45 protein-coding genes and 1 pseudogene (1 of these 46 running past the window's edge) are annotated in these 57,671 nt (G+C 71.7%); 35 read left to right on the plus strand and 11 right to left on the minus strand.

Annotated elements, in window-relative coordinates; genetic code table 11:
* Window positions 1–224: 224 nt before the first annotated feature.
* The 5 genes from ABID81_RS13470 to guaA all read left to right on the plus strand — a co-directional run bounded on the left by ABID81_RS13470 (window position 225) and on the right by guaA (window position 5,428).
* Entirely contained in the window at window positions 225–755 is a 531-nt protein-coding gene (locus ABID81_RS13470; RefSeq protein ID WP_043595745.1) for a cation:proton antiporter regulatory subunit, read from the plus strand.
* 5 nt (window positions 756–760) lie between these two features.
* A complete protein-coding gene (locus tag ABID81_RS13475; RefSeq protein WP_354595298.1) occupies window positions 761–2,290 on the plus strand; it encodes a cation:proton antiporter in 1,530 nt (509 codons plus the stop codon).
* Window positions 2,291–2,389: 99 nt separating this feature from the next.
* Entirely contained in the window at window positions 2,390–3,241 is an 852-nt protein-coding gene (locus ABID81_RS13480) for an SURF1 family protein (protein ID WP_354595299.1), read from the plus strand.
* Between the two features lie 100 nt (window positions 3,242–3,341).
* Window positions 3,342–3,782, plus strand: coding sequence for a DUF3817 domain-containing protein (locus ABID81_RS13485; RefSeq protein WP_056259629.1), 441 nt, complete (start codon window positions 3,342–3,344; stop codon window positions 3,780–3,782).
* Window positions 3,783–3,874: 92 nt separating this feature from the next.
* Complete coding sequence (gene guaA, locus ABID81_RS13490) at window positions 3,875–5,428, plus strand: glutamine-hydrolyzing GMP synthase (RefSeq protein WP_354595346.1); 1,554 nt, start codon at window positions 3,875–3,877, stop codon at window positions 5,426–5,428.
* Window positions 5,429–5,731: 303 nt separating this feature from the next.
* Here guaA and ABID81_RS13495 read toward each other — a convergent pair whose 3' ends face one another.
* Window positions 5,732–6,565: a Bax inhibitor-1/YccA family protein gene (locus tag ABID81_RS13495; protein ID WP_354595300.1), complete on the minus strand. Its 834-nt coding sequence runs from the start codon at window positions 6,563–6,565 to the stop codon at window positions 5,732–5,734.
* Between the two features lie 275 nt (window positions 6,566–6,840).
* On the opposite strand from ABID81_RS13495, the gene ABID81_RS13500 reads away from it, so the two are divergent.
* Both ABID81_RS13500 and ABID81_RS13505 read left to right on the plus strand, forming a co-directional pair.
* The gene (locus ABID81_RS13500; protein WP_354595301.1) at window positions 6,841–7,833 is read left to right on the plus strand and encodes a glycerophosphodiester phosphodiesterase family protein; all 993 of its coding nucleotides are present in this window, start codon (window positions 6,841–6,843) and stop codon (window positions 7,831–7,833) included.
* A gap of 79 nt (window positions 7,834–7,912) precedes the next feature.
* Window positions 7,913–10,333, plus strand: coding sequence for an ATP-dependent helicase (locus ABID81_RS13505; RefSeq protein ID WP_354595302.1), 2,421 nt, complete (start codon window positions 7,913–7,915; stop codon window positions 10,331–10,333).
* Window positions 10,334–10,461: 128 nt separating this feature from the next.
* Here the strand turns inward: ABID81_RS13505 and ABID81_RS13510 are convergent, their stop codons facing one another.
* A complete protein-coding gene (locus tag ABID81_RS13510; RefSeq protein ID WP_354595303.1) occupies window positions 10,462–11,226 on the minus strand; it encodes an FHA domain-containing protein in 765 nt (254 codons plus the stop codon).
* A gap of 101 nt (window positions 11,227–11,327) precedes the next feature.
* Between ABID81_RS13510 and ABID81_RS13515 the strand changes: the two genes are divergently transcribed.
* From ABID81_RS13515 to ABID81_RS13540, 6 genes are all read left to right on the plus strand, one after another.
* Window positions 11,328–11,621: a WXG100 family type VII secretion target gene (locus ABID81_RS13515; RefSeq protein ID WP_354595304.1), complete on the plus strand. Its 294-nt coding sequence runs from the start codon at window positions 11,328–11,330 to the stop codon at window positions 11,619–11,621.
* 80 nt (window positions 11,622–11,701) lie between these two features.
* Complete coding sequence (locus ABID81_RS13520) at window positions 11,702–11,998, plus strand: hypothetical protein (protein WP_354595305.1); 297 nt, start codon at window positions 11,702–11,704, stop codon at window positions 11,996–11,998.
* Window positions 11,995–13,254, plus strand: coding sequence for a putative T7SS-secreted protein (locus ABID81_RS13525; RefSeq protein ID WP_354595306.1), 1,260 nt, complete (start codon window positions 11,995–11,997; stop codon window positions 13,252–13,254). The genes ABID81_RS13520 and ABID81_RS13525 overlap by 4 nt, the downstream gene beginning before the upstream one ends.
* A gap of 592 nt (window positions 13,255–13,846) precedes the next feature.
* A complete protein-coding gene (locus tag ABID81_RS13530) occupies window positions 13,847–14,593 on the plus strand; it encodes a hypothetical protein (RefSeq protein ID WP_354595307.1) in 747 nt (248 codons plus the stop codon).
* Between the two features lie 35 nt (window positions 14,594–14,628).
* Window positions 14,629–15,231, plus strand: coding sequence for a hypothetical protein (locus ABID81_RS13535; protein ID WP_354595308.1), 603 nt, complete (start codon window positions 14,629–14,631; stop codon window positions 15,229–15,231).
* Window positions 15,228–19,661 carry a type VII secretion EssC family protein gene (locus tag ABID81_RS13540; protein ID WP_354595309.1) on the plus strand — a complete coding sequence of 1,478 codons (4,434 nt, stop codon included), beginning with the start codon at window positions 15,228–15,230 and terminating at the stop codon, window positions 19,659–19,661. Before ABID81_RS13535 ends, ABID81_RS13540 begins: the two co-directional genes overlap by 4 nt.
* Window positions 19,662–19,696: 35 nt before the next feature.
* Here ABID81_RS13540 and ABID81_RS13545 read toward each other — a convergent pair whose 3' ends face one another.
* The 3 genes from ABID81_RS13545 to ABID81_RS13555 all read right to left on the minus strand — a co-directional run bounded on the left by ABID81_RS13545 (window position 19,697) and on the right by ABID81_RS13555 (window position 22,483).
* Window positions 19,697–21,640 (minus strand): thioester domain-containing protein, encoded by a 1,944-nt coding sequence (locus tag ABID81_RS13545; protein ID WP_354595310.1) that lies wholly within the window; start codon window positions 21,638–21,640, stop codon window positions 19,697–19,699.
* A gap of 155 nt (window positions 21,641–21,795) precedes the next feature.
* Complete coding sequence (locus ABID81_RS13550) at window positions 21,796–22,029, minus strand: hypothetical protein (protein ID WP_123519640.1); 234 nt, start codon at window positions 22,027–22,029, stop codon at window positions 21,796–21,798.
* A gap of 43 nt (window positions 22,030–22,072) precedes the next feature.
* Window positions 22,073–22,483, minus strand: coding sequence for an ester cyclase (locus ABID81_RS13555; protein WP_354595311.1), 411 nt, complete (start codon window positions 22,481–22,483; stop codon window positions 22,073–22,075).
* 211 nt (window positions 22,484–22,694) lie between these two features.
* On the opposite strand from ABID81_RS13555, the gene sucC reads away from it, so the two are divergent.
* The 8 genes and pseudogenes from sucC to ABID81_RS13595 all read left to right on the plus strand — a co-directional run.
* Window positions 22,695–23,858 (plus strand): ADP-forming succinate--CoA ligase subunit beta, encoded by a 1,164-nt coding sequence (gene sucC, locus ABID81_RS13560; RefSeq protein WP_194595024.1) that lies wholly within the window; start codon window positions 22,695–22,697, stop codon window positions 23,856–23,858.
* Window positions 23,859–23,873: 15 nt separating this feature from the next.
* On the plus strand, window positions 23,874–24,761 hold the full coding sequence (gene sucD, locus ABID81_RS13565) for a succinate--CoA ligase subunit alpha (protein WP_043594275.1): 888 nt from the start codon (window positions 23,874–23,876) through the stop codon (window positions 24,759–24,761).
* A 202-nt stretch (window positions 24,762–24,963) separates the two neighbouring features.
* The gene (locus tag ABID81_RS13570) at window positions 24,964–26,343 is read left to right on the plus strand and encodes a cell division protein PerM (RefSeq protein ID WP_354595312.1); all 1,380 of its coding nucleotides are present in this window, start codon (window positions 24,964–24,966) and stop codon (window positions 26,341–26,343) included.
* 62 nt (window positions 26,344–26,405) lie between these two features.
* Window positions 26,406–26,999: a phosphoribosylglycinamide formyltransferase gene (gene purN, locus ABID81_RS13575; RefSeq protein WP_354595313.1), complete on the plus strand. Its 594-nt coding sequence runs from the start codon at window positions 26,406–26,408 to the stop codon at window positions 26,997–26,999.
* Window positions 26,996–28,660 (plus strand): bifunctional phosphoribosylaminoimidazolecarboxamide formyltransferase/IMP cyclohydrolase, encoded by a 1,665-nt coding sequence (purH, locus tag ABID81_RS13580; RefSeq protein ID WP_354595314.1) that lies wholly within the window; start codon window positions 26,996–26,998, stop codon window positions 28,658–28,660. Before purN ends, purH begins: the two co-directional genes overlap by 4 nt.
* Before the next feature lie 464 nt (window positions 28,661–29,124).
* Window positions 29,125–30,957 (plus strand): ABC transporter ATP-binding protein, encoded by a 1,833-nt coding sequence (locus ABID81_RS13585; RefSeq protein WP_354595315.1) that lies wholly within the window; start codon window positions 29,125–29,127, stop codon window positions 30,955–30,957.
* Window positions 30,954–32,903 carry an ABC transporter ATP-binding protein gene (locus tag ABID81_RS13590; RefSeq protein WP_354595316.1) on the plus strand — a complete coding sequence of 650 codons (1,950 nt, stop codon included), beginning with the start codon at window positions 30,954–30,956 and terminating at the stop codon, window positions 32,901–32,903. Before ABID81_RS13585 ends, ABID81_RS13590 begins: the two co-directional genes overlap by 4 nt.
* Window positions 32,904–32,954: 51 nt before the next feature.
* Window positions 32,955–33,155 (plus strand): annotated as a pseudogene (locus ABID81_RS13595) (GNAT family N-acetyltransferase); the annotation flags it as partial.
* A gap of 92 nt (window positions 33,156–33,247) precedes the next feature.
* Here ABID81_RS13595 and ABID81_RS13600 read toward each other — a convergent pair.
* Window positions 33,248–33,601: an MGMT family protein gene (locus ABID81_RS13600; protein WP_354595317.1), complete on the minus strand. Its 354-nt coding sequence runs from the start codon at window positions 33,599–33,601 to the stop codon at window positions 33,248–33,250.
* A gap of 25 nt (window positions 33,602–33,626) precedes the next feature.
* Window positions 33,627–34,097 (minus strand): GNAT family N-acetyltransferase, encoded by a 471-nt coding sequence (locus tag ABID81_RS13605; protein WP_354595318.1) that lies wholly within the window; start codon window positions 34,095–34,097, stop codon window positions 33,627–33,629.
* A gap of 98 nt (window positions 34,098–34,195) precedes the next feature.
* Between ABID81_RS13605 and ABID81_RS13610 the strand changes: the two genes are divergently transcribed.
* From ABID81_RS13610 to ABID81_RS13630, 5 genes are all read left to right on the plus strand, one after another.
* Window positions 34,196–35,470 carry an ROK family transcriptional regulator gene (locus ABID81_RS13610; RefSeq protein WP_354595319.1) on the plus strand — a complete coding sequence of 425 codons (1,275 nt, stop codon included), beginning with the start codon at window positions 34,196–34,198 and terminating at the stop codon, window positions 35,468–35,470.
* A gap of 241 nt (window positions 35,471–35,711) precedes the next feature.
* Window positions 35,712–37,100: an extracellular solute-binding protein gene (locus ABID81_RS13615; protein ID WP_354595320.1), complete on the plus strand. Its 1,389-nt coding sequence runs from the start codon at window positions 35,712–35,714 to the stop codon at window positions 37,098–37,100.
* A 4-nt stretch (window positions 37,101–37,104) separates the two neighbouring features.
* Window positions 37,105–38,091: a carbohydrate ABC transporter permease gene (locus ABID81_RS13620; RefSeq protein WP_354595321.1), complete on the plus strand. Its 987-nt coding sequence runs from the start codon at window positions 37,105–37,107 to the stop codon at window positions 38,089–38,091.
* Between the two features lie 2 nt (window positions 38,092–38,093).
* The gene (locus ABID81_RS13625) at window positions 38,094–38,930 is read left to right on the plus strand and encodes a carbohydrate ABC transporter permease (RefSeq protein WP_056259591.1); all 837 of its coding nucleotides are present in this window, start codon (window positions 38,094–38,096) and stop codon (window positions 38,928–38,930) included.
* A gap of 94 nt (window positions 38,931–39,024) precedes the next feature.
* On the plus strand, window positions 39,025–42,099 hold the full coding sequence (locus ABID81_RS13630; protein ID WP_354595322.1) for an alpha-mannosidase: 3,075 nt from the start codon (window positions 39,025–39,027) through the stop codon (window positions 42,097–42,099).
* A 159-nt stretch (window positions 42,100–42,258) separates the two neighbouring features.
* Here the strand turns inward: ABID81_RS13630 and ABID81_RS13635 are convergent, their stop codons facing one another.
* Window positions 42,259–43,185 (minus strand): ROK family protein, encoded by a 927-nt coding sequence (locus ABID81_RS13635; protein ID WP_354595323.1) that lies wholly within the window; start codon window positions 43,183–43,185, stop codon window positions 42,259–42,261.
* A 339-nt stretch (window positions 43,186–43,524) separates the two neighbouring features.
* Here ABID81_RS13635 and ABID81_RS13640 point away from each other — a divergent pair, with 339 nt between their 5' ends.
* The 8 genes from ABID81_RS13640 to ABID81_RS13675 all read left to right on the plus strand — a co-directional run bounded on the left by ABID81_RS13640 (window position 43,525) and on the right by ABID81_RS13675 (window position 53,403).
* Window positions 43,525–44,697 carry an ROK family transcriptional regulator gene (locus ABID81_RS13640; RefSeq protein WP_354595324.1) on the plus strand — a complete coding sequence of 391 codons (1,173 nt, stop codon included), beginning with the start codon at window positions 43,525–43,527 and terminating at the stop codon, window positions 44,695–44,697.
* Window positions 44,698–44,833: 136 nt separating this feature from the next.
* Window positions 44,834–46,162: a sugar ABC transporter substrate-binding protein gene (locus ABID81_RS13645; protein ID WP_354595325.1), complete on the plus strand. Its 1,329-nt coding sequence runs from the start codon at window positions 44,834–44,836 to the stop codon at window positions 46,160–46,162.
* Between the two features lie 127 nt (window positions 46,163–46,289).
* Window positions 46,290–47,291: a carbohydrate ABC transporter permease gene (locus ABID81_RS13650; protein WP_354595326.1), complete on the plus strand. Its 1,002-nt coding sequence runs from the start codon at window positions 46,290–46,292 to the stop codon at window positions 47,289–47,291.
* Window positions 47,288–48,241 carry a carbohydrate ABC transporter permease gene (locus ABID81_RS13655; protein WP_354595327.1) on the plus strand — a complete coding sequence of 318 codons (954 nt, stop codon included), beginning with the start codon at window positions 47,288–47,290 and terminating at the stop codon, window positions 48,239–48,241. Before ABID81_RS13650 ends, ABID81_RS13655 begins: the two co-directional genes overlap by 4 nt.
* Before the next feature lie 3 nt (window positions 48,242–48,244).
* The gene (locus ABID81_RS13660) at window positions 48,245–49,975 is read left to right on the plus strand and encodes a beta-N-acetylhexosaminidase (protein ID WP_354595328.1); all 1,731 of its coding nucleotides are present in this window, start codon (window positions 48,245–48,247) and stop codon (window positions 49,973–49,975) included.
* 131 nt (window positions 49,976–50,106) lie between these two features.
* Window positions 50,107–50,892, plus strand: coding sequence for a glucosamine-6-phosphate deaminase (gene nagB / locus ABID81_RS13665; protein WP_354595329.1), 786 nt, complete (start codon window positions 50,107–50,109; stop codon window positions 50,890–50,892).
* A 34-nt stretch (window positions 50,893–50,926) separates the two neighbouring features.
* Window positions 50,927–52,609, plus strand: coding sequence for an N-acyl-D-amino-acid deacylase family protein (locus tag ABID81_RS13670; protein ID WP_354595330.1), 1,683 nt, complete (start codon window positions 50,927–50,929; stop codon window positions 52,607–52,609).
* Between the two features lie 167 nt (window positions 52,610–52,776).
* On the plus strand, window positions 52,777–53,403 hold the full coding sequence (locus tag ABID81_RS13675; RefSeq protein ID WP_354595331.1) for an NAD(P)-dependent oxidoreductase: 627 nt from the start codon (window positions 52,777–52,779) through the stop codon (window positions 53,401–53,403).
* Between the two features lie 28 nt (window positions 53,404–53,431).
* On the opposite strand, the gene ABID81_RS13680 is transcribed toward ABID81_RS13675, so the two are convergent.
* Entirely contained in the window at window positions 53,432–53,836 is a 405-nt protein-coding gene (locus ABID81_RS13680) for a RidA family protein (RefSeq protein ID WP_354595332.1), read from the minus strand.
* Window positions 53,837–53,973: 137 nt separating this feature from the next.
* Here ABID81_RS13680 and ABID81_RS13685 point away from each other — a divergent pair, with 137 nt between their 5' ends.
* Window positions 53,974–55,506, plus strand: a complete 1,533-nt coding sequence (locus ABID81_RS13685; protein ID WP_354595333.1) for an alanine racemase — start codon at window positions 53,974–53,976, stop codon at window positions 55,504–55,506.
* Window positions 55,507–55,558: 52 nt separating this feature from the next.
* Here ABID81_RS13685 and ABID81_RS13690 read toward each other — a convergent pair whose 3' ends face one another.
* Window positions 55,559–56,416, minus strand: a complete 858-nt coding sequence (locus tag ABID81_RS13690) for a hypothetical protein (protein WP_354595334.1) — start codon at window positions 56,414–56,416, stop codon at window positions 55,559–55,561.
* A 101-nt stretch (window positions 56,417–56,517) separates the two neighbouring features.
* A protein-coding gene (locus tag ABID81_RS13695; RefSeq protein ID WP_354595335.1) for a serine/threonine-protein kinase crosses the window boundary here: on the minus strand, window positions 56,518–57,671 show its 3' portion. Its footprint extends 31 nt past the window's final position; 1,154 of the gene's 1,185 nt are visible here — the last part of the coding sequence; the start codon falls outside the window, past its right edge; the stop codon is at window positions 56,518–56,520.

Here is a 57,671-nt window from a genome sequence, read left to right on the forward strand (position 1 = left end):
CCGGGGGGGGGGGGCGGGGGGGGGCGCGGGGGCGGCCCCCCCCCCCCGGGGGGGGGGGGGGGGGGGGGCCCCCCCCCCCCCCCCGCCTCCTGCGTCCGCCGTCCGAGAACGTGGGAACACCTGTGGACGGCGACGGGTTGTCCCCACCACGAGCAGCCCGGCTGCCGCGGCCGAACCCGCCGCTAGGCTGAGACGACTGCCCCCGAGTCCACTGGAGACGAACCATGGTTGACGTGCGTCGAGTCAAGCTCCCCGGCGTGGGTGTGCTGCACACCTTCATCACCGACGACGGCGGCAAGTGCGGTGTCATCACGCACCGTTCGGGGCACAGCGACCTCATCACGTTCAGCGACGACGTCGACGGCGACCACGTCAAGAAGGTCTCGTTGCGCCTCAGCGAGGACGAGGCGCACACGCTCGCCGAGCTGCTCGGCGGCACGCGCATCACCGAGTCGCTCTCGGCCCTCGACCAGATCCCCGGCCTCAGCATCGACTGGTTCACGGTCGACTACGACGACCACATCGCCGGGCAGCCGCTCGGCGACCTCGGCGCCAAGGGCGTCGTGGGCCTCACGGTGGTCGCGGTGGTCCGCGGTGACGCGGCCAACCCCGCGCCGTCGGGCGACTTCAAGGTGTTCCCCGGCGACACGCTCGTCGTGGCCGGTTCGCCCGAGAAGGTCGCCAAGGCGTTCTCGTTCTACCGCACCGGCGAGCTCAAGCACCGCTCGCCGGTCGACGCGCCGCCCGGGGGCTAGGCCCGATGCACCTGGGTGAAGAGCTGATCGTCCTCGGCATCCTGCTGCTGATCGCGTACGTGCTCGGTCGTGCCGGCAAGCTCGTCGGCCTGCCGTCGATCCCGATCTACATGATCGTCGGCCTGCTCGCCAGCACGAACACGGGCTGGTTCCCGTTGAGCTTCGAGTCCGACAACATCGAGTTGATCGCGATCTTCGGCCTGATCCTGCTGCTGTTCAACCTCGGCCTCGAGTTCGATCAAGACGAGTTCTTCTCGAACGCCGGGCGCCTGATCGTCTCGGGTGGCAGCTACATCGCCATCAACATGGGGGTCGGGCTGGTCTTCGGCTTCATGCTCGGCTGGGGCACGCGCGAGGCGCTGATCATCGCGGGCATGACGGCGACGTCCTCCAGCGCGATCGTCACGAAGCTGCTGATCGAGCTGAACCGCCTGGCGAACCGCGAGACGCCGATGATCCTCGGGGTCACGGTCGTCGAAGACATCTTCATCGCCGTCTACCTCGCGATCGTCTCGGTCGTGCTCAGCGGCGAGACCGACCCCGGGCCGGTCATCCTCAAGCTCGGCATCGCGTTCGCCTTCCTCGTCGTGATGTTCGGCGTCGCCCGGTGGGGCGGCCGGGTCGTGTCGCGGCTCATGCGCACCCGCGACGACGAACTCTTCACGGTGTTGTTCTTCGGCCTGGCCGTGCTCTTCGCGGGTCTCGGCGAGGTGCTCGGCGTCACCGACGCGATCGGTGCCTTCCTCATCGGCCTGATCATCGGGGCGACGAAGTTCCGCAACCGGGTCGAACAGTTCGCCCTGCCCATGCGCGACGTCTTCGGGGCGTTCTTCTTCCTGAACTTCGGCCTCGGGCTCAACCCGGCGCTCTTCCCGAGCGTGCTCGGGCCCGTCGCGATCGCCGTCGGCATGACGGTGCTGCTCAACGTCGGCGCGGGCCAGTTCGTCGCCTGGCTCAACAAACTGGGGCCGCAGGCGGGCATCAACACCACCGTCATCCTCGTGAACCGGGGCGAGTTCGCGTTGATCCTCGCGACGCTCTCGGCCGGTGCCGGGCTCGACGAACGGTTGCAGCCCTTCGCCGGTCTCTACGTGCTGATCATGGCCGTGCTCGGCCCCGTCCTCGCTTCCAACAGCGAGCGCATCGGCTCGCTGGTGCTGCGATCGCGCAAGAAGGCCGAGCGGGCCGAGGCCGAGGCCCGTCGCCTCGAACGCGAGGCACGCAGCGGTGACGAGATCGCCCTGATGGAGGCGGCGCTCGCCGGCGACGACCTCGACCAGACCGAGGTCACCGAGGACGACGACGAGCGCGAGACCGAGCGGGTGCGGACGGGTGCGGCACGGGCCGCCGCCGGGCGGGCCGGTTCGACCCGCGCCGGACGCGACGGCGACGGCGACTCCGACGGCGGCCCGGACGGCGACGACGACCTCGACGACCTCGACGCGATGGACGCCGACGAGGCCCGGCTCTGGGCCGAGCAGGCCGGTCAGCAGAGCGACCAGCGAGCGGCGCGTCAGCGCGACCCCGAGTACTGAGCCCCCGGCCACGTCGGCTCGTCGTCCCGATCGGCTCGACGCGTCGATCCGCCCGTCGTCCCAGCGAGCTCGTCGACGACGAGAGGTACGATCGCCGACGTGACCCAGACCGCGCAGCGCCCCGTCCTCCTCGGAGTCGACGGCGATCCGCTGCCCGAGACGATGTGGCAGGTCGCCCGCCGCCCGCGGTGGATCGCCCTGCTCGGGCTCGCACTCGTGGTCGCCGCGATCTTCGCCTGGCTCGGCCACTGGCAGATCGAGCGCAGCGTCGAGAGCGTGCAGGTGGTCAACCCCGAGACCGAGACCACCAAGGTGCTGTCGTCGGTCGCCACGCCACAGACCCCGTTCGCCGACTCGCTCGGCGCCCAGCGGGTGTCGGTCACGGGCGAGTTCGACCCCGACGACTTCGCCGTCGTCGGCGACCGGGTCAACGGCGGCGAGACCGGGTACTGGCTGATCGGTCGCTTCGTCGACGACGCCAACGGCGCCTCGCTGCCCGTGGGGCTCGGCTGGTCGGCCACGCGCGAGGGCGCCGAGGCGGCCGAGCCGTCCGTCGCCGCGACCTCGACCGTCACGGTCGAGGGGCGGTACTTCCCGTCCGAGTCCCCGACCGAGAGCGACTTCGAGAACGGCGCGCAGACCGTCGTGTCGGTGGCGGCCCTCATCAACGAGTGGCCCGGCTTCGACGGGCAGGTCTACGGCGGCTACGTCGTCGCCGACGACGCGCCCCGGTCGCTCGACGCGATCGACTCCGCGCCGCCCGCCTCCGACGTCCAGTTCAACTGGCTCAACGTCTTCTACGCGATCGAATGGGTCGTCTTCGCCGGCTTCGCCGTGTTCCTCTGGTTCCGGCTCGTGCGCGACGCGTTCGAGCGAGAGCACGAAGAAGCCGAGGAGGCGCGGGCCGAGGCGGACGCGCGCGGCGCGACCCAGCCGACCCGCGCCTCCTGAGCCCGTCGCGGTCGCACGCCGGCGGCGTGGCCGACGGGCCTCGTTCGACGTCGACAGGTGCCGTCGTGGCGCGTCGGTGGGCGCGGCTAGAATCGAGTCCATGCCCCTGAAGCCCCGGCAACGCGACATCCCGAAGATCCCGGGTGCCGTCAGGTTCTACAAGATCTCGGCGTACGTCACCGGCGTCATGCTGTTGCTGCTCATCTTCGAGATGCTCTTCAAGTACACGCCGCTGCAGCTCGAGATGCAGCTCGGCGGTCAGGGCGGGTTCCTCGTGCCGGTCGACTCGACCACGGGGTTCAACCTCTCGACGGCGATCCTCATCGCACACGGCTGGCTCTACGTCGTCTACCTCTTCGCCGACTTCCGCCTCTGGAGCCTCATGAGGTGGCCGTTCTCGCGGTTCTTCCTCATCGCGCTCGGCGGCGTCGTGCCCCTGCTCTCGTTCTTCGTCGAGAGCCACATGACCAAGCTCGCCACGCGGCAGTACGACGCGCTGACCGCCGAGACCACCCCCACGACCGAGGGAGCCCCCGCGTGACCGACGCACCCGAGACCGCCGAGGCGTCGGCGACGACCGCCGCCACGGCCCCCGCACCGGCCGAGCGTGCCCCCGAGACCTCCCAGAGCCCCGTGCTCGTGGTCGACTTCGGCGCCCAGTACGCGCAGCTGATCGCCCGCCGCGTGCGCGAGGCCAACGTCTACAGCGAGATCGTGCCGCACACGATCACCGCGGCCGAGATCGCCGAGAAGAACCCGGTGGGCATCGTGCTCAGCGGTGGCCCGTCCAGCGTCTACGAAGAGGGCGCCCCGAGCATCGACGCGGGCATCTTCGACCTCGACATCCCCGTGCTGGGCATCTGCTACGGCTTCCAGGCGATGGCCAAGGCCCTCGGCGGCGAGGTCTCGCACACCGGTCAGCGCGAGTACGGCGCGACCGACGTCACGCTCGCCGAGGGCGACAGCACCCTGCTCTCGGGTCAGCCCACCTCGCAGACGACGTGGATGAGCCACGGCGATTCGGTGTCGAAGGCCCCCGAGGGCTTCGACGTGCTGGCCTCGAGTGCATCGACCCCTGTCGCCGCGTTCTCGAGCGACGCCCGCAAGCTCTACGGCGTGCAGTGGCACCCCGAGGTCAAGCACTCGTCGTACGGCCAGGCCGTCCTCGAGAACTTCCTGCACCGCGCCGCCGGCATCCCCGCCGACTGGAACAGCGGCAACGTCATCGCCGAACAGGTCGCGCGCATCCGCGAGCAGGTCGGCGACGCGCGCGTCATCTGCGGCCTCTCGGGCGGCGTCGACTCGGCCGTCGCGGCCGCCATCGTGCACGAGGCCGTCGGCGACCAGCTGACCTGCGTCTTCGTCGACCACGGTCTGCTGCGTGCCGACGAGCGTCGCCAGGTCGAAGAGGACTACGTCGCCTCGACCGGCGTGCGGCTCGTGACGATCGACGCCGAGCAGCAGTTCCTCGACGCCCTCGCCGGGGTCACCGACCCCGAGCAGAAGCGCAAGATCATCGGCCGCGAGTTCATCCGCAGCTTCGAGGCGGCCGCCGAGGCCCTCGTGCTCGAGGCGGCGGCCGAGGGCGACTCGGCCGTGAAGTTCCTCGTGCAGGGCACGCTCTACCCCGACGTCGTCGAGAGCGGTGGCGGCACGGGCACGGCGAACATCAAGAGCCACCACAACGTGGGCGGGCTGCCCGAAGACCTGCAGTTCGAGCTCGTCGAGCCGCTGCGCACCCTGTTCAAGGACGAGGTCCGCGCGATCGGTCGCGAGCTCGGCCTGCCCGAGGTCATCGTCGGTCGTCAGCCGTTCCCCGGCCCCGGCCTCGGCATCCGCATCGTCGGCGAGGTCACGCACGAACGTCTCGAGCTGCTGCGCGCGGCCGACGCGATCGCCCGCGCCGAGCTGACCGCGGCCGGCCTCGACGACGAGATCTGGCAGTGCCCCGTGGTGCTGCTCGCCGACGTCCGTTCGGTGGGCGTGCAGGGCGACGGCCGCACCTACGGTCACCCGATCGTGCTGCGCCCGGTGTCGTCCGAAGACGCGATGACCGCCGACTGGACGCGCCTGCCGTACGACGTGCTGGCCCGCATCTCGAACCGCATCACGAACGAGGTCGACGGCGTCAACCGCGTCGTGCTCGACGTCACCTCGAAGCCCCCGGGAACGATCGAATGGGAGTGACGCGAAGCGTCACTCTGGCGGCGCTCTGCGCCGTCAGTGCCCACCAGTAGCCGCGAACGTGGAGTGAGCGAGACCTCCCGCGAAGCGCAGTGAGGCGAAGCCCCCTCCGGCAGACATCTGCCCGAGGGGGCTTCTCCGTTTCCGGCGTCAGGAAGCCGGCGAGTGGGCAGAACATGCTCCCCATCCGCGCCCGATCGTCATCTTCTGCCCACTCGGCCGTCGGCCTCCACCCCACACGGAAGCGGGGCCCGTCCCCCTCGGAACGAGCCCCGCTTCGGGGTGGTGCTGGTGACGCCGTGGTGACTAGTCGCTGCCGCGCAGGATGGCGAGCATGCGCAGGATCTCGACGTACAGCCAGATGACCGTCATGACGATGCCGAAGGCCGCCGACCAGCCGTAGATGCGGGGTGCGCCGCGTTCGACGCCGGTCTTGACCTGGTCGAAGTCGAGGACGAGCGAGTACGCCGCCATGATCACGACGAGGATGCCGAGGATGAAGCCGAGGGGGATGCCCGCGATCTCCATGCCCCGAAGGCCCCAGGGGTTGGTGTTGGCGCCGAAGACCATCAGGCCGAGGTTCAGCAACGAGAAGACGCCGTAGCCGATCATCGCGATCATGAAGACCTTGGTGGCCTTGGCCGAGGCACGGATCTTGCCGCTCTTGAACAGCAGCAGGGTCGTGACGAACACGGCCACGGTGCCGATCAGGGCCTGGGTGACGATGCCGTCCCACTGGCTCTCGAAGATCGACGAGATGCCACCGACGAACAGACCCTGCGCGGCCGAGTAGGCGAGCACGAGGCCGGGGGACGGCTTCTTCTTGAAGATGTTCACGAGCGCCAGCACGAAGCCGGCGATGGCCCCGACGAAGGCGAGAGCGGGGACGAACCAACCCACGGCGGCGAAGACGAGGACGACGCCGAACGCCAGCAGCGTCTTCGAGATCGTGTCTTCGTACGTCATGCGGTCGGTCTGCGTGGGGCCGGCGGCGGGCTGCGAGTAGAGCTGCTGCAGCTGCTCGGCGGTCATGCCGTCGTACTCGACCGGCTGGGCTGCGCCCTGCTGCTGACGGATGACGGGCCCGCCGTTCTTCGAGAAGGCCGGCGACTGACTGAAGCCGGGATTCGAGAATGCCAAGGGGTTCCTCTTCTTGATCACTAGGGATGTGTGGACCACCCGCGCAGGTGCGCGAGGGTGGTTCCGTACACATGAGGCTAACCGTGCCGTGCAACGAATGGCTGAAGATCTGCCTGATGAGAGCCGCATTCTCGCAGGGCGAACGTGCATGGCGTGCAGTCTTTTGCGTCTGCGGTGGGTGGGACGCCTCGTCCCCAGGGGGCCGCGCCTCCTCGTGGTCCACAGGGCACCGGGCGGTTCGGGTCGTGCACGGACGGGCGGGTTAGCGTGACCGGGTGTCCACCTCGCCTCTCGTCATCGCCCACCGCGGCGCCAGCGGTCACCGACCCGAGCACGGCGAGGACGCCTACCGTCTCGCGATCGAGCTCGGGGCCGACGCGATCGAGCCCGACCTGGTCGCGTCCCGCGACGGCGTGCTCGTGCTGCGGCACGAGAACGAGATCTCGGGCACGACCGACGTCGCCGACCACGACGAGTTCCGGCACCGGCGCACAACCAAGACCATCGACGGCACGAAGGTGACGGGCTGGTTCACCGAGGACTTCACCTGGGATGAGCTCAGCACGCTGCGCATCCGTGAACGCCTGCCCGAGCTGCGGCCCGACAGCGCCGCGCACGACGGCGAGGGGCGCATCCAGCGGCTGGGCGACCTGCTCGACCTGCTCGACGCCGCCGATCGGCCCGTCGGGCTCGTCGCCGAGGTCAAGCACGCCACCTACTTCGACTCGATCGGGCTGCCGCTGGGCGAGCTGCTCACCGACGAGCTGCGCCAGCGGCGCTGGGTCGACGACCCCCGGTTGACCATCGAGTCGTTCGAGCAGACCGTGCTCGGGCGGCTCGCCGACCAGCCACTCGGGGCCCGACTCGTCTACCTGCTCGAGAAGGCCGGAACGGCAGCCGACCTCGTGGCGGCGGGTCGCGCCTCCGTGGGGTACCGCGACCAGCTGCACGCCGAGTCGCTCGAGTCGTTCGTCGACGCGGGGCTGCACGGCGTCAGCCTCGACAAGCACACGCTCGTCGACGCCCGCGGGGCGACCGACGGTCGGGTGGTCGACCGGGCCCACGCCGCGGGGCTCGACGTCTTCACCTGGACGCTGCGCGCCGAGAACGCGTTCCTGGCGCGCGCGAACCGCGGCCCCGGCGGCAAGGCCGCCTTCGGCGACTGGCGCACCGAGTTCACGTCGCTCATGGCGCTCGGCGTCGACGGCGTCTTCGCTGACCAGCCCGAGCTCGCCGAGGAGGCGCGGGTAGCCTTGGCGTCCCGCTGACCCCGCACCACGTCACCGCTGCCCGTGGTCGCCCCGCGCCCCTCGCGATGTCGGTGGTCGCGCTTAGACTCGACGGGCCATGACGATCGTGCTCGAGCCCTCTGACGCTGCCGGCGGTTCCGGCGACCCCCTGACCGCCGGTCTCAACCCCCAGCAGAAAGAGGCGGTCGAGTACCGCGGGCAGTCGCTGCTGATCGTGGCCGGCGCCGGCTCGGGCAAGACCAGCGTGCTCACCCGCCGCATCGCTGGCCTGTTGGCGACGCGCGAAGCGTGGCCCAGTCAGATCCTCGCGATCACGTTCACCAACAAGGCCGCGGCCGAGATGCGCGAGCGCGTGGCGCACCTCGTCGGCCAGGCCGGTGAGGGCATGTGGATCAGCACGTTCCACTCGGCGTGCGTGCGCATCCTGCGGCGCGAGGCCGAGCAGTTCGGCTTCACCAAGAGCTTCACGATCTACGACTCGGCCGACTCGCGGGCGCTGCTCAAGCGCATCCTGAAAGAGCTCGACGCCGACCAGCTCGGCCTCACCGTCAGCATGGCGTCGGGCAAGATCTCGAAGCTCAAGAACGAGCTCAGCGACGTCGAGTCGTACTCGCGCCAGATCAACATGAACGACCCGCAAGAGGTCATGTTCCTCGAGATCTTCCGGCAGTACACCCGCGAGCTGCAGCGGGCCAACGCCTTCGACTTCGACGACCTCATCGCGCAGACCGTCTACCTCTTCCGGGCCTTCCCGCACGTCGCGGCGCAGTACCAGCGGCGGTTCCGGCACATCCTGGTCGACGAGTACCAAGACACCAACCACGCGCAGTACTCGCTCATCCGCGAGCTGACGCGGCCGGTGCAGTCCGACCTCGTCGACGAGCTCGAACGGGGCGGCCAGTTCGTGCAGTCGATGCGTGACGGCAGCGGCGGCATCCCCGGGGCGTCGCTCACCGTGGTCGGCGACTCCGACCAGTCGATCTACGCGTTCCGCGGCGCCGACATCCGCAACATCGTCGAGTTCGAACGCGACTTCCCGAACTCGAAGGTCATCCTGCTCGAGCAGAACTACCGCTCGACGCAGAACATCCTCGACGCGGCCAACGCGGTCATCTCGAACAACTTCGACCGCCAGGCCAAGAACCTCTTCACCACGGTCGGCGCCGGCAGCAAGATCGTCGGCTTCACCGGGTACACCGGTCACGACGAGGCCCAGTTCGTCGCCGACGAGATCGCGGCGTTGCACGAGTCGGGCACCGACTACAAAGACATGGCCGTCTTCTACCGCACCAACTCGCAGACGCGGGCGCTCGAAGAGATCTTCATCCGCTCGGCGATCCCGTACCGCGTGCTCGGCGGCACGAAGTTCTACGAGCGCGCCGAGATCAAGGATGCGATGGCGTACCTGATCACCGTCGCCAACCCGGCCGACCCACTGGCGCTCCGCCGCATCATGAACGTGCCCAAGCGCGGCATCGGTCCGGCCACCGAGACCGCGATGCAGCGCTGGGCCGACACCAACGAGGCGCCGCTGCGTGACGCGATGCGCAACGCCGACCAGCTCGGCCTCGGTCCGAAGGTCACCGGTGCGATCACCGGCCTGGCGAAGCTGCTCGACGACGTGCAGGCGACGGCCGCGACGGCACCCGTCCACGAGATCCTGACCGCCCTCATCGAGGGCAGCGGCCTCGTCGAGGTGCTGCGCGCGTCACGTGACCCGCAAGACGAGGCCCGTGCCGAGAACATCGACGAGCTCGTCGCCGTCACCAGGGAGTTCCAGAAGAACAACCCCGACGGCACGTTGCTCGACTTCCTCACCGAGGTCACGCTCGTCGCGGCCGCCGACGACCTCGACGACACGAGCGGCACGGTGTCGCTGATGACGCTGCACACCGCGAAGGGGCTCGAGTACGAGGCCGTCTTCCTCACCGGAGTCGAAGAAGACCTGCTGCCGCACCGCATGTCGGCCAGCGAACCGGGCGGCCCGTCCGAAGAGCGGCGGTTGTTCTACGTCGGCATCACCCGGGCACGCCAGCGGCTCTTCCTGTCGCTCGCGATGACGCGGGCGCAGTTCGGCGAGGTGAACGTGGCGATGCCGTCGCGCTACCTGCAAGAGATCCCGGTCGAGCTGATCGACTGGAAGCAGTCGCCCGGCATGGCGACCAGTCGCGGAGGCACGCAGCCGCGGGCGCTCAACGCACGTCGCGAGGGTGGCGACGGCAACCGGGGTGCGACGCCGCGGGCGTCGGGCGGCTACGGCTCGGGCAGCTACGACCGGGCGACGGCGGCGTCGAAGACGAAGCCGAAGACCGAGTGGGCGAACCGGGTCACGGGCACCGTGCGCGACAACGGCGACCTCGAGCTCGAGGCCGGCGACCGCATCTCGCACGTCGACTTCGGCGAGGGTCGCGTCATGGCCGTCACCGGCATCGGCGCCCGCCGCATCGCCGAGGTGCTCTTCGACGGCGCCGGCCGCAAGAAACTGCTGATCAAGGTCGCGCCGATCGAGAAGATCTAGCGCAGGCGACTCGTCGGCTCGGACCATCGGGCTCGCGGCTCGCGGCTCGCGGCTCGCGGCTCCACAATTGCCGTCAGCTCGGGTCGGAGCACGTGGTGGTGCTTGCCGTCGCCTGTCGGGCCGCCGCCTCACGCCTCGTCGCGAGTCCGGGCTTCCGGTCGGCGGCGGACGACGGTCACCGCGTGGTCGCCGATCGACAGCAGCGACCCGGCCCTCACGCGGGTGGGGGTGTGCGCCTCGAGTTCGGTCACGTCGCCGGTCGTCGACACGAGGGTCGTGCCGTTGCCCGAGCCCAGGTCGGTCACCCAGACCCCGGCATCGGGACCGATGACGATCGAGACGTGATGGCGCGACAGCGACCGCCCCGGGTCGTCGAGCGCCACGACGCAGGCGCCGGCAGGTGGGGGCGGGGGTTGGTCCGTCCGGCGACCGACGACGACCGCCCGTGCCGTCAACGGCACGACGCTCTCGTCGGGGAGTCGCAGGCCGTAGTGCCTCGGACGCAGCGCCGTCGCCTCGAGATCGGGTGCTTCCGGTGGCCCTGCGTGATGCGGGTTGCCGGCGTCGGGCGGTGACGGCGGAGGTGAGGCCGCCGCTTCGACGGTCAGCGCAGGTACTTCGGCAGGAGTCGCGGGCTCGACGAGCATCGTGCCGGGTGCGACGGGAGTCGCGTCGATCGGGCGACCCGGTCCGTCAGCGGGGGCGAAGCCCGAGGAGGCGCGGGGCGGGGGAGGAGCCGACGTCACGACGGTCTCGGGCGGTCGCAGCGGTAGGACGGTGATGCGCGACAGCAGCCCCGCGGCTCGTTGCTCTCGGATCGTCTGGGCGATGACCACCGGAGGGTCCGTGGGGTGCTGCTCGCGCCCCCTGCTCACGTCCTTCTTCCACCTCATGCCGACTCCGATCTGTGGACAACCGTCACGCAACCTATCAGGCATGACATATTGGTCGTGATCGACCGACCGGTCGACGTCACAACGAGAGGGAGCACCTCATGGCCAATGTCACCGTCACCTACGACGACCTGCGCACGCAGGCCACCCAATTGCGCAACGGGCAGCGCGCGATCGAAGACCAACTCGGGCAGATGAAGTCGCAGATCGACAACCTCGTCGGCTCGGGCTACGTCACCGACAAGTCGTCCAAGGCGTTCGACTCGACGTACACCGAGTTCACGACCGGAGCGTCCAAGACCATCTCCGCGGTCGAGAGCATGGCGGCGTTCCTCGAGAACGCGGCCAGCACCCTCGAAGGTGCCGACCAGCAGCTGGCCAGCAGCCTGGGCTGACCGACGCACGACCGGGGGTCGAGGCGGGTCGTGCTGAAGCACGACGCGCCTCGGCCTCGCGACACGAGGGGAGGAACCTCATGGCTCGATCGAGCCTGAACATCGACGGGGCCGGTCTCGAGGCGTTGCTCGGCGACCTCGACCGGGTGCGGACCGACTTCGAGACGGCCGATTCGTCGGCACAGCTCACGGCCGAGGCCTGCGGGCACGCGCGGCTCGCAGCGAAGGTCACGTCGTTCGCGACGAACTGGAACGACCGGCGGGCGCAGCTCGCTCAGCACATCACCGAGCTCGGCGAGGCCCTCTCGACGATCGACCAGACCTTCGCCGAGGTCGACGGCGAACTCGAGGGCACCCTCGTGGGTGGCGACCGGTGACGGCCGACACGCTCGCCGGGGTGACGGCCAACTCGCTCGTGGGGGTCTCGGGGGACCCGGGGCTGGTGAACGCGATGGCTGACCATTACGAGTCGGTGGCGGCGTCGATCCGTGGGGCGGCCATAGAGCTGAGGTCGCTCGAAGCGGGGTCGTCGTCGAGCGACGCCCTCGACGCGTTCCTGGCCAAGGCCCAGCAGGTGTCGGCGAGCCTGGGCAAGGCCGAGGGGCGTTACGGCGAGACGGGTTCGGCGTTGAAGACGTACGCGTCCGAGCTCTCGCTCGCACAGGAGGCCGCCGCGCCCGCCCTGGCGAACCACCGAGACGCCGTCGACGACCTTGCCGCAGCCGAGAGGCTCGTCGAGCGGTACGACCAGCTGGCACTGGTGGCGACCGACGAGGTGACCAAGCAGGAGCACCTCGACCAGGCCGCAGCCCAGCGGGCCAAGGCCGACGACGCCCGGGGCCGCGTCGCCATCTATGCCAGGCGACTGGCCGACGCACACGCGTCCGTCGAGACCGCGGCGAACACTGCCATCGCCAGGATCGACGACGCCACGGACGACGGCCTCGACGACACCGTCTGGGACGACCTCGGCGCCGCCTGGGACGCCGGCTTCGCCGCCTTCCAGACCTGGATGGAGGAGAACGACTCGTGGATCAGCACCGTTGTGGACGCGCTCACAATCGTCGGTGGCCTCCTGGCCTTTGCCTCGCTCTTCATCCCGGGCCTCAACCTCGTCATCTTGGCGGTGATGGCAGTGTCCTTGGGGCTGGCTGTGGGGCGCTTCGCCGCAGGCACCGGAACCGCTCTTGATCTCGCCATGGCACTTGTCTCGGTCGCGACTCTTGGCATCGGGGGGACGCTAGTTGCATCGGCGAGGTCCTCCATCAAGGTGGTGAGCGCGAATCGCGTCGCTGGACTGGTGAGAAGCGGGAACACAAGAAGGCTCGCCACCTTGCGGGTGTCGACGAGTTGGAGCCGTGCCCAGCCCGGCCTCGGCGATCGATTCCTGCTGAAGAGCTTCGGTGACCAGGGGGTTGCCCAGATGCTTCACTTTCTCCGCTCAACTCGGCCGGGGGCATTCGCCGACGATCCTGCCCAGATCGCAAGGACGCTAGCCAAGCTCAACTCAGCTCGGGTCATCCAGGCGGTTGACCAGGGCCGCAGCGTTGCCGAGGGTGCCGCTGCCTGGCTCGGTGTCGATCTTCCAGCCACGGTCTGGCGGAGGCTCAGCACTTCGAAAGGCTCGTTGTGACACCTATCGATCGTCATAGACGGAGGCGCCGTCAGTCGAAACTTGAGGGCGTCATCTTCAACGCGCTCGTCCTTTCGTCAGGCCTGATACCCGTGTGCGCCGCTCAAACGACCCGCCTAGTTCTCCAGTTCCGAGGTGGCGGACGGGGCGATGCGCGTCGATTGAACCCTGAGGGTGGTCCACTCTTCTCGACGGCGGAGAATTGGCCGCCGTTTGTGGGGTCCTCGGTACCGTTTTGGATTGCTTGTAGTTGTCTCGTGGCTGCCGTGATCTGGCTCTCTCGAAGAGGAGGTGGCAATGATCGCTTCCCTCTTGATTCGCCACTGATTGCCTATGCTGCGTTTCTCGGAGGGGCGTGGAGCGTGATCTTCGCCCTCCCCTTTCGCGGCCTCGATGCCTGGCCGCGGGACTCCGCAGTCGCGGGCGCCATCCAGATCCTCTGTGGCATCTGGGCGGCCGTCGGGATCATCCGGGGTCGGCGTCTTCGAAAACGACTGGCGCTTGACCAAGCGCGAATTACGGAGAGCACGGCCGGCCAACGCTGGAGACGGGAAGAGCCAGCCGGGGCCAGAGGTCGTTCAGAGGACAAATCGTGAGCGCCGCGGGGTACGTGGGGCGGACGGCTGGGACGGTGGCGGCGTCGTATTCGATCGTCGTGCCTCCCGGGTTCGTCCGGGTGCCGGGTGGGCTCGACGCTCGCGAGGCGGCCGCAGTCGTCGCCACCCAGCTCGCTGAGCCGTCGGCCGCCGAGAAGTTGTCGGCCCCCGAGGACTGGCGGCTGCGGTTCGGGTCGGCGTTCGAACGAGCACTCGCCGCTGACGTCCACGGTCGGGTGCTCGACTCGTACCTCAGCGCGGGGCCGCTGCCGGGCACCGACATCGTCTGCTCCGTGGTCGTCGCCACGGTGCCCGTCACCCGGTCCGGACATGCCGATCTCGATCGGCTGTTGCTTCGGAGGGTCGCCACCCACGGGGCCGAACCGTTCGTCCTCGCCGGTGATCCCGCCGTCGTCTGGGACGACCCCGCGGGCGACACCTCGGCCCTCGACGGTGACACCGCGACGGCCGGCGGAGGCGACATGGCTGACGACGTCGCCGGCCTGACCCCGCTCCGGCGCCGCACCGTGCTGGCTCGAGTCGCAGGCCGCGACGACCGCTTGATCACCCTCGTCCTCACCGTCGGATCGACCACCACAGCCGAGGCTGCGCGGAGCGACGTCACCTCCGACGCGCAGCGCCGCATCGCCGACGCCCTCGCCGACGTCTTCGACGCGATGGTCAGCACCTTCCTCTGGCGCGACGCCGAGAGTCGCCTCGTCACCGACCGGCCCCTCGCCTGAACCCTCTCGACCGCCACAGAAAGCGATCTCGCACCATGACCGACCACTACGGCGACGACGTCCACGCCCTCGACCTCCTCATCGGGCACGATCCCGACGTCTGGGTGCCCCTGCCGACCACATGGCCACACGACGGGCACCGAGCGCCACGCTCGTGGATCAGGGCCACCGTCCGTGCGGTCGCCGAGCGGTCCGAGGGCGCGACCCGCGCCTCCCGGTCCTGGCTCACCGAGGTGCTCTCGGCGCTGGCCCGCTGGTCGCCGGCCGACGAGCGCCGGTACCTCTACCTGCCCGACATCGCGACGCCGCCGAGCCTGCTGCGGGTGCAGTACGGCTCGGCCCGGGGGGACCGCGACGCCGCCCTGCGAACCATGGTCCTCGAGAGCGACCTCGCCCCGATCGAACCTCCCGTGGTCGAGGTCGTCGAGACGGACGACCTCGGACGGGGCCTTCGGGGTGTGCGGTACGCGGCCCTCGAGGGCGAGGACGGCCTCCTCGCCACCCTCGTCTACGCCTTCCGCGCCGAGCCGTACGACGTCCGCGTCAGCTGTCAGGTCGGCGGCCCCGAAGCGGTGCCGGTCATGATCGCCAAAGTGGACCTCTTCGTCGACGGCATCAGCGTGGTGCCTGCCGCGTGAGACTGGCGCTCACCGTCTTGCACGTCCCCACGGGTCGCCGGGCCGACCGATCCGTCGTCGTCGATCCCGACGCCACCGTCGCCGAGGTCGCCGCACACCTCGCCGCGGCCCTCGGGCTGCCGGCCGACGCCCACGATGCGGCTCCGTCCGACGTCTCGGTCGACGGCTTCCCCGTGGATCCGGACGCCCGGCTCCGGTCGGGCGTCCTGCTCGACGGTGCCGTGCTCGGACTCGGCGGCCCCGCACCGCATCGTCGGCTCCCCGACGACCTGCCGACGATCCGCGTCATCGGAGGACGCGGCGCCGGCACGATCCACGTCGTCGACGTGGGCATCGTGCACGTGGGCACCGGACCGGACGCCGGCGTCCGACTGGACGACGACCGCGTGCCCCCGATCGTCGCGACGATCGAACTGGACGGTGCCGGGCGGTTCTCGCTGACCCCCACGGCGGATGCCTTCCCCGAGTCCGACGTCGACGCCCGCGGGCCGCTCGTCCTCGTCGACCGAATCCCCGTCCTCGGCACGGCCGCGATCGACGAGCACAGCGTCATCACCATCGGCGACACCCTCCTCGCCGTCGCCCCCGCCGGACACCCGTCCGCGGCCATCACCGTGAGCGACGGGGGAGGCACCCTCGACCACGCGCGTCCTCCGCGCCTCCTGCCGGAGCCCCCGACCACGACGTTCCGGTACCCCGCCGAGCCCCAGCAGGGCACGAAGCGGCCCCTGCCGATCGTGGCCGCGCTCGCACCCGTGGTGATGGCGGTCGTGATGGTCAGCGTGTTCGGCAACGTCGCCTTCCTCGCATTCGGGCTCATGTCGCCCGTCGTCATGATCGGCAACCACCTCTACGACAAGCGGAACGGCAAGGTGTCGCACCGGCGGCGCCTGGCCGACCACCAGGCCACCAAGGAGGCGGTGGCGGCGGACGCCGAGAGCGCCGTCCGACAGCTGCAGCGCGAGTTGCGACACCTCAGCCCCGACGCGGCGACCGTGCTCGACATCGCCGTCCGGCGTCGATCCCGGCTGTGGGAGCGCCGCCGGGACGACCCCGACCACCTGCGCGTGAGGATCGGCACCGCAGACCTGCCCTCGGGCGTCACCATCGAGGACCCCGCCGAGCTCGAGCACCGTCGGACGGTGGCCCGCCCCGCCGTCGACGTGCCCGTGACCGTCGACCTGGGCGACCACGGCGTCGTCGGCGTCGCCGGCAGGCCGGAGCACGCCCGACCGCTGGTCGCGTGGATGCTCGCCCAGCTCGCCGTCGCCCAGAGTCCCCGTGACGTGCGCTTCGTCGTCCTGACCGAACAGGCCGCGGTCGACCACTGGTCCTGGCTCGCCCATGTGCCCCACGCTCGGCCCGAGGAAGGACGACCCGCCGCCGTGTGGCTGGGCAACGACGCCGAGACCGTCGCCCGTCGGGTCGCCGAGCTGGGCGCCGAGATCGACGCCCGTCAGCGCGCGGCCCGCGAGTCGACGGGCGCGCTCCGCGCGGCGACCGACGTCGTGCTCGTGCTCGACGGGGCGAGACGACTGCGCACCCTGCCGGGACTCGTCCGCGTCCTCCGGGACGGGCCGTCCGTCGGCGTGCACGCGGTGTGCCTCGACTCCGAACGTCGCTCGCTTCCCGAGGAGTGCGTCGCCGTCGTCACCTGTGGCACCACGAGGCACTCGCTCGACGTGCACCGGACCGCCGACGTGCGAGAGGTCAAGGCCGACCTGTTGCCCGACGGGTGGTTCGAGGCCGTCGGACGGGCCGTCGCCCCGGTGGTCGACGTCGACGACGGTGACGGTGCCGCGGGGCTTCCGGCCCGTTCGCGCCTGCTCGACGTCCTGCAGCTCGACCCGCCGACGCCCGAGGCCGTCCTCGAACGGTGGTCCCGAACGGCCCCCACGACCGAGGTGGTGATCGGCGAGAGCCTCGACGGTCCGTTCTCGTTCGACCTGCGCCGCGACGGCCCGCACGGTCTGGTCGCGGGCACGACCGGCTCGGGCAAGTCCGAGTTGCTGCAGAGCATGGTCGCGTCGCTCGCCGCCGCCAACACGCCCGAGTCGATGACCTTCGTCCTCGTCGACTACAAGGGAGGGGCCGCCTTCCGGGACTTCGGGCCCCTGCCGCACACCGTCGGGATGGTCACCGACCTCGACACGCACCTGGTCGAGCGTGCCCTGCACTCGCTCGGGGCCGAACTGCGTCGCCGGGAACACCTGCTGGCAGACGCCGGGGCCAAGGACCTCGAGGAATACGTCGAGGGCGCAAGCGGGCCGCGTGAACGGCCGCCGCTGCCGCGCCTCCTGATCGTCATCGACGAGTTCGCGAGCATGGTCCGCGAGCTGCCGGACTTCGTGACGGGCCTGGTGAACATCGCCCAGCGGGGACGATCGCTCGGCATCCACCTCGTTCTCGCGACCCAGCGGCCGACCGGCGTCGTCACCGGGGACATCCGGGCCAACACCAACCTGCGCATCGCCCTGAGGGTCACCGACGCAGGCGAGAGCACGGATGTCATCGACGCGGGCGACGCCGCCGGCATCGCGAAGTCGACGCCGGGGCGCGCGTTCGTCCGTCTGGGCGCGCGCGCCCTCGTGCCGTTCCAGGCGGGGCGCGTCGGGGGTCGCCGACCGGGACTGGTCGCCGAGCTCGTGCCGGAGGTGTGGTCGAGTCCGCTCGGTTGGGCGGACCTCGGCCGGTCCGCCCCCGAGCCGCCCGCGCGCACCTCGACCGAGTCGGTCGGTCGCACCGACCTGGTCGAGCTCGTCGCCGCTCTCGCCGCGGCGAGCGACCGCCTCGGCATCGCCCGCCCGCATCGTCCGTGGCTCGACGCGCTGCCCGAACGCATCGTGCTCGACGACCTCGACGCACCCGGGCCCGGCGTCGACGGAGAGGGGCCCGCCGACGGAGACCTGCCCGTCCTGCCGTTCGGTCGGCAGGACTTCCCGGCGGAACAGCGCCAGGCCGCGGCCGTCCTCGATCTGCAGGCCCTCGGCCACCTCTTCGTCGTAGGTGCCCCGCGCACCGGACGCTCTCAGGTGCTGCGAACCGTCGCGGCAGCGATCGCCGACCGGACGAGTTGCGCCGACGTCCATCTCTTCGGCATCGACTGCGGAAGCGGGGCCCTCTTGCCGCTCGAGACCATGCCCCACGTCGGAGCCGTCGTCCAGCGCACCCAGCTCGACCGTGTGCGCCGCCTCCTGACGAAGCTCGTCGACGAGACCCACCGTCGCCAGCAGGTGCTCGCCACGGGTGGCCACGCCGGCGTCGTCGAACAACGCCGGGCGGTGCCCGAGGCCGACCGGCTGCCGCACCTCGTCGTCATGGTGGACCGGTGGGAGGGTTTCACCGGCAGCTTCGCCGAGATCGAACACGGCAAGCTCGTCGACCAGGTGGGGCTGCTGCTGCGTGAGGGCGCCGCGGCGGGGGTGCACGTGATCGTCACGGGCGACCGCCAGCTCGTCGCGGGCCGACTCGCCGCCCTCGTCGACGACAAACTGCTGCTGCGGTTGACGGACCGCGCGGACTACGCCCTCGCCGGGTTGACCCCCCGAGCCCTGCCCGACGTCGTGCCGCTGGGCAGGGGATTCACCGCCGAGAGTGCGATCGAGACGCAGGTCGCCCTGCTCGACGCCGACCCCACGGGCCAGGTCCAGGCCGAGTCCCTGCGCCGGCGCGGGGTCGCGTCGTCGCGTCGTGACCGCCACGTGCCCTCGGGTCGCCGGCCCTTCCGCGTCGACCAGTTGGCCGGCCCGATCACGTTCGACGAGGCCTGGTCCCGTCGGGACGAGCGCGACCCGACGGGACTGTTCGCCCTCGTCGGCGTCGGTGGCGACGACCTCGTGCCGATGGGGCCGGACCTCACTGAGGGGCCGGGCAGCTTCGTCGTCACCGGTCCGCCGAAGAGCGGACGCAGCAGCGTCCTGGTCGCCATGGTCCGGTCGATCACCGCACAGGGCGTCGAGGTCGTCGTGGTCGCACCACGCCGCTCGCCGCTCCGTGCCCTCGAAGGGACCCCGGGCGTCGTGGCGACGATCACCAGCCAGACCGTCGAGGCCTCGACGCTCGCGCCGCTCTTCTCGGCACCGCATGGTCCCCGCGTGCTCGTCGTCGACGACGGTGAACGCCTCAAGGACTGCCCCGCCGCCGAGTGGCTCGCGGACTTCCTGCGTTCGTGCCCCGAGACCGGTCGCGCTCTCGTCGTGGCGGGTACGACCGGCGAGGTGCTGACGGGGTGGTCCGGCTGGCACGTGGACGTGCGGAACAACCGTTGCGGTGCCGTGCTCGGCCCGCAGCTTCCGAACGAGGGCGAGCAGGTCGGCGTCCGTCTGACGAAGGCCGATCTCACCGATCGGCCGACGCCGGGAGTCGCCTTCGTGGACGACGGGACCGGGCAGGCCGTGAGGGTGCAGGTGCCGTTCGACCCGGTCGGCTGATCCCCGCCCGTGTCGCGGCACCTGCACCCGGGCGCTCATCGCGCGTCGCCCACCCCGAGGGCGGAGGGACGGTCGCCCGGCCGTGCGGTCGACTCGGCGTCGATCGCGAGGCCCGGGCGCCGGCGCCTCCTGATGTGGAGCGCGCCCGCCGCCGCCACCAGGACGACCCCGGTCCCGAGGATGCCGAGGGCCACGAGCAACGCCTGCCCGGCTCCGTCGGACCCGGTGAAGGCGAGGCGGGCCGGGGGGACGGGTGCCTCGGTCGCGGCCGGCTGTCGGATGATCGTCATCTCGCTCCGGTGCACCGTCGTGTCGGAGAAGGCGGGCACGATCTGGCTGCCGTCCTCCGCCACCGGTGATCCTGCGGACGAGAAGACGAAGACGTACGTGCCGGGGCGGTCGAGCGTGGTGCACGGGGTGTCGTAGGTGCCGTCCTCGCCGACGGTGACGGCTTCGCGTGCCACGACCAGGCTCGGGTCGATGCGGTCGACCGGCCCGAGATCGCCTCCCTCGTCGGGGGCCTCGTCGAACGGCCCGACGAGCACCGACTCGACCTCGACCCCGCCGGGGACGTCGGGGTGGAGGTCGACGACCGTCAGGGCATCGCTGACACAGGTGCCGGGGTCGCCCTCGGCCTGCGACGCCGTCGTCGAGAGGGACGGGGCCCACGGGACGAACGAGGTCTCGGTCGCGGCGCCGAAGGGCGAGCGCCACGAACCGACCCGGTCGCGGCCGGCCTCGACCGGGGTGTCGGCCGGGTCGATGGTCTCGACCCAGGTGAAGTACCCGCCGGACGGCAGTTCGCAACCCTGCGTCGAGTACGTGCCGGGCCCGTCGAGCACCTCGAGCGCGACCTCGCAGACGACCGGGGCGTCCGCCGGCCAGTCGTCTGTCTCGACGAGGGGAGCGAGGAAGGGCCCGAGCAGGCGGCTGCGGACGGTGACCGGCACGGCCCGCCACGTGCCCGAGTCGTCGTACCGACCCCATTCGGAGAGGAGCCCCTCTCCGGGCCGGACGTCGAGGGTCACCTGATCCGTCACGATCGTGCCGACCTCGGCGACCGTGTCGCTGGTCTCGGTAACGACCCGCGGTGCGAAGGGCAGTGGTGACAACTGCTGGACGCTGACCGATTCCGATGCCGACGCGGCCACGCCACCCGAGAACAAGATCATCTGCGACCCGGCAGGACTGTTGCCCACCGTCGTGACCCTCCCGTAGGGCAGGTCGTCGAACCGGACCGTCGCGGTCACGATCAGGCGGGCACGGTCACCGGTAGCCGTCACGGGCACCGGTTCGCCGTTGCGCACGGCGGCCGTCGTCGACCCGTCCGCGAAGACGGCCCCGTCGAGCGTGACGGTGCCCTCGTGCGACGGTTCGAGCACGGACGGGCCGCCCGTCACCCGGTCGACCGTGAGGTCGGGGCGGATGAGCCCCGTCCCGTCGGCTGCGAGCTCGACGGTGATCGAGGCCACGACCGACTTCGACGCGGCGGACGACGCTTCGGCGAGCATCTGGTTCGCCCGCTCGAGCACGATCGGCCAGCGCTCGTTCGCGCGGCCCGCGTAGTAGCGCTGCGTGTGGCCGTTCAGCCCGGTGATCGTCCAGACGGCGAGCTGACCCGCGGCGGCCGTGTCGGCGTCGGTCGTTCCGCCCCAGGTGCGGGCGATGTAGGCGAGGCGGGCGTGGTCGTCGGTCGAGACGCCGATGACGTCACCGCCGGTGGTCGTGTCGTAGTGGTTGCCGACCGGCGAGGTCTTGCCGGCCTCGAGGCAGAAGGCCAGGGTGCCGTCGTCGAGCCGGTAGGTGCCGAGCCACGAGACGCCGTCGACCCGCCACAGGTGCCCGACGCCGCGACCGGTGCCGGTGACGGCGACAGCCGGGGCCTGCCCGAGGAGACCGGCGGCGACGGAGAACAAGAGGACGAGGGCGAGCGCGAGGCGTCGTCTGGGGGGCCCGAGGGCGCTGTGTCGTGATGTCATGCACCGACGATCGGGCAGGGACCCCGGCTGCCGAGGCCGGCACCGCGCCTCCTGTGCACGGTTGTCGACGACGCAGGCCGGGGGAGGAGCCGTCACGCGACGACGCCCCCGCCGCGAGGTGCGGCAGGGGCGTCGTCAGACGGGGAGGACCGAGGTCACTCGGTCTCGTCGAGGTCGATCTCGTCACCCTCGAGGTCGTTCGAGGCGTACTCGGGCGAGCCCTCGCGGGGTGCGCCGCCGGTCGGGCCGTCGTTGCCCTCGCCGACGCCGGGGAAGACCGTCTCGCCGGCGACCGCGTCGTTCGTAGCGATCTGCTCGGACTCGGCGAACTCGTCGGCCTGGTCGTAGGGCTGGTCGCCCGATGCTGCGGGGGTGTTCGTGTCGCTCATGGTGCGTCCTCTCGAAGGCGGTGCGGGGTGGTGGGGGGTCGGATCAGGCCAGGCCGAGCTGCTGCTTCAGGCCGGCCTCGTCGGTGGCGCCCCAGCGCTCGACCAGCAGGCCGTCCTCGTCGAAGCGTCCGACCTGGATGCCGCGCACCGTGAACGACTTGCCCGTGGGCTCGGCGCCCTGGAACGTGCCGGTGTGCGTCCCCGAGATCGTGAAGACGGCGGTGACGTTCTCGTCGTCGGCGACGAGGGTCTCGACCCCGAGGTCGGCGTCGGGGAAGGCCTCGAAGAACTCGGTCCAGAAGGCCTGGATGCCGGCGAGGCCGGCGGGTGCGTCGGGGGCCGGGTCGTGGTCGACGACGTCGGCGTGGAAGCCCTCGCCCAGTCGGTCGATCTCGCGGGCGGTCAGGATCTCGCCGATGCGCTGCTGGGTGGCGACGTTCTTCTCTTTCGACATGCGTGTCTCCGTTTCTCGTTCTATCGGGATGCCTCTCGTCTACTCCCCAGGCCCGCGATCGCCGCCGATGCTCACAGCAGACGTGACGCTCGGCGTACCCCTCGGGTCGCCCGCTAGGCTGACCGCTGGCCCATTGTCTTCATGTCGAGATGGCTCGATGTCGAGACGGATCATGGTGAGACGACGCAGAGATGCGGATTGGAAGAACAGCGTGGATCTTTTCGAGTACCAGGCCAGAGACCTGTTCGAGCAGTACGGCGTGCCCGTGCTGCCGGGCATCGTGGCCGACACCCCCGAGGAGGCGCGGGCAGCGTCCGAGAAGCTGGGTGGCGTCACCGTCGTCAAGGCCCAGGTCAAGGTCGGCGGCCGCGGCAAGGCCGGCGGCGTCAAGGTGGCGAAGACCCCCGACGACGCCGAGGCGGCGGCGAAGGACATCCTCGGGCTCGACATCAAGGGCCACGTCGTGAAGCGCGTGATGATCGCGGGCGGCGCCCAGATCGCGCAGGAGTTCTACTTCTCGGTGCTGCTCGACCGCGCCAACCGCTCGTACCTCTCGCTCTGCAGCGTCGAGGGCGGCATGGAGATCGAACAGCTCGCCGTCGAGAAGCCCGACGCCCTCGCGCGCGTCGAGGTCGACCCCCGCTCGGGCATCGACCTGGCCAAGGCCACCGAGATCGCGAAGGCCGGCGGGTTCCCCGACGAGCTGATCGAGAAGGTCGCCCCCGTGCTGGTCAAGCTCTACGCGGTGTACGAGGGCGAGGACGCCACGCTCGTCGAGGTCAACCCGCTCGTGCTCACCGAGCAGGGCGACATCGTCGCCCTCGACGGCAAGGTGTCGATCGACGAGAACGCCGAGTTCCGTCACCCCGGCCACGCCGAGCTCGAGGACGCCGACGCGGCCGACCCGCTCGAGGCCAAGGCGAAGGCAGCCGGGCTCAACTACGTGAAGCTCGACGGCGAGGTCGGCATCATCGGCAACGGTGCCGGGCTCGTCATGTCGACGCTCGACGTCGTCGCCTACGCCGGCGAGGCGCACGGTGGGGTCAAGCCCGCCAACTTCCTCGACATCGGCGGCGGAGCGAGCGCCGAGGTCATGGCGGCCGGGCTCGACGTCATCCTGGGCGACGCCCAGGTCAAGAGCGTGTTCGTCAACGTCTTCGGTGGCATCACCGCCTGCGACGCGGTCGCCAACGGCATCGTCGCCGCCCTGGGCATCCTCGGCGACGCGGCCACCAAGCCGCTCGTCGTGCGCCTCGACGGCAACAACGTCGACGAGGGTCGACGCATCCTGGCGGAGGCGGCGCACCCGCTCGTCACCGTCGTCGCGACCATGGACGAGGCTGCCGACAAGGCCGCCGAGCTGGCTTCGAAGTAAGGACTGCACAGAACAATGTCGATCTTCCTCAACAAAGACAGCAAGGTCATCGTCCAGGGCATCACCGGCGGCGAGGGCACGAAGCACACCGCCCTGATGCTCAAGGCCGGCACGCAGGTCGTGGGTGGCGTCAACGCCCGCAAGGCCGGCACCACCGTCACCCACGGTGACGTCGAACTGCCCGTCTTCGGCACGGTCACCGAGGCCGTCGCAGAGACCGGCGCCGACGTCTCGATCGTCTTCGTGCCGCCGGCGTTCGCGAAGGACGCCGTCGTCGAGGCCATCGAGGCCGAGGTGCCGCTCGTCGTCGTCATCACCGAGGGCATCCCCGTGCAAGACAGCGCCGAGTTCTGGGCGCTCGCCAAGGCCAAGGGCGGCACGACGCGCATCATCGGGCCGAACTGCCCCGGCATCATCACGCCGGGCGAGTCGCTGGTCGGCATCACGCCCGCCTCGATCTCGGGCTCCGGCCCGATCGGACTCGTGTCGAAGTCGGGCACCCTGACCTACCAGATGATGTTCGAGCTGCGCGACCTCGGCTTCTCGACCGCCATCGGCATCGGCGGCGACCCGGTCATCGGCACGACCCACATCGACGCCCTCGAGGCGTTCGAGGCCGACCCCGACACCAAGGCGATCGTCATGATCGGCGAGATCGGCGGAGACGCCGAAGAACGCGCTGCCGACTACATCAAGGCGCACGTCACCAAGCCGGTCGTCGGCTACGTCGCGGGCTTCACCGCCCCCGAGGGCAAGACGATGGGCCACGCGGGCGCGATCGTGTCCGGCTCGGCCGGCACGGCCCAGGCCAAGAAAGAGGCGCTCGAGGCCGCCGGCGTCAAGGTCGGCAAGACGCCGAGCGAGACCGCGGCGCTGCTGCGCGAGGTCTACGCCTCCCTCTGAGGGATGACCCGCGCCTCCTCGACGGGCGTGTCCGTCGTGACGGGTCGTCTTCGGACGGCCGGCCATGACGGACACGCCCGTCGTCGTCCCCCCGGCGACCGGGCGTCGTCCGGGCGTCGTCCGGAGTGACGTCGAGGGCGTCGTCGTCGCGGGCGGCGGGGCAGCAAGCCGGCCCCGGTCGGCACCGGTACAGTCGCTCGCGATGAACCGCCCAGTCACCGCCCTCTTCGCCGCGCTCGAAGCCCTGCTCGTCGTGGGCGTCGGCGTCGGCATCCCCCTCGTCGTGCTGACCTCGCTCTGGGCGTTCCAGTACGGGCTGCAGATCGACTGGATCGTGTTCTGGCGGGCCGCCGTCGACTCGTGGCTCGTCGGCCACGGCGCGGACCTCACCCTGCAGCTCAGCGCCGAGGCCGCGGCCGCGACGGGCGTCACCGGAGCCGACGCCCCCATCGTCATCTCGCTGGCGGCCATGGGCTTCGCCGTGCTCACCGTCCTGATGGGCATCCGCGCGGGTCGTGCCGCGGCCGAGACGGCGCACCGCGTGACGGGCGTGCTCGTGACCATCGGCACCGTCGCCGTGCTCTCGCTCGCGCTCACGGCCTCGGCCCAGCACGAGCTCGCCCGCCCGTCGCTGTGGCAGGGGACGCTGCTGCCCACGCTCGTCTACGCGGTGCCCGTCGTGGTCATGGCCGAGGTGACCCGGCGCCGTCGCGGCGAGGCCGCGGACCCCGTGACGGGTGCGATCGTCGGCGTGCTGACACGACTGCCCGGCCAGGTGACCGGCATCGCCGCGACCGCGCTGCGTCTCGGCGCGACGTCGGCCGCCGCCGTGCTCGCCGCCTCGGCCCTGGTCGTCACGGTGCTCGTCGTGACGAGCTACGCCGAGGTGATCACCCTCTACGAAGGGGCGCACGGAGGGTTCCTGGGCGGGCTGGCGCTGACCGTCGGCCAGCTCGCCCTGATCCCCGACGTCGTCGTCTGGGCGGCGTCGTGGTTGGTCGGGCCCGGCTTCGCCATCGGCACCGGCTCGTCGATCTCTCCACTCGGCACCGCGGTCGGACCGATGCCCGCGATCCCGCTGCTGGGGGCACTGCCGACCGCCGACCTCACCTTCGGCTTCGTCGGTCTGCTCGTGCCGGTCGTCGCGGCCTACGTCTGCGCCACCGTGCTGAGGCCGCGGCTGCAGCGCGTGCTCTCCGGTCACGGCGTCGACGACGTGCTGCACCGCATCGTGACCGCGGTCGTCGGTGGCCTCGTCGGGGGAGTCCTGCTCGGGCTGCTCGCCTGGGCCGCCTCGGGGTCGGCCGGGCCCGGCCGGCTGACCGACGTCGGCCCCGACCCGCTGCTGGTGGGTGGCTTCGCGGCGCTCGAGTTCGCCGTCGCGGCCGTGCTCGCGATGGTCGTCTCGCCCCCGAGGTTCGTGGGCGGCCCGGGCGTCGGGGCGGGGACGTCGTCCGACGAGGCGGCGGCCCGCGAGGCCCGACGTGACGCCGCGTCCGGGTCCGACGAGCGAGCCGATCCGGCGTCGGCCACGAGGCCCGACGGCGACGACACCGAGCGCATCGAGGGCCTCACGCGCTGAGCGGCCCGCGGGCGGATCGGCCGCCCGACGGCGTGCCCGCCGGGGGCCGCTAGGCTTGCCGGGTGCTGAAGCTCGTGGTGCTCATCTCCGGTGGCGGCTCGAACCTCCGGGCGCTGCTCGAGGCCGCGAGCGACGCCGAGTACCCCGCTCGGGTCGTCGCCGTCGGGGCCGACCGCGAGGCCGACGGATTCGAGCACGCCGAGCACTTCGGGGTCCCGACGTTCTCGGTCTCGTTCTCGAACTTCGCCGACCGTGCCGCCTGGGGCGACGAGCTGCTGGCCCAGATCGAGCAGTGGCAGCCCGACCTCGTGGTGCTCAGCGGCTTCATGCGGCTCGTGCCACCGCGGGTCGTCGCGGCACTCGCCCCGAACCTCATCAACACCCACCCCGCCTACCTGCCCGAGTTCCCCGGGGCCCACGGCGTGCGCGACGCGCTCGCCGCCGGCGTCGAGCAGACGGGTGCCAGCGTCATCGTCGTCGACGAGGGCGTCGACAGCGGCCCGATCCTCGCGCAGCGCCGCATCCCCGTGCTGCCCGGCGACGACGAGTCGTCGCTGCACGACCGCATCAAGGTCGTCGAGCGCGAACTGCTCGTGCAGACCGTGCTCGACATCGCCAACGGAACGACCACCCTCGAACAGGAGCCCACCGCATGAGCGGCCACGTCATCGACCCCAGCCTCTACCGCGACCGTGACGCCGTCCCCGTGCGACGTGCGCTCCTCAGCGTCAGCGACAAGACCGGCCTGCTCGACCTCGCCGCGGCTCTCTCGGCCTCCGGCGTCGAGATCGTGTCGACCGGTTCGACGGCCCAGACCATCCGCGACGCCGGCCACGCCGTCACCGAGGTGAGCAGCGTCACCGGGTTCCCCGAGTCGCTCGACGGCCGGGTGAAGACGCTGCACCCCGCGGTGCACGCGGGCATCCTCGCCGACCTGCGGCTCGAGTCGCACGAGGCCCAGCTGGCCGAGCTCGACATCGCCGCGTTCGAGCTCGTCGTGGTCAACCTGTACCCGTTCGTCGAGACGGTGGCGTCGGGCGCCGACGCCGCGACCGTCATCGAGAACGTCGACATCGGCGGGCCCGCGATGGTGCGTGCCGCCGCGAAGAACCACGCCAACGTGGCGATCGTGGTGTCGCCGACGAGCTACCCGCAGGTCGTCGAGGCCCTCACGCTCGGTGGCACGACCCTGGCCCAGCGTCAGCGTCTCGCCGGCGAGGCCTTCGCCCACACGGCCGCGTACGACACGGCGGTGGCGGAGTACTTCGCCGCACACGTGGGCGCGGGCACCGAGGGTGACGCGTCCGCCGCGGCGACCGGCGCCTCCTCGTCCGTCGTCGACCCCGAGGAGGCGCGGGCCGGCTTCGATCCCCGGGTCGAGGTCTCGGGTGAGCTGCAGCACACCCTCCGCTACGGCGAGAACGCCCACCAGGCCGCCGCGATCTACGCGACGCCCGGGGCGCACGGCATCGCGCAGGCGACGCAGCTGCACGGCAAGGAGATGTCGTACAACAACTACGTGGACGCCGACGCCGCCCTCCGCGCCGCCTTCGACTTCGACGAGCCCGCCGTGGCGATCATCAAGCACGCCAACCCGTGCGGCATCGCCGTCGCCTCGCCCGACGCCGTCGACGCCATCGCCGACGCGCACCAGCGTGCGCACGCCTGCGACCCCGTCTCGGCCTTCGGCGGCGTCATCGCGGCCAACCGCACCGTGACCCGCGCCATGGCCGAGACGGTCGCCGACATCTTCACCGAGGTCGTCATCGCCCCGGCGTTCGAGCCCGAGGCGGTCGAGGTGCTCAGCCGGAAGAAGAACGTCCGGTTGCTCACGCTGCCCGCCGGCTTCGCGCGCGAGGCCCGCGAGGTCAAGCAGATCTCGGGCGGCCTGCTGGTGCAGGACGCCGACGGGTTCGACGGCTTCACGTCCGCCGGGTGGACGCTCGTCGCGGGCGACGAGGCCGACGCCGCCACGCGGGCCGACCTCGAGTTCGCCTGGAAGGCGTCGCGGGCCGTCAAGTCGAACGCGATCCTGCTCGCCTCGGACGGCGCGTCGGTGGGCGTGGGCATGGGCCAGGTCAACCGCGTCGACTCGTGCCACCTCGCCGTCGATCGCGCCGGGGCCCGTGCCGCCGGGTCGGTCGCCGCGTCCGACGCGTTCTTCCCCTTCGCCGACGGGCTGCAGGTGCTGCTCGACGCCGGGGTGACCGCCGTCGTCCAGCCCGGCGGCTCGATCCGCGACGACGAGGTGGTGGCCGCGGCCCAGGCGGCCGGCGTCACCATGTACTTCACGGGCGAGCGCCACTTCTTCCACTGAGTGACGCGCGGCGCCTGCGGCACGCACCGCACCGCGACCCCGAGGGGCGCCGCGGGGTCGCGGGAGGCGCGGTGCGGGCCTGCCACGAATCCGAACGATTCCGTCTTGCGGCGGAGCCGACGGCACACATATCCTGTAAGGCTGCTTGCAGCCGGTCGACCCCGACCGCGCGGACGGACGACGACACTCAGGAGGACATGATGACGACGACGACACTGACCACGGTGGGCACGGCCACCGACGGTGCTCGCGTGGGTCGCGCCTCCTCGGCGTCTCCGAGCCCGGCGCCGATCAGCTAGACGAGACGGCCCGCCGCCCACCGGCACCCCTCGCACACCCCCTCCCGGCGATCGTCCCCGGGCGGGGCCGCGCGTCGTCCCCAGCGACCGCGACGACATCTCCTCTCCACAACGGGTCACGGCTCGGCGCCGCACCCGTGCCAGATCACGACACTTGGATCACCCATGTCTCAGAAGTCCCCGTCCACCCGTCCGCCCGATGGTGCGGGCCGTCCCTCGACGGTCCGAGCCCTCGCGCGCCTCCACCCCTACGCGCGGCCCGCCTACCCGCGGTTGGTCCTCGGCCTCGTCGCGTCGTTGACCGCCGCCGTCGTCGCACTGCTCATCCCCCTCGTGCTGCAACTGCTGGTCGACGGCCCCCTGTCGAGCGGCGACCGGGCGCAGGTGTGGCCCGCGTTCGGCGTCGTCCTCGGCCTCGGCATCGTCGAGGCCCTGATGATCGGCACGCGTCGTCGCATGGTGCTCACGCCGAGCACCCGCGTCGAGGCGACCATGCGCAACGCGCTCTACGCGAAGCTGCAAGACCTGCCGGTGGCGTTCCACGACCGCTGGCAGAGCGGGCAGCTGCTCAGCCGGTCGGTCAGCGACCTCAGCCTGATCAGGCGGTGGATCGCCTTCGGGCTGCTGCTGCTGGTCGTCAACCTCGTCACGATCGTCGTCGGGTTCGTCGTGCTGTTCTGGTACAGCTGGGTGCTCGGGCTGATCTTCGTCGTGGCCTCGCTGCCGGTGTTCGTCGTCAGCTTCGCCTTCGAGAAGCGGTACTCGATCGTCGCCCGTCGCAGCCAGGACCAGGTCGGCGACCTCGCCACCAGCGTGGAAGAGAGCGTGCACGGCATCCGCGTGCTCAAGGCGTTCGGTCGGGGCAAGCACTCGCTGCGCGAGTTCGTCAAGCAGGCCGAAGACCTGCGCGGCACCGAGATCGAGAAGGCCAAGGCGATCTCGAAGCTGTGGCTCTGGCTGCTGCTCGTGCCCGACGTGGCGTTCGCCCTGTGCCTGCTCGGCGGCATCGGGCTGGCCGCCGACGGCCAGCTGACGGTCGGTCAGCTGTTCGCCTTCTTCGCGACGGCCACCGTGCTGCGCTGGCCGGTCGAGTCGATCGGCTTCCTGCTGTCGATGACCTTCGACACCCGCACCGCCGTCGACCGCTACTTCGAGGTGATGGACACCGAGAACGACGTGACCGACCCCGCCCGGCCGGTGACGATCGCCGAGCCGCACGGCCGGCTCGAGTTCGACTCCGTGCACTTCCGCTACCAGGACTCCCCGGCGCAGTACGACGACCTCGTCAACGGGGTCGACCTCGTGCTCGAGCCGGGCGAGACCATGGCGCTCGTGGGGCTCACCGGTTCGGGCAAGACGACGTTGCTCTCGCTCGTGTCGCGTCTCTACGACGTCACCGGCGGTCGCGTGCTGATCGACGGGGTCGACGTGCGCGACCTGACGAGAGAAGAGCTGCGTCGGCACATCGGCATGGCCTTCGAGGACGCCACGCTCTTCAGTGCGTCGGTGCGTGACAACGTCATGCTCGGCCGACCCGACCTCGTCGACGACGCGGTCGAGGCCGACCGCGTGATGCGCGAGGCCCTCGACATCGCCCAGGCCGACTTCGTCGAGCGTCTGCCCGACGGCGTCGACACGCGCGTCGGCGAAGAGGGGCTGAGCCTGTCCGGGGGTCAGCGTCAGCGTCTCGCCCTCGCCCGCGCCATCGCGGCCCGGCCCGCCGTCCTGGTGCTCGACGACCCGCTGTCGGCGCTCGACGTCGACACCGAGGCGCGCGTCGAGGCCGGCCTGCGTCGGGTGCTCGCCTCGACGACGTCGCTGATCGTGGCCCACCGGCCGTCGACGGTGACCCTGGCCGACCGGGTCGCGCTGCTCGAGAACGGGCGCGTCACCGCGGTGGGGCGGCACTCCGACCTGCTCGCGACCAACGAGCACTACCGCTACGTCATCTCGTCGCTCGACGACGACACGACCACCCGAGAAGAGGTGCTGGCATGATCGACGCGACCCTCGAGGACGACCGTCCCGACCGCCCCACGACCGCCGGCGACACGTCGGCGTCCGACCCCGCCGCACCCGTCGAGCACGAGGCCCTCGACGGCCGCACCCCGGCCGAGAAGCGTGCCGAGCAGGGCTCGACGACCGAAGGCGTCCGGGGCGAAGAGCGCCAGGACTTCACCGCGGCCGAGAGCAAGCGCCTCCGCCGGCGCTCGTTGCGGCTGCTCGGCTCGCTCGTGCATCCGCTCCGCTGGCGACTGGTGCTCATGGGCGTCGTCGTCGTCATCAGCACGGCCTCGCAGGTCGCGGGGCCGGCGCTCATCGCGATCGGCATCGACCGGGCCCTGCCCGCCCTGATGGACCAGCAGGACTGGGTGCCCGCGATCATGGTCGTCGTGGTCTATCTGATCACGGGCGTCATCGGTGCCGTGCTCATGGCGCAGTACACCGTGCTCTCGGCCCGCATCAGCCAGGCCATCCTGATCGACCTGCGCAAGCGGCTGTTCCTGCACACGCAGCGACTCAGCCTCGAGTTCCACGAGACCTACACGTCGGGCCGCATCATCTCGCGGCAGACCAGCGATCTCGACTCGATCCGCGAGCTGCTCGACTCGGGCATCAACCAGCTCGTCTCCGGCCTGCTCTACATGGTCTTCACGGCCATCGCGTTGGTGAGCCTCGACGCCCAGAGCGGACTCGTGCTCGCTGTCGCGCTGGTGCCCCTCTTCGCGCTGACGCGCTGGTTCCAGGTGCGGTCGCAGAAGCTGTTCCGGGCCACGCGCGTCGCGAGCGCGCGGGTGATCGTGCACTTCGTCGAGACCATGACCGGCATGCGCGCCGTCCAGGCGTTCCGCAAGGAGAAGCGCAACGAGGACGAGTACGCCGGCCACGTCGAGGAGTACCGCCAGGCGAACGCGAAGGTCTTCACCCTGTTCGGCACGTTCGACCCCGGTCTCGTGCTGATCGGCAACGCGACCCTCGCCGTGGTCGTGCTCTGGGGCGGGTTCCGCGTGATCGACGGCTCGCTCGAGGTCGGCGCGCTGCTCGCGGTCGCGCTGTACGCCAAGCGGTTCTTCGACCCGGCCGAAGAGATGGCCATGTTCTACAACGGCTACCAGTCGGCGTCGGCCGCGCTCGAGAAGATCTCGGGCGTGCTGGAAGAGCAGCCCAGCGTGCCCGACCCGACGCGTCCGGTCGACCTGTGGGACGCCAAGGGGCAGGTGCACTTCGACGACGTCGAGTTCGCCTACAACGCCGACACGGTCGTGCTGCCCGGGTTCGACCTGCACGTGCCGGCGGGGCAGACCATCGCCCTCGTCGGCTCGACCGGGGCCGGCAAGTCGACCCTCGCCAAGCTCATCTCGCGCTTCTACGACCCGACGCGTGGCGCCGTGACGCTCGACGGCGTCGACCTGCGCGACCTGCACCCGAAAGACCTCCGTCGCGCCATCGTCATGGTCACGCAAGAGGCGTACCTCTTCTCGGGTTCGGTGGCCGACAACATCGCGCTGGGCAAGCCCGACGCGACGCGCGACGAGATCGTGCGGGCGGCGAAGGCGGTGGGAGCACACGAGTTCATCGAGGCCCTGCCCGACGGGTACGACACCGACGTGAACAAACGCGGCGGCCGCGTGTCGGCCGGGCAACGCCAGCTGCTCTCGTTCGCCCGAGCGTTCATCGCCGACCCGAGCGTGTTGATCCTGGACGAGGCGACGGCGTCGCTCGACATCCCGTCCGAGCGCATGGTGCAAGAGGCGCTGCAGACCCTGCTCGCCGATCGCACCGCGGTGATCATCGCGCACCGGCTGTCGACGGTCGCGATCGCCGACCGGGTGCTCGTGATGGAACACGGCAAGATCGTCGAGGACGGCACCCCCGACGACCTCATCGCGGGCACGGGCCGCTTCGCCCAGCTCCACGCGGCCTGGCGCGACTCGCTCGTGTGAGGTCGGCGGGGCCCGTCGCCGATGGCGACGACGGGTGGGTTCCGACGAGGCGGCATCCGGGGCGGCGCCACCCTCGAGGCCTTCCGCCACCGCGGCATCTACCGAACGTCGACGGCGGCACGAGCCCGTTCGGCTCTCGCCGGGGGCAAGACGCCGGTGCACAGCGACTCGACCGAGGGTTCGCGTCCGATCCTCGAACGGTCGGGCCTGGTCGCCGTGTCGACGATGACCCCGTACGACTGGACCCGCTGAGGCCACCCGCGCGGGCGAGTTCGTCGGAGTCGGGGGTCGTGACCGACCGTCCCCGACGAAGTCGCCCGTTCCGGCCTCGAGCGTCGGCCCGGTCAGGGCCGGTGGGAGGCGCGCTCGAGGTCGACGCGAAAGGCGCCCGTCCGGCTCCACACCAGCGGGGTGCCCTCGACGCGGTACATCTCGAGGGCCCGCTGCTCGTGGTCGCGCGGGGCGTGGCCGGAGGCGCGGATCACCCGCCACCACGGGAGGTCGGCCCCGGCGTACGCCATGACCTGGCCGACGCGCCGCGATGCCCGCGACCCGAGGACGGACGCGACCGAGCCGTAGGTCATGACGTGGCCGGGCGGGATCGCCTCGACCACGGCGACGACCCGCGAGGCGAAGTCGTCCGGGTCCGGCTCGGGGTCGGGTCCTGCCTCGGGCCGGGACCCGACGTGGCGGCTCACGCCGTGGGGCCGACGTCGCCGCGGGTCACGCGGGCGACGACGCCAGTGTCAGGCCGGCGACGTGCTCGCCGTAGGGCGTCTCGCCGATGACCTCGAAGCCGATGTGGTGGAAGAACTCTTCGGGCCCGTCGTCGCCGGGCTCGTAGATGACGGTGACCCGGTCGAAGCCGCGGCTGCGGGCCTCGTCGGCGAGGGCGTGCACGGCGAAGCGCCCGATGCCCCGGCCCTGGGCGTCGGCCTCGACGTTGATGCGCCAGATGCAGCTGCGCAGCGCCTCGTCGTCGGCCTCGGCGTCGAAGTTGCCCATGATGAAGCCGACCACGGTGCCGTCGGCGTCGACGACGACCCGGGGCCAGGCGGTGGTCGGGTTCACGTAGGCCTCGGCGATCGAGTGCGAGACGGGAGCGACGAACTGCTCTTGCCCCGGCTTGAGCGTGAGGTTGTTGGCCGCGACGACGGTGGCGGCGGACAGTTCTTCGAGGCGCAGACCAGACATGGGATCAGGGTATCGGCGTGCCCCCGGGGGCACCACCACCGGGGGGATGAGGCGCCCCGCGTACACGCGGAGGCCCCGGGTCGTGGATGATGACGAGAATGAACCGCGGGACGAACCTGCCGGCGATCGGCGGCTACAACCGATCCGTCGTGCTCGACGCGATCCGACGAGAGAGCGCCGGCCTCAGTCGCACCGAGATCGCCGGCCGCACGGGGCTGAGCCCGCAGACCGTGACGAACGTCTCGAGACGGCTGCTCGAGGCCGGCCTCATCCGCGAGAGCGGCACCGTGATCAGCGGTCCCGGCAAGCCCCGCACGATGCTCCAGCTCGAGTCGAGGGGGAGGTTCGCCGTGGGGGTCCACATCGATCCCGCCGTGCTCACCTTCGTGCTGCTCGACCTCGTGGGCACGGTCGTGGCGCACGCCCGCGAGCTGACCCCGTCCGCGAGCGAGCCCGACGAGGTGGTCGCCCTCATGGCCCGCAGCATCGACGGACTCGTCGTGGCGAGCGGCGTCGACCGCGAGCTGCTGCTCGGGGTGGGCATCGCCTCGCCCGGTCCGGTCGACATCGGCCCCGGGCTGGTGCTCGACCCGCCGATGATGCCGCTCTGGCGGCACGTGCCGCTCCGTCGGGCGCTCAGCGAGGCGACCGGCCTGCCGGTCCTGCTCGAGAAGGACGTCACGGCCTGCGCCGTCGCCGAGACCTGGCTGAGCGAAGGAGGCGCGGGTCGGCGGACCGACTTCGCCTTCGTCTACTACGGCACCGGTTACGGCACCGGGCTCGTGCTCGGCGGTGACGTGCTGCGCGGGGCCAGCGCCAACGCCGGCGACTCGGGTCACGTCATGGTCGACGACCACGGGCACCGCTGCACCTGCGGACGCATCGGCTGCGTGGGCGAGCTCATCACGCCGCACGCCCTCGTCCGCGAGGCCGTCGACGGGGGAGTCCTCGTCGCCGGCGACGTGTCGGACGACGCGCTCGCCGAGGCGGCCCGTCGCGGAGACGACGTCGACATGCGCCGCATCGACGAGGCGTTCGGCGCCCTCGTGGGCAAGGCCGACGCGGGCGACGCCGGGGCGCTCGCGGTGCTGCACGGCGCGGGCCGCCACCTGGCCAGGGCCCTCGTCACCATCGTCAACCTGCTCGACCTGGACGAGATCGTCTTCGGCGGACCGTTCTGGGCGCCCCTCTCGCGGCACGTCCTCGAGGTGCTCCCGGCGGCCGTGCGGGGCGACCCCGCGCTGATCCCGAAGCACCCGGTCCGCATCGTCGAGTCGTCGATCGGCATCGACGTGGCGGCCGTCGGAGCGGCCTGCCTGGTGCTCGACCAGACGTTCTCGCCGCGACCGTCCGCCCTGCTGATCCGCGCCTGACGAGGCCGACCCGCGCCTCCTGAGGTCCCCGACCCGCGCCTCCTGAGGTCCCCGACCCGCGCCTCCTGAGGTCCCTACCCGCGCCTCCGGGGGTGCTCGACCCGCGCCTCCCCGGCCGCTGGGTCGTTACCGGACCGTTGCCCGCCGAGTGCTTGACACGAGTTAGTCCATACGATGTAGTAATCGCATCGCGGTCGGGCAGAGCAGCCCGGCACCGACGCGGATGGAGCAAAGGAGCACCATGTCACGCACGTTCACCTCGGCCCGGGGGCGCAAGCGCGCACTGGCCGTCGCCGCCGCGGCAGTCGCCACGGCCCTGCTGGCCTCGGGATGCGCGGGGGGTGCCGGCGACGGCGACTCCGACACCATCAAGGTCGCGTACCAGAAGTTCGGCACGTTCACGCAGATGGACGCCCACATGAAGGAGACGGCCAAGACCTTCGAGGCGGCCAACCCCGGCATGAAGGTCGAGTTCGTGCCCATCGCGGCGCAGAACGACGACTACTTCACCAAGCTCGCGCTGATGAACCGCTCGGCCGCCACCGCGCCCGACGTGATGTACGAGGACACCTTCAAGGTCAAGAGCGACGCGGCCGCGGGCTACCTGCTGCCGCTCGACGAGTACACCGCCGGGTGGGAGGACTGGGAGAAGTTCTACGACAACGCCAAGGAGGCCGGCGTCGGCGAGGACGGCAAGACCTACGGCATCCCGATGGGCACCGACACGCGGGCCCTCTGGTACAACAAGGACCTCTTCGCCCAGGCGGGCCTGCCCGTGCCGTGGCAGCCGAAGACCTGGCAGGACGTGCTCGACGCCGCCGAGACGGTCAAGGCGAAGGTGCCCGACGTCGTGCCGCTCAACGTCTACTCGGGCAAGCCGCAGGGCGAGGGGGCGACCATGCAGGGCTTCGAGATGCTGCTCTACGGCACGCCGACCGGCACGCTGTACGACGACGAGACCGGCAAGTGGCTGACCGACTCGCAGGGCTTCGTCGACTCCCTCGGCTTCATCGAGGACGTCTACCAGGGCGGCATCGGCCCGAAACCCGAGGAGGCGCTCGACACGAACATCGCCACCATCGTCGGTGGTGAGTGGCTTCCGCAGGGCAAGCTCGCGATCGCCCTCGACGGCTCGTGGATGAGCGGCACGTGGCTCGAGACCGGCACGAACCCGTGGCCCGAGTGGAACGACGTGATGGGCCAGGCGCCCATGCCCACGCAGGACGGCGCGAAACCGGGCGCGACGAGCATGTCGGGCGGCTGGACGCTCGCCGTGGGCTCGAAGTCGAAGAACCCCGACAAGGCGTTCGAGTTCATCGCCGACGCCCTCGACAAGGACGGTTCGCAGAGCTACGACATCGCGGCCAGCCAGATCGCCGTGCGCAGCGACGTCGCCGAGGACCCGGAGTACGTCGACAGCAACCCGACCTTCGAGTTCTTCTCGTCCATCGTGCCCGTCACCCACTTCCGCCCCGCGACGACCGACTACAGCCGCATCTCGAACGAGATCACCGTCGCGATGGAGGCCGTCATGACGGGCCAGCAGAGCCCGGAGGAGGCCGCCGCCGCCTTCGACGACCAGCTGGTCGGCATCGTCGGCGAGGACCAGACGCAGAAGGCGGGGGACTAGCCGGATGGCGACCATCGCCCCCACCCCGGTCGGCCGCGAGAGCGGCCGGCCGGGGGCCCCCGGGCCCGGCCCCGGGTCCCACGGCGAGAAGCCGGGTCGCCGGGCGGGTGCCTCGAAGGCCCGCGCGCTGCGCACCGGCGCCCGCACCCTGCCGCTCGTCCCGGCCTTCGTGCTGCTGGCCCTGTTCCTGCTGGGGCCGGTGATCTCGAGCTTCTACGGCTCCTTCACCGACGCCTCGCTGACCGGCTACGCCGCCGGCGGGTCGGAGTTCATCGGGTTCCGCAACTACACCGAGCTGTTCGCCGACCCGGACTTCCCGAAGTCGGTGCTGCTGACCCTCGCCTTCGTCTTCTTCTCGGCCGTCGTCGGTCAGAACGTCGTGGGCCTCGGGCTCGCCCTGCTGATGCGGAACGGCCACAAGGTCGTCCGTTCGATCGTCGGCACCTTCGTCATCGCCGCGTGGGTGCTGCCCGAGATCGTCGCCGCCTTCGCGGCGTACGCGTTCTTCAACGACGCGGGCACGCTCAACACCGTCCTGTCGTGGTTCGGCGTCACGGGCGCCAACTGGCTCTACGCGCTGCCCATGCTCTCGGTGATCCTCGCCAACATCTGGCGCGGGGCCGCGTTCTCGATGCTCGTCTACTCGGCGGCCGTGCAGGAGGTGCCACCCGAGATCACCGAGTCGGCCGAGGTCGACGGCGCCACCGGCTGGCAGCGCCTCGTCTACATCACGCTGCCGGTGATCCGCCGCAGCATCTCGACCAACCTCATGCTCACCACGCTGCAGACGCTCTCGGTCTTCACGCTGATCTACGTGATGACCGGTGGCGGGCCCGGCACGAACAGCACGACGCTGCCGATCCTCGCCTACCAGGAGGCCTTCCAGTTCTCGCAGCTCGGCTTCGGCACGGCGATCGCCACGATCATGCTGCTCGTCGGCGCCGTCTTCTCGATCATCTACATCAGGGCCCTGAAACCGGAGGTCGACTGACCATGGCCATGACCTCACCCAGCGGCCGCAGCATGAAGGCCGTCTCGAACGTCGTGCTGATCGTCATCGCGATCTGCTTCGCGGTGCCGCTCGCCTGGCTGCTGCTCGCGTCGTTCGACCCCTCGGCCACGTTGTCGGCCAAGGTGCCGTCGCAGTTCACGCTCGACAACTTCACGGCCGTGCTCACGCCCGAGATCTCGTTCGTCCCGCTCGCCAACAGCCTGATCGTCTCGGGCGGCTGCGCCCTCGTGACGGTGGTGGTGGCGATCCTCGCCGCGTACCCGTTGTCGCGCTACCGGATGCGCATCAACAAGCCGTTCCTCTACGGCATCCTGTTCGGCACCGGCCTGCCGATCACGGCCATGATGGTGCCGGTCTACAGCCTGTTCGTCTCTCTGAACCTGATCGACTCGATCGGCGGCACGGTGTTCTTCCTGGCCGCGACCAGCCTGCCGATGGCGATCTGGATGGCCAAGAACTTCATGGACTCGGTGCCCATCTCGCTCGAGGAGGCCGCCTGGACCGACGGCGCCTCGATGTTCTCGACCCTGACGCGCATCGTCGTGCCGCTCATGCGGCCGGGCATCGCCGTCGTGTTCATCTTCGTGTTCATCCAGGCCTGGGGGAACTTCTTCGTCCCGTTCGTGCTGCTGCTCAGCCCCGACAAACAGCCCGCCGCGGTCAGCATCTTCAACTTCTTCGGGCAGTACGGCTCGGTCGCCTACGGCCAGCTCGCCGCGTTCTCGATCGTCTACTCGGTGCCGGTCATCGCGCTGTACGTGCTCGTCTCGCGGACCCTCGGCGGATCGAACGCGCTGGCCGGCGCCGTGAAGGGGTGACGCGCCTCCCCACCGATCAGCACACCGCTCTCGAGTTCCACAGAACCACCCGTCCCACCGCGCGCCCCGGCGCGCCCGTCAGGAGACTGATCCCATGCACGACAACACCGTCCTCGTCGAGGCCCGCATCGACCGCTTCGTCCGCGACCGCATCACGCCGGCGGTCTACCGCCGGGCCCTGCCGCTCACGATCACCGCGTGGGAGGCGCCGGGCGAGCCGGTGCCGTTCGCCGAGGCCGTCTCGAACGAGTTCGCACCCTTCGCGGTCGGTTCGCCGTGGAGCCGCCCCTGGGGCACCACGTGGTTCCACGTCACCGGCACGGTGCCCGACGACTTCGGCACCGACCCCGCGACGTCGCTCGAGCTGGTCGTCGACCTCGGCTTCAGCATCCGCCAGCCCGGGTTCCAGGCCGAGGGGCTCGTCTGGCGACCCGACGGCACGATCGTCAAGGCGATCGAGCCCTACAACGGGTACGTTCCCCTGACCGCGATCGGGGCGGGGGCCACGCCGGGCAGCACCATCGACGTCTACGTCGAGGCCGCCTCGAACCCCGACATCGGCGGCGACGACTTCCACGGCGAGACGCTGCTGGGCGACCCCGAGACCGCGGGCGACGCGCCGATCTACGCCCTGCGGGGCATCACCCTCGCCGAGCGTGACGAGGTGGTGGCCGAGCTCGACCGCGACGTCTGGACGCTCGTCGGGTTGATGCGCACCCTCGACCTCGCCTCGCCGCGGCGACACGAGGTCCTGCGGGCCCTCGACCGGATGTGCGACGTCGTCGACCACGCCGACGTGGCGGGCTCCGCACGGTTCGGGCGCGAGGCCCTCGCCGGGGTGCTGGCCTCGCCGGCGAACGCGAGCGCACACCGCGTCGTGGCGACCGGTCACGCCCACATCGACTCGGCCTGGCTCTGGCCGGTGCGCGAGACGCAGCGCAAGGTCGCGCGCACCTTCTCGAACGTCGTCGCCCTGATGGACGACGACCCCGACTTCGTGTTCGCCGCCTCGAGCGCCCAGCAGTACGCCTGGCTGAAAGAGCGCTACCCCGAGTTGTTCGAGCGCGTCAAGCAGAAGGTCGCCGAAGGCCGCTTCGTGCCCGTCGGCGGCATGTGGGTCGAGTCCGACACGAACATGCCCGGCGGCGAGGCCCTCGCGCGCCAGTTCGTCGCCGGCAAGGGCTTCTTCCTCCGCGAGTTCGGCGTCGACGCCGACGAGGTCTGGCTGCCGGACTCGTTCGGCTACACGGGTGCGATGCCGCAGATCGCCCGGGCCGCGGGGGCGAGCTCGTTCTTCACCCAGAAGGAGTCGTGGAACGAGACGAACCGCATGCCGCACCACACCTTCCTGTGGGAGGGCATCGACGGCAGCCGGGTGTTCACGCACTTCCCGCCGGTCGACACCTACAACTCCGACCTCTCGGCGGGCGAGCTGGCACACGCCGAGAGCGGCTACGCCGAGAAGGGGTTCTCGAACGTCTCCCTCGTGCCGTTCGGTTGGGGTGACGGTGGCGGCGGGCCGACCCGCGAGATGATGGCGGCCGCGCACCGGGCCGCCGACCTCGAGGGCTCGCCGCGCGTGACCGTCGGCACCCCCGCCTCCTTCTTCTCCCAGGCGCGGGCCGAGCTCTCCGACCCGGCCGTGTGGTCGGGCGAGATGTACCTCGAGTTCCACCGCGGCACCTACACGTCGCAGGCTCGGACGAAGCAGGGCAACCGCCGCAGCGAGCACCTGCTGCGCGAGGCCGAGTTGTGGAGCGCCACCGCCGCCGCGCGAGGGCTGGTCGACTACCCTTACGACGAGCTCGAGCAGATCTGGCACGTCGTGCTGCTGCAGCAGTTCCACGACATCCTGCCCGGCTCGTCCATCGCCTGGGTGCACCACGAGGCCGAGCGCCACTACGCCCGCGTCGCCGAACAGCTCGAGGCGATCATCGGCGCGGCCCAACGGGCGCTCGCGGGGTCGGGGTCGGCGACGGTGACGTTCAACGCCGGGCCGGTCGCGGCGGCGGGCGTCGACGCCTCGTCGGGTTCGGCCGAGGGGCTCGCCCAGGAGGCGGGGGTCGGGTCGGTGGCACCGGTCGCCGACGGTGACGGCTGGGTGCTCGACAACGGGCTCGTCCGTGCGGTGTTCGACGGTGACGGCCTGGTCGTCTCGTTGGTCGACGCGTCGTCGGGCCGCGACCTCGTCGCCCCGGGCGAGAGGCTGGGCCTGCTGCAACTCTTCCGCGACACGCCCAACCAGTGGGACGCGTGGGACGTCGACCAGGCCTACAAGAACGTCCGCACCGACCTGGTCGAGGCCGAGTCGGTGGTCGCCGACGGCGGGGCCCTCGTCGTGACCCGCCGCTTCGGCGGGTCCACGATCGTGCAGCGCTGGTGGCTCGACGACGGCGAGGCCGAGCTGCACGTGCAGACCGACGTCGACTGGCACGAGCGGCAGAAGCTGCTGAAGCTGGCGTTCCCCCTCGACGTGCACGCCGACCGTGCGGCCTCCGAGGTGCAGTTCGGGCACGTGCAGCGCCCGACCCACCAGAACACCTCGTGGGACCACGCCCGGTTCGAGACCGTGGCCCATCGCTGGGTGCACGTCGCCGAGCCCGGCTTCGGCGTGGCCGTCGCGAACGACGCCACCTACGGGCACGACGTCACCCGCAGCACCCGCGACGCGGCCGACGGGGGTGACGGCGGCACCACGACGCTCGTCCGCCAGTCGCTGCTGCGGGCGCCGACCTTCCCCGATCCGTACGCCGACCAGGGGCGGCACGTGCTGCGCTCGTCGGTGCGGGTCGCACCCGACGTGCTCGAGGCGGCGACCGCGGGCTACCGGCTGAACCTGCCCGTGCGACGGGTCGAGGGTGCGTCGGGTGCCCGGGTGGCCCCGCTCGTGACGTCGACGTCGCCGGCCGTCCTGGTCGAGGCGGTCAAGCTCGCCGAAGACCGGTCGGGCGACCTGATCGTCCGGTTGTACGAGGCTCGGGGCGCGCGGGCGACCACCACGGTCACGGTCGACGCCGACAGCGGGTTCGGCGGGGCGTGGCGCACCGACCTGATCGAGCGCGAGCTGGCCGAGGGCTCGGCCGGGGCGGGGCGGTGGGTCGACGGCTCGGCGATCGACCTGACCCTGCGCCCGTTCGAGATCGTGACGCTGCGGGTGGCCAGGGCGTAGCGCCGGCGAGTCCCCTCCAGAGGGCACCGCACCACGAGATGGTCACAGCACCAGGTCTTCTCCTGGCGTTGTGACCATTTTGTGGCGGCGTGGCGGCGTGGCGGCGTGGCGGCGTGGCGGTTCAGCTGTGCGGGGGACGCTGCGCTCGCGTCGCGCTCGTCAGAGCGCGGCGGCGACCGCGGCGCCGGGCCCGCGGGCTCCGACCGTCGCCGCGCCGACGGCGGCCACGGGAAACCCCGGCGGCAGCAGCTCGATGCGCGACGAGAGCTCGAGCGATGCCAGGAACGGCGACCCGGCCGCCCAGCGGTCGAGCACCCCCGCGACGTCGTCGAGCAGGGGGCGGCCGAGGTTGCTCAGCCCGCCGCCGATGACGACCGAGTCGACGTCCGTCGTCAGGACGAGGAGGCGCACCGCGGCAGCGACGCCCGCCGCGAGGTCGGCACGCACGCGCACGGCCTCGGGGTCGCCGGCGTCGGCCGCTGCGAACAGGGCCACGGCCGGGTACGCGTCGTGGGTCGGCCAGTGGCGTGACACCGCGGCGCCGGCCGCCACGGTCTCGAGGCATCCGCGCTGACCGCAGGGGCAGAGCTCGCCGGACGGGTCGACCGGGACGTGACCGATCTCACCCGAGACCCCCCGTGACCCGCGCCAGAGCTCACCGTCGACGACGAGGCCCGCGGCGAGGCCGGTGCCGAGGTTCAGGTAGCCGACCGACCCGGACAACGACATGGCCAGGTAGGCGCCGAGGGCGGCCGCGTTGACGTCGTTCTCGACCCGCACCGGCACCCCGAGCCGGGCGCTCAGCGTCGGGCCCACCGCCACGTCGTCGAAGCCGATGTTCACCGCGTGCCGGACGCGACCCGTCGCGCCGTCGACCAGGCCGGGGATGCCGATGCCGACGGACTCGAAGGCGGTGACGTCGACGCCCGCGCGACCGGCCAGCGAGGTCACGGCCGCGATCGCGTTGGCCAGCACGGCGTCCGGGCCGAACCCCGTCGGCAGCCGGAGGCGGTGGACGGGTGCGCCGGTCGCGTCCACGACGACGGCGTCGATCTTGGTGCCGCCGATGTCGAGACCGACCCTCACGGCCGTCCCGTCGGGTCGGCTGCGGAGGGGCCCGCCGGGGCGTGGCCGAGCGCGCCGTGGGCCGCGACGACGGACGCGGTGGCGGGCGTGGACATGTTTGTTAGTAAAGCTTACGAACCCTGCCTCGGCAAGGGGCAGAGAGATCCACAGCCGATGTTTCGGGTGTTGACCGTCGGTGTTTCGTGTGCGTAAACTCGCCGCCACGCACCTTGACACGTGTTTGTAAGGCTCATTTACTAACGGCACGCCACCATGGCGTCGCCACCCCGGCGCCGCTGCCGACGGGCCTGCAGACCGGGCCATAGGTCGGCGACGATGCCGAGACGAGAGGACGCGCCCGTGACCAGCACGACGATCACCAGGCAGCAGCAAGCGCCCGTCCGCGCGCACAACCGGTCGCTCGTCCTGCAGGCGCTCTACCGCGACGGCTCGATGAGCCGGGCGGACCTCGCCCGTCGCTCGGGACTGACCCGTCCCACGGTCTCGGCCCTCGTCGCCGAGCTGATCGACGGCGGCGTCGCCCGCGAGCTCGGCGTCCGGGACGACTCCCGGGTCGGCAAGCCGGCGACGCTCGTCGGCATCGAGTCGGACGCCTTCCACATCGTCACGGTCGACCTGTCGAGCGCGGAGCGCTTCGTGGGGGCCGTCGTCGACCTGCGGGGCGGCGTCGTCGAACGCGCGAGCGTCGACCTCGACGGCGCCGTCGGTGAAGCCGCGGTCGCCCTGGTCGAACGTCTCGTCGACGACCTCGGCGCGCTGACGACCCGCCCGGTGCTCGGCGTCGGCGTCGCGACGCCGGGCATCGTCGACCACGACGGGGTCGTCCGCACCGCCGTCCACCTCGGCTGGTACGACCTGCCCCTGCGAGCGCGCCTGTCCGACCACGCCGGGCTGCCGGTCCACGTCGGCAACGACTCGAACGCCGCCGCCGTGGGCATCCGCACCTTCGGCGAGACGACCGTACAGGCCGCGACCGCGCACCCCGCGACCCCGCACCCCGCGACCGCACGCGCCGCGACGGCCCAGAGCCTCATGGTTGTGACGATCGACCACGGCGTCGGCGTCGGGCTGGTCGTCGCCGGCGCCCTCGTCGAGGGCGACCAGTTCTCGGCCGGGGAGATCGGGCACGTGACGGTCGACGAGAACGGCGACGTGTGCGCGTGCGGGCGACGCGGGTGCCTCGAGGAGGTGCTGGCCGCCCCGCAACTGAGGGCGCGCCTCCGTCAGCACGACGAGGGTTCGCGGGGTGCCGTGCTGCACGACGCCGGTCGTGCGCTCGGGCTCGTCCTCGCGCCGATCGTCAGCGCCTTGAACATCGACGAGGTCGTGCTGTCGGGCCCCGCCGACCTGGTCGAGGGCGCCCTGCTGCGGGCCGCCCGCGAGACCGTGCGGCAGCGGACGCTGTCGGCCGTCAGCAACGGCCTCACCATGCGCATCGCGGGCAGCGGCACCGACCTCGCCCTGCGGGGCGCGGCCTCGTTCGTGCTGCAGGCCGAACTGGGGTTGACGTGAACCCCACCACAGACCTCGGGGGCCCACCCCCGGAGGCGGCCAGGGCCTCCGCCCGTGCCGCATTCCCGACCCGACGCTTGTGCGAGCGCGGGCCGGGACCACAGCGATGCGGCATCCCCGCTTCGAGAACGAGGAGATGAAATTGCGAATCCAACGCTACACGGCGGTCGGGGCCCTGGGCCTGGCCGCGGCACTCGCCCTGACCGCCTGCTCGAGCTCGGGCACGGGCGGCAGCTCGTCCGACTCGCCGCAGGCCGTCCCCACGAGCAAGGGCGACGGCAAGACCCTGACCGTCTGGGTCATGACCGGCGACTACACGCCCGAGACCATCGACGCGATCAACGAGGAGTTCACCGAGGAGACGGGCGCCGAGGTCGACGTCCAGATCCAGCAGTGGGACGGCATCACGACCAAGATCAGCACGGCGCTCGCGACGAGCACCCCGCCGGACGTGCTCGACCTCGGCAACACCCAGGTCGCCAGCTACGCCGCGAACGGCGCCCTGCTCGACCTGACCTCGTACCGCGACGACCTCGAGCAGGGCCAGACCTGGCTGACCGGTCTCGAGGAGCCCGCCACCGTCGACGACGCGCTCTACGCTGTGCCCGGCTTCGCCGGTGCCCGGGCCGTCATCTACAACAAGACGATGTGGGCGCAGGCCGGCATCACCGAGGCGCCCACCACCTACGACGAACTCACCGCCGACCTCGACAAGGTGAAGGCCGCCAACACCGCCTCCGACTTCTCGGCGTTCTACCTGCCCGGCCAGTACTGGTACGCGGGCATGCAGTTCGTCTGGGACGCCGGCGGCGAGATCGCCACCTCGAAGGACGGCACCTGGACGGCCGGCCTCGAGAGCGACGAGGCGCAGCAGGGCCTGGCCGACTTCACCGAGTTCCAGAACGCCTACTCGACGCCCGCCTCGCAGACCCTCGACACGGACGCGCCCGACCAGACGCAGGTCTTCGCCGACGGCAAGACCGCGACGATCCTGCACACGAACGGCTCGATCGACCTCATCAAGAAGGCCAACCCCGCGCTGACCGACGACGACTTCGGCACCTTCCCGATGCCGGGCAAGTCGGGTGAGACGCAGCCGGTCATGCTCGGCGGCTCGGACTGGGGCATCGCGGCGAAGAGCCAGAACTCCGACCTGGCCCTGCAATGGACCAAGATCGCCACCAGCCCGGACATCCAGAGCGAGTGGGTCGTCGGCAACGACGGCTGGATCCCGAACAGCGAAGAGGGCATCAAGGCGGCGGCCGACGTCATCACCCCGATCCAGAAGGGCTTCTTCGACGCCGCGCTGAACTCGAAGGCCACCCCGGCCAGCGCGAACTGGGCGGCCCTCGAGGGCGACAAGAGCATCAACCAGCTCTTCTCCTCGGTCGTCTCGGGCTCCAAGTCGGCCGAGGCCGCGGCGAAGTCCTTCGACGAAGCCACCGACAAGGCGTTGAACGACTAGCGACGCGGCGCCCCCGGCCGCCACCGAGCAGCCGGCAGCACCCCGGGGGCGTCGCGCGAGCACCTGATCGCGCGACGTCCCCGCCCCCTCGACCCGCACCTCCTGGACTCGAACCGAAAGAGGAACCGTGGCCCTCTCGATCGCTCCCGGTCTCACCGAGACCCCGCCCGACGCCGCGCCCGACCCGAAGGGCGGCAAGCGCCCGAAGGACGAGCGCGGGGCTCCGGTGCGACCGGGGAAGAAACGTCAGCTCGCGCCGCTCTGGCTGCTCTCGCCGGCCGGCATCGTGCTGCTGGCCGTGACCGTCGCGCCGATCGTCTTCCTGGTGTTCACGTCGTTCACCGACTACGACCAGCGCTCGCTCTTCACCGGCGCGTACGACTCGGTGGGCGTGCAGCAGTACGCGACCCTGCTCGCCGACACCGACTTCTGGTGGTCGCTCGTGCGCACGCTCGTCTTCACGGCCGCCATGGTCGGCGGCAGCGTGCTGATCGGCACCGGCGTCTCGCACCTGCTGACCCGGCTGGGCACGCCCATGCGCTACACCGTGACGGTCGTGCTGATCCTGGCCTGGGCGATGCCGAACGTGGCGTCGTCGATCGTCTGGAAGTGGCTCTTCCAGCCCGGCTACGGCGTCGTCAACTGGCTGCTCACCCAGACCGGCCTGGTCGGCGACATGACCGACGTCGACTGGTCGAACGACGCGGCCCTCGCCTACACGAGCATCTGGCTGCTCATCGTGTGGCAGGCCGTGCCCTTCATCGCGCTGACGATGTACGCCGCCGAGACGCAGATCCCGCTCGAGTACAAGGAGGCCGCACGACTCGACGGGGCGAGCGAGTGGCGCGTCTATCGGACGGTCACCCTGGTGTTCCTCAAGCCGACGCTGCTGTTGATCACGATCTTGTCGATCATCTGGGACTTCAACGTCTTCAACCAGATCTGGCTCGTCTCGGCCGGCGGCCCCGACGACGCGACCTCGACCCTGGGCGTCTTCACCTACGTCACCGCGTTCGTCGGCTTCGACATCGGGCAGGGCGCCGCCATCTCGGTGGTCACCACGCTGCTGCTCGTCGTGCTGACCGCGTTCTACGTCCGCAACCTCATCCGATCCGGAGAAGACCTGTGACCACGACCGCACCCGCCGGCGTCGGCACCACGACGACCGAGACCGTCGCCCGCGACGAGAAGGCGAAGGAGGCGCGCCCGGGCCACGGCACCGGCCGCCCGTCGGCCGCCCGCCCGACCCGTCGACGCCGGAAGCCCCGCTGGGTCAGCAACGCGATCGCCGTCGTCTTCAGCCTCGTCTGGCTGTTCCCCGTCTACTGGATGGTGAACACGGCCTTCAAGCCGCGACCCGAGGTGATGACGGCGACCCCGCTGTTCTGGCCGCAGAACCCGACGCTCGACAACTTCGTCGTCGCCGTGACGCAGTCGGACTTCTTCACGAACCTGCGCAACAGCGTCATCGTCGTCGCGGGCGCGGTGATCTTCTCGATCGTGCTCGGCCTGTTCGCGTCGGCCGCCCTGTCGCGGTTCCGGTTCCGGGGGCGGCGCACGATCATGGTGTTCATCCTGATCGTGCAGATGCTGCCGGCGACGGCCCTGCTGATCCCGCAGTTCCTGATCTTCAACAGCCTCGGGCTGCTCGGCACCTACGGCGGGCTCATCCTGGCCTACGTCGCGTCGACCCTGCCGTTCTCGATCTGGGTGATGCGCGGGTTCTTCCTGGCGATCCCGGTCGAGGTCGAGGAGGCCGCCCAGCTCGACGGGGCGAGCACCTGGCAGGTGCTGACGCGCATCATGTTCCCGCTCGTGCTGCCCGGCATGATCGCGACGAGCATCTTCGCGTTCATCGCCGCCTGGAACGACTACCTCGTGGCCTACACGTTCATGAAGGACCAGTCGATGTACACGCTGCCCGTCTGGCTGGCCTCGTTCAGCACGCCGACCAGCGGCACCGACTTCGGCGGGCAGATGGCGGCCTCGGTGCTGTTCTCGCTGCCGGTCGTCGTCTTCTTCATGATCATCCAACGCAACCTGGTGACCGGCATGTCCGCCGGCGCCGTGAAGGGCTGACCCGTGACGCACGCACCCTCGACCACCTCGACGCCCGCTCGGCCCGGCGCCACGACGCCCGAGACCGCACCGGTCGCGATCGTGCCGCGTCCGGCTCGGCTGACCCGCGCCTCCGGGGCGTTCCGCCTCGATCCGGCCACGCGCGTCTCGGCGCCCGACGAGCTCGCGGGCGTCGTCGCCTGGCTGCAGCAGTCGCTGCGCCCGGCGACCGGGCTGCCGCTGCGCGAGGGCAGCGCCGACGGCACCGGCATCTCGTTCGACCTCGACGCCTCGCTCGGGGCCGAGGCCTACCGGCTGGAGGCGCGACCGGCCGGCGTGCGCATCACCGGTGGCGACGCGGCCGGGGCGTTCCACGGGGCCCAGGTGCTGCGTCAGCTGCTGCCCGCGGCCGTGTACCGGACGGCGCTCGTGACCGGCGTGGACTGGGTCGTGCCCGCGGTCGACGTCGAGGACCGCCCTCGCTTCGGGTGGCGCGGGACGCACCTCGACGTCGCCCGGCACTTCCTGCCGAAGCACGACGTGCTGCGCTTCGTCGACCTGATGGCGCTGCACCGGCTGAACACGCTGCACTGGCACCTCACCGAGGACCAGGGCTGGCGCATCGAGATCGCGAAGTACCCACGGTTGACCTCGGTGGGCGCCTGGCGCGGGTCGACGCAGGTCGGGGCGGGGCCGGACGCGACCCAGGACGGCCGACCGCACGGCGGGTTCTACACGCAGGACGACATCCGCGAGGTGGTCGCCTACGCCGCGGCGCGCCACATCACGGTCGTGCCCGAGGTCGACGTGCCGGGCCACTCGATGGCCGCGATCACGGCCTACCCGCACCTCGGCGTCGGCGCGGTCGAGGTCGACGGCACGCCCGTCGCGTCACCACGGCAGATCGCCGTCGGCACGGAATGGGGCATCTTCGAGGACGTGCTCAACACCGAGCAGTCGACGGTCGACTTCTACACGGACGTGCTCGACGAGGTGATGGAGCTGTTCCCGGGCACCTGGATCGGCATCGGCGGGGACGAGTGCCCCAAGGCGCAGTGGCGGTCCGACCCGCGGACGCAGCAGCTGATGCGCGAGCGCGGCCTCGCCGACGAGGAGGAGCTGCAGGCCTGGTTCATCGGCCGGCTCGACGCGCACCTGGCGGCGGCCGGGCGGCGCACCTTCGGCTGGGACGAGATCCTCGAGGGGAACGCCACGATGTCGCCCGGTGCGACGGTCGCGTCGTGGCGCGGCATGACCGGCGCGGTCACGGCGGCCCGGCGCGGTTACGACGTCGTCGCCTGCCCCGACGACCAGGTGTACCTCGACTACCGGCAGTCGGACGGGCCGGACGAGCCGATCCCCGTGTCGATCCCGCTCACCCTCGCCGACGTGTACGCCTTCGAGCCGGTGCCCGACGCACTCGACGAGACCGAGGCCCGCCACGTGCTGGGCGGCCAGGCCAACATCTGGACGGAGCACATGGACTCGCCCCGCACGATCGACTTCTTCGCGTTCCCCCGGTTGTGCGCCGTCGCCGAGGCGCTCTGGACGACCGAGCCGCGCGACTTCGACGACTTCTCCACACGGCTGGCCGTGCACCTGTCCCGCCTCGACGCGATCGGCGTCGAGTACCGGCACGAGTCCGGCCCGCTACCGTGGCAGCGACGACCGGGCGTGCCCGGGCGTCCGGCCTCGCGAGAAGAGCGCGAGGCGTACATCGAGTCGGTCGTGGCGAACATCCGCGCCGAGGCCTAGGAGGCGCGACGCGCGTCCCAGCACCAGCGCCGGTACGGGTGCCGGTGCCGGTTCGGGCACCGGTGCCGGTGCCGGTGCCGGTGTCGGCCCCGCGTGGGCCCGCGCACTCGTCACGACCGGGGAGGAGCCCCATGGAGATCATCATCGTCCGCGACGCCGACGAGGTCGGCCGCGTCGCCGCCCGCAAGATCGCGTCGGTCGTCCAGCGCGACCCCGAGGCCGTGCTGGGCCTCGCGACCGGGTCGTCGCCCACCGGCATCTACGCCTCGCTCGCGGCCCGCGTCGAGGCCGGCGAGCTCGACTTCGGTCGTGCCTCGGGCTTCGCGCTCGACGAGTACGTCGGCATCCCGCTCGAGCACCCCGAGAGCTACGCGTCGGTCATCCACCGCGACGTCGTCGTGCCGCTGGGCATGGACGCCTCGCGGGTGCGCGTCCCCGACGGCCGGGCGAGCGACGTCGAGGCCGCGGTCGTCGACTACGAGCGGGCGATCGCCGACGCCGGCGGCATCGACGTCCAGATCCTCGGCATCGGGGCGAACGGGCACATCGGCTTCAACGAACCCACGTCGTCGTTCGCGTCGCGCACCCGCATCAAGACCCTGGCCCCGCAGACCAGGGCCGACAACGCGCGGTTCTTCGACGACCCCTCGCAGGTGCCGACGCACTGCCTGACGCAGGGGCTCGGCACGATCCTCGACGCGCACGAGGTCGTCCTCGTGGCCCAGGGGTCGGCCAAGGCCTCGGCGGTCGCGGGCATGGTCGAGGGGCCGCTCAGCGCGATGTGCCCGGGCAGCGCGCTCCAGCTGCACCGGCACGCCACGATCGTCGTCGACGAGGCCGCCGCGTCCGAGCTGCAGTTGGCCGACTACTACCGCTACACGTACGAGAACAAGCCCGAGTGGCAGCGGTTCGAGTAGATCGCGGTGCACTCGTGACGACCACGGTGCCGTCGTGACGACGCTGGTGCTGGTGGGCGGGACGGTCTGGGACGGCTCGGGAGGCGCGGGTCGCGTCGCGGACGTCGTCGTGCGCGACGGGGTGGTCGCGGCCGTCGGGGCCGGGGCGGCGGCGCTCCTCGGGGAGGGGCACCGCGCCTCCTCGGCCGGGGCAAGCGGGGCTTCCGGGGCAGGCGGGTCGGGCGTGGCCACCGCGCCCGCGCGAGACGTCGAGGTGGTCGACGCGACGGGACTCGACGTGCTGCCCGGCTTCGTCGACGTGCACGCGCACGACGACGCCGCGCTGTTCCGCCCGGGCGGGGTCGACCCGAAGACCGGGCAGGGCGTCACGACCACCGTCGTCGGCAACTGCGGCCAGGGCGTGGCGCCGTCGGCGTCCGACCCCGCCGACCGCTCGCTCGCGGACTACTCACGGCCGGTGCTCGGGGAGTTCCCCCGCCGCACGTGGCCGACCTTCGCCGACTACGTGCGGACGCTCGCCGAGGGCGACGCCGACGGGCGGTACGGCCTGCACGCCGCGACGCTCGTGCCGCACGCGCCCCTGCGGGCGGCCGTCGTCGGCTTCGAGCGACGCCCGGCCGACCCCGCCGAGCGGTCACGCATCGCGGCGTCGATCGGCGAGGCGCTCGACGCAGGCGCCCTGGGCGTCTCGCTCGGCCTGATGTACGCACCCGGCGACGCCGCCGACCGGCCCGAACTCGTCGCCCTCGCGCGGGAGTGCGCCGTGCGCGGAAAGCTGCTCGTCGCCCACGTCCGCAACGAGGCCGACGGGCTGCGCGCCTCCGTCGACGAACTGGCGTCCCTCGGGCGCGAGACCGGGGCGGCGGTGCACGTCAGCCACCTCAAGGTGACCGGGCCCCGCAACGTCGGAGGCATGCCCGCCGTCGTCGACCACCTCGACGCCCTGCGCCGCGACGGGGTCGACGTCAGCGCCGACGTCTACCCCTACGACGCGGGCAGCACGACGGTGGCGTCGCTCTTCCCGCCGGCGACCGCCGACCACGGGGTCGAGAGCCTGCTCGAGGCGCTGCGACCCGGCACGCTCTCGCGACGGCAGGTGCTCGACGGGCTGCTCGAGCCGTGGGCCGGCTCGACGCTCGAGAACCAGTACGCCGCGATCGGCCCGGCGCGCATCTCGTTGGCCGGCTTCACGCGGCCCGAGCACGAGCCGTTCGAGGGGCGACCGCTGTCCGACATCGCGGCGGCCGTCGGGGCCGACCCCCGCGAGGTGCTCGCCGACCTCGTCCTCGCCGAACGCGGCGCGCTGACCGTCATCGTCTTCCACACCGACCTCGAGGGCATGCGGACGGCCCTCGCCTGGCCGCACGCCCTGGTCGGTTCGGACGGCCTGCCGCGTGAGACCGGCACCGTGCACCCACGGCTGTACGGCACCTTCTCACGCGTGCTCGACGTCTACGCCGGATCGGGGGCACAGGCCGTGCTGTCGCGGGGCGAGGCGGTCGCGCGCCTGTCGACCCGCGCCTCCTCGCGGTTCGGGCTGGGCGGCGGCCGCGCCGGCGGTCACGGAGGAGGCGCGCTCGGCATCGCTCCCGGGGCCGTCGCCGACCTGCAGCTGATCGACCCGGGGGCCTACGCCGACCGGGCCACCTACGCGACGCCCCGGCTCGGCCCGTCGGGGCTGGTCGGCCTCTGGGCAGCCGGCCGCCGCCTCCGCTGACCCGCCCCGTCGGGGGCAGGTCGGCTTCGGCACCGGTCGCGGGCTCGGGGCGGTGCGCGTCGGCGCTCCTCGGCGCGCGGGAGCCCGGCCGCCCAGGTCGTCCATCGGGTTCTCCCGGCCCCGCCCCGGCCGGACGGTGTTCGCTTCGGTGAACGACAGGAGGCGCGATGAGGGTTCTGGTGCTGGGAGCGACCGGGGGCACGGGCTCCCACGTGCTGCGAGTCGCCCTGTCGGCAGGGCACGACGTGACGGTGCTCGTCCGCGACGCCTCGTCGCTCGACGTGACCGACGGCGTGCGGGTGCTGACGGGAGACGCGACCTCGCCGGACGACGTCCGCGCCGCCGTGGCCGATCAGGACGCGGTGCTCAACGCGGTCGGTTCGCGGAACATCCGGCACCCGGTCGAGGTCGAGGTCGGTCGGGCCCTGCTGCCGGCGATGCGCGAGGCGGGCGTCGACCGGCTGGTCGTCTGCTCGGCGTTCGGCGTCGGTGACAGCCAGGACGACGCGAACACGCTGCAGAAGGTGTTCTTCCACACCGTGCTCGGCAAGGTCTACGCCGCGAAGGAGGTCGCCGACGCCGAGGTGCGCGAGAGCGGCCTGGACTGGACCCTCGTCTACCCGACGCGTCTCACCGACGACCCGGCGACCGGATCGCTCGCCACGGGGGAGAGGCTGCCCCAGGGTGGCGGCATCCACGTCACCCGGGCCGACGTCGCACGGTTCATGCTGGCCCAGCTGACCGACGCGACGTGGTCGCGGAAGACCGTGGTGGTGACGGGCGCGGGGGAGTGACCCGCGCCTCCTGCGGTGTGGTCGGGCGTCAGCCGAGGACGGCGAGCGCGTCGATCTCGACGAGCATGGCCTCGTTCGGCAGCTCGACGAAGACCGTCGTGCGGGTGGGGAACACGCCGCTCGGCACGTTCTGCAGCAGGTAGGTCTCGTAGGCGGCGTTCATCTCGGCGAAGTCGTCTCGCGTGGTGAGGAAGACCCGCAACGAGACGACGTCGTCGAACGTGCCGCCGGCGCCCTCGACGACGGCCTTGACGTTGTCGAGGGTGCGGACCGTCTGCGACGTGAGGTCGCCGGGGTGCAGGTACTCGCTCGTGGCGGGGTCTTGCGGACCCTGGCCCGAGACGCTGAGGAACCCGTTCTTGAGCACGCCCTGCGAGAAGGTCGAGATGGGGGTCGGGGCGCCGCCGGTGCGGACTTCGGTCTTCTCGCTCACAGGTCTGCTCTTCTCTGCTCGATGGTCTGGGGAACCGACGTGATGTGTCGTGTGTCGGGGGTGACTGCCAAGCTACCGGCAGGCACCGACACACGGCCTGAGCGCTCCACCCTCCACCCGCCCCGTCGGAAGGCATCATGACCACGTCACCCCAGGCACCGTCGTCCCAGGGCCCGTCGACCGCGGCCCACCCGTCGACCAGCAAGGTCGGCTTCGGTCGCGAACCGCGGCCCGTGCCGCTGATCGACCTCGCGACCCCGTTGTTGACCCTCGACCTCGACGCCCTCGACCACAACGTCGACACGATGGCCGCCTGGTGTCGAGAGGCCGGCGTCGACCTGGCGCCGCACGGCAAGACGACGATGGCACCCGAGATCTGGCGGCGGCAGCTCGACGCCGGGGCGTGGGGCATCACGCTCGCGACGGCCTTCCAGGTCGCCGTGGCGCGCGAGGCCGGGGTGCCGACCGTCGTCATGGCGGGCACCGCCTTCGCCCCCGCGACCCTGGCGGCGCTCGCCGCCCCCGGGGCCGACGTGCTGATGTGGGTCGACTCGGTCGAGACCGTGCGGCTGGTCGACGCCGCCCTGGCCCGGGGCGGGGCCGAGCGGCCGCTGGCCGTGCTGGTCGAGTTCGGGTCGGCGCTCGGGCGGACGGGTGCTCGGTCCGTGCGCGAGGCCCTGCTCGTGGCCGAGGCCGTGGCGGCCGCTCCGCACCTGGTGCTGGCGGGGGTCGCCGGTTACGAGGGCGCGCTCACGCACGACGTCGACGACGCCGGCCTCGCCGTGGTCGACGACTACCTGCGCGGTCTGCTACAGGTGTTCGACGGCATCGGGGCCCCGGCGTTCGACGACTGGCTGGCGTCCGGCCACGACGTCGTGCTCACCGCGGGCGGAAGCGTCTACTTCGACCGCGTCGTCGCCGTGCTCGGCGGCCGCCACGACCCCTCGGGGCTGCAGGGCCCGCGCACGCGCGTCGTGCTGCGATCGGGCTCGTACGTGGCCCACGACCACGACCTGTACCGCCGGTTGACGCCCGCCGCCCGCGGCACGACGCCCCAGCCCCAGGGCTCGGGAGGCGCGGGTGACGTCGACCGGGACGTCACGGTCGTCGTCGGCGACGGTTCGGCCGGGACGCAGGCCGATCGCGAGATGGGCGGGCCGACGGACGGCGAGCTGACCGGGCTCGACGGTCTCACCGAGGGGTTCGGTGCCGAGCCCGCGGACCGGGCGCCCGCCGGGCCGTCGGCCGAGCCCGCGGACCGGGCGCCCGCCGGGCTCGCGGCAGGGCCGGCGTTCCGACCGGCCCTCGAGCTGTGGGCGTCCGTGGTGTCGCGTCCCGAGCCCGGGCTGGCCCTGCTCAACGTCGGCCGGCGTGACACCTCCGACGACGAGGGGTTCCCGGTGGCGCTCGAGGCGTGGCGTCCCCAAGCGGCCGACCGGCGCCTCCCGGGCGTGCTCGACGGGTCGCACGTCTCGGCGCTGAACGACCAGCACGCTTTCTTGCGGCTCGACCCGTCGTCGGGCCTGCAGGTCGGCGACCTCGTGCGGCTCGGCGTCTCGCACCCCTGCACGACGATCGACAAGTGGGCCGAGATCGCCACGGTGCGGGGCGGGGCCGACCGCCGCGGCGTGCCGCCCGTGGTCGAGGGCGGCATCACCACGCGGTTCTGACGGGAGCCTGCGGTCCGGACCGCAGGCCCGGGGCCGCAGGTCCGGGGCCGACCTACGAGCCCGAGCCCTCGTCGGTGCCGGGGGTCGGCGCGTCCGTGGGCGTCGGGGCGTCCGCGGGAGGGGTCGGTGCGTCGGTCGGCGGGGTCGGGCGGTCGGAGTCGTCTCCGCCGTCCGAGTCCTTCTCGGGTCCGCCCTTGCCGGGACCGTGGCCGGGGCCCTTCGGGCCGCCGTCGGCGGGGGTCGGCAGCGCCTTGCCGTCGGGGCCGGTGCCGGGGGTCGGCAGGGCCTCGCCGTCGGGGCCGGTGCCGGGTTCGGGCAGGGCCTTGCCGTCAGGCCCCGTGCCGGGGTCGGGAAGGGCTTCGCCGTCGGGGCCGGTGCCCGGGGTCGGCAGCGCCTTGCCGTCGGGACCGGTGCCCTCGGCGGGTCCGCTGCCGTCTGCCTCGTCACCGGGGGTCGGCGGGGTCGGGGCGTCCGTCGGAGCCCCGGTGGCGCCGTCGCCCGGCTTCGAGGCGTCGTCCTGGCCCGGGGTGGCGGTCGACGAGGCGCTGACGGTCGAGCCGCCGGCGTTCGAGACGGCGACGGCCGTGCTCGTGCCGACGAGGGCGAGGCCGGCCGCGGCGATGCCGATGCCGACGAGCAGGCCCTTCTTCGAACGGCGTCGCGTGGCCGGCTCGGCGCGGAACGCACTGCCCTCGGCAGGCAGTTCGCGGGTGCGCTGGTCGTCGGCGACGATCGGCGTGGTCGGTGCGGTCGGCTGGCCGGGTGCCGCGGCGGGCAGCTCGGTCGTCGCGCGGGCGTCCTCGTCCTCGTCCTCGCGGCGGAGGCGCTCGGCCCACGCGTCGTCCTGCGAGGGGGTGTCCTCGTCGCGACGGTCGTCGTCGCGGCCGCCGGGGGTGATGTCCTTCGCCATGGTGTCTCCAGATCTCGGTGCCGGGCCGGCCGTGGTGCGGCTGGCGGTCGGGTCGTTCCCTCCGGCAGGCACCACTCTCGGAAGCGAATCTGAAGCGGGGCTTAAGTCGTGCCGTCCACCACGACGCCGCGGGCCACGGTGCGTTCCCCCTCGAGCAGCGTCACCGGGTCACCGGGTGCGACGAGATCGCCGAGGTCGACCTGCGCCCAGAAGCGGAGCTCGACCCGGTCGCGGCCGTCCCCGTCCCCGTTCCCTGCTCGTGAGCAGATCGCCCCCACCAGGACTCCGTCGAGGGTCGCCTCGCCGGCAGAGAAGTCGGGGTGGCCGGAGCCGAGCCAGACGAGGGGCCGATAGCTGAGGCCGGGGCGGAGGCGACTTCGGACGTCCGACGTCTCGAGCCCCCACGTGACGTCGGCCAGGACAGGCGGGGGAGACACGCGCCTACCGGTGGGCTGAACGGGAACGGGGCGCGGGTCGGACACCGAGGCGCCCCGGACGACGAGGGACAGACGCGACGCCACCTCGTGGACCACCGCCTCGTCGAGTCCGGGCGCGTCGGCTGCCGGCCGACCGGCCGGTGGCCCCGCCTGGGCCACGCGCCGGACCGCGTCCGCGACGAACCGGAGCTGGTCGACACGGACGGCGAACCACGGGTCCGGAGCCGCTCCGACCCCGACCGGGTCATCCTGCTCGAGAGCCCAGGCCGTCCAGCCGATGCGTCGCACCCCCACCGACCCGACACCGGGAGGACCCGGTGCGGGCGCATCCCGCGCGGCCCGATCCGCTCGGCGCGCCCAGGCGAGTGCCGTCGACGACGACACGCGGAGGAGTCCGTCCCGGTCGTCCGTGAAGGGGTCGACGACGACGGCCCGCAGGGCGCTCGACATCGTCACGAGATCTACGGCCGTGAGTGCGACGACGACCTCGCGCTCGTCGCTGGTCGCGTCCTCGCCGCGATCCTGGGAGAGCAACAGGTCGAGGGCCTCGTCGACGCCGACCCGCCGCAGGACCGGGACGAACGGAGGCTCCCGGAGGTGCGGCACCGGCCGGGCCGCGGGGCTCGTCGGCATCACGGTCGTCGCCGTCGGCGGGCCGTCCCGCTCGGCGACGACCGTCAGGAAGAACCAGAGCGAGACCAGGAACGCCCCGAAGCTGACCGCCCCGACGACTCCCGATGCCGCCGGCCAGGCGGTCGACACCAGGCCTCCGGCGCCGAACGCCCCGAGGGAGACGGCCGCCGTCACCCCACCGGCGA

The organism is Frigoribacterium sp. PvP054 (genome assembly GCF_040547465.1).
GTDB lineage: Bacteria > Actinomycetota > Actinomycetes > Actinomycetales > Microbacteriaceae > Frigoribacterium.

Coding starts and splice junctions, on each gene's coding strand:
- ABID81_RS13470 (WP_043595745.1), top strand. CDS start 225: ATGGTTGACGTGCGTCGAGTCAAGCTCCCCGGCGTGGGTGTGCTGCAC.
- ABID81_RS13475 (WP_354595298.1), top strand. CDS start 761: ATGCACCTGGGTGAAGAGCTGATCGTCCTCGGCATCCTGCTGCTGATC.
- ABID81_RS13485 (WP_056259629.1), top strand. CDS start 3,342: ATGCCCCTGAAGCCCCGGCAACGCGACATCCCGAAGATCCCGGGTGCC.
- ABID81_RS13505 (WP_354595302.1), top strand. CDS start 7,913: ATGACGATCGTGCTCGAGCCCTCTGACGCTGCCGGCGGTTCCGGCGAC.
- ABID81_RS13510 (WP_354595303.1), bottom strand. CDS start 11,226: ATGAGGTGGAAGAAGGACGTGAGCAGGGGGCGCGAGCAGCACCCCACG.
- ABID81_RS13515 (WP_354595304.1), top strand. CDS start 11,328: ATGGCCAATGTCACCGTCACCTACGACGACCTGCGCACGCAGGCCACC.
- ABID81_RS13520 (WP_354595305.1), top strand. CDS start 11,702: ATGGCTCGATCGAGCCTGAACATCGACGGGGCCGGTCTCGAGGCGTTG.
- ABID81_RS13535 (WP_354595308.1), top strand. CDS start 14,629: ATGACCGACCACTACGGCGACGACGTCCACGCCCTCGACCTCCTCATC.
- ABID81_RS13545 (WP_354595310.1), bottom strand. CDS start 21,640: ATGACATCACGACACAGCGCCCTCGGGCCCCCCAGACGACGCCTCGCG.
- ABID81_RS13550 (WP_123519640.1), bottom strand. CDS start 22,029: ATGAGCGACACGAACACCCCCGCAGCATCGGGCGACCAGCCCTACGAC.
- ABID81_RS13555 (WP_354595311.1), bottom strand. CDS start 22,483: ATGTCGAAAGAGAAGAACGTCGCCACCCAGCAGCGCATCGGCGAGATC.
- sucD (WP_043594275.1), top strand. CDS start 23,874: ATGTCGATCTTCCTCAACAAAGACAGCAAGGTCATCGTCCAGGGCATC.
- ABID81_RS13570 (WP_354595312.1), top strand. CDS start 24,964: ATGAACCGCCCAGTCACCGCCCTCTTCGCCGCGCTCGAAGCCCTGCTC.
- purH (WP_354595314.1), top strand. CDS start 26,996: ATGAGCGGCCACGTCATCGACCCCAGCCTCTACCGCGACCGTGACGCC.
- ABID81_RS13585 (WP_354595315.1), top strand. CDS start 29,125: ATGTCTCAGAAGTCCCCGTCCACCCGTCCGCCCGATGGTGCGGGCCGT.
- ABID81_RS13590 (WP_354595316.1), top strand. CDS start 30,954: ATGATCGACGCGACCCTCGAGGACGACCGTCCCGACCGCCCCACGACC.
- ABID81_RS13605 (WP_354595318.1), bottom strand. CDS start 34,097: ATGTCTGGTCTGCGCCTCGAAGAACTGTCCGCCGCCACCGTCGTCGCG.
- ABID81_RS13610 (WP_354595319.1), top strand. CDS start 34,196: ATGAACCGCGGGACGAACCTGCCGGCGATCGGCGGCTACAACCGATCC.
- ABID81_RS13615 (WP_354595320.1), top strand. CDS start 35,712: ATGTCACGCACGTTCACCTCGGCCCGGGGGCGCAAGCGCGCACTGGCC.
- ABID81_RS13620 (WP_354595321.1), top strand. CDS start 37,105: ATGGCGACCATCGCCCCCACCCCGGTCGGCCGCGAGAGCGGCCGGCCG.
- ABID81_RS13625 (WP_056259591.1), top strand. CDS start 38,094: ATGGCCATGACCTCACCCAGCGGCCGCAGCATGAAGGCCGTCTCGAAC.
- ABID81_RS13630 (WP_354595322.1), top strand. CDS start 39,025: ATGCACGACAACACCGTCCTCGTCGAGGCCCGCATCGACCGCTTCGTC.
- ABID81_RS13645 (WP_354595325.1), top strand. CDS start 44,834: ATGAAATTGCGAATCCAACGCTACACGGCGGTCGGGGCCCTGGGCCTG.
- nagB (WP_354595329.1), top strand. CDS start 50,107: ATGGAGATCATCATCGTCCGCGACGCCGACGAGGTCGGCCGCGTCGCC.
- ABID81_RS13675 (WP_354595331.1), top strand. CDS start 52,777: ATGAGGGTTCTGGTGCTGGGAGCGACCGGGGGCACGGGCTCCCACGTG.
- ABID81_RS13685 (WP_354595333.1), top strand. CDS start 53,974: ATGACCACGTCACCCCAGGCACCGTCGTCCCAGGGCCCGTCGACCGCG.
- ABID81_RS13690 (WP_354595334.1), bottom strand. CDS start 56,416: ATGGCGAAGGACATCACCCCCGGCGGCCGCGACGACGACCGTCGCGAC.